Origin of the sequence: Paenibacillus rhizoplanae, from assembly GCF_042684125.1 — a bacterium.
Lineage (GTDB): Bacteria > Bacillota > Bacilli > Paenibacillales > Paenibacillaceae > Paenibacillus_AQ > Paenibacillus_AQ rhizoplanae.
This window is the reverse complement of record NZ_JBHUKY010000110.1, coordinates 115,343-173,013: the sequence shown is the minus strand read 5'-3', so window position 1 is coordinate 173,013 and position 57,671 is coordinate 115,343. Positions and strand designations below refer to the sequence as shown.

Below are 57,671 nucleotides of genomic sequence, written 5' to 3'. Positions count from 1 at the left end.
TGGCCGCCGAGGTATTCCTGCATGGCAGCGCCGAAGCCCTGGGTCACGCCGTCAGGGAACATATCCCAGTTCCAGCCCAGCGCGCTCCCGGATTTCTCCTGCACGGCTACGGCTACCTGGCCGATATCGGCGGCGTCTGCGGTGATGTTTGCTTCCGCCGGGATGAACTTGAATTCCTTGGTCAGATACTTCTGGCCGGTTTCCGAGCTGACCATCCAGTTCAGGAAGGCCTTGGCTTCCTCCGGATGTGCGGATTTGCTGTTCACGATATAGTTGTTAGGCACGCCTACCAGGATGGTGCCTTCCTCGCTATTGATCGGGAGCGGGAGGAGGCCCAGGTTCATAGCCGGATCGATTTTGTCGATATCGCCTTGCGTCCAGTTCCCCTGCAGCATCATAGCGGCCTTGCCGGAGGCGAATTCAGCCACCTGGGTTGCATAATCGGTAGTCATCTTGTTGTCCTGGGCATTATCTATAATCACATCGACGAGATCCAGCCACTGCTTGAAGACGGCGTTGCCCTTGATGGTCTGTTTGCCCGCCTTCACATCGTCAATGAACTGCTTCGGATCAGGCTGGTGCGCCATTCCCACGTTAACGAGATGAATCCCCATCGACCACCACTCATTGGTCGCTTCGAACGGCGTGATGCCGGCGGTCTTCAGCTTGGCTGCGGCATCCTTGAGCTGCGGGAGCGTCTTGGGCTCTTCCGTAATACCGGCTTTGGCGAACAGATCCTTGTTGTAGATCAGCCCGTAGCCTTCTACATTCATAGGCATGCCATAGAGCTTGCCGTCTACGGTTGCCGGTGTCTTGGCGGTCGGGATCAGCTGGGCGGCCCAAGGCTCATTGCTCAGGTCGGTGGCGCGGTCCATATAAGGAACAAGAGCTATATACCCACCGTTATTGAAAATCTCAGGCTCAGAGCCGGAGGCAATCTCCGCCTTCAGCAGCGCGCCGTAATCCTCACCGCCGCCGTGCGTTTCGACCTCCACCTTCACACCCGTCTCCTTCTCATATTCTTCGGCGAGTGCATTCAGCTGCTCGGCAATTTCCACCTTGAACTGGAACATCTTGATCGTAACATCCTTGGCAGGCGCTTTGCCGGCTTCCGGTGCTGCGGATTCGGTTGACGCGTTAGGAGCATTCGTAGCGCTTCCATTGCCTGCGGAATTCGTATTGCCGCTGTTCCCGCAACCTGCGATAATGAGGGTGCAAACGGTTGCCATGATGAATGCGAACTTTCTTTTCATAGAATAACCTCCCTGGTCTGTGGTTCCTGCTCTTAGAGCGTAATGGAATTAATAGATGACTTACACTTCATATGTTGCTCGAAAAAGTGGATATTATTGCTGCAAAGGAAAGCCGGCCGAGTGATCATCCTTTAATGGAGCCTGCCGTCACGCCTTCCACAATATAACGCTGGAGGGACAGGAAGAACAAGAGAATAGGCGTGATCGCCATGACGAGACCCGCAAGGGCCAGATCCCACTTCTTGGTGTACTGACCGAAGAACTTGGTCACAGCTACGGGCAGGGTCGTCAGATCCTTATTCCCGCCGATCACCAGGACAGGCAGCAGATAGTCATTCCAGATCCACAGCGTGTTCAGGATAATGACGGTTACAATAATCGGCAGCAGCAGCGGGAAGACGATCCGGAAGAACACGCCGTAAGGATTCGAGCCGTCCACCCGCGCGGCTTCCTCCAGCTCCAGCGGCACCGTCTTGATGAACCCGTGGAACAGGAAGACAGACAGCGGCATCCCGAAGCCGAGATAACAGGCCACAATGCCGTACAGCTCGCCGCGCAGCTCCAGCAGGCTGGTCACCCGGACCAATTGTAGCATGAGCGACTGGAACGGAATGATCATCGCCGAGACCAGTAGCAGGAACACGAAGGAATTGAAGCGCGTCGGCTTGCGCACAATCTGATAAGCGGCCATCGAGCTGAACAGGACGATGAAGATTACACTGAGAATCGTAATTTGCAGAGAATTGAAGAAGGCCTGCGGGAAGTTAATGGCATCCCATACCTTGGAATAGTTACTCCAGTGGAACACCTGCGGCCAGGAAGCGGCGTCGGTCAGGATGTCCTTCAGCCCTTTAACCGAATTGCTCAGGACCAGATAGAATGGTGACAGGAAGACAATAGCCAGCAGAATGGCGGCAATTTCGAGGACGAAGTTGCCCGGGCGGTAGCGGCTGCTGTTCATTAGGCGGACACCTCTTTTCGTTTGGTAAGCCAGACCTGGGTGACGGTGATCAGGGAGACGGCGGCGAAGAAGAGCAACGCTTTGGCTGTACCCAGGCCATACCGGTTGTTGATCAGTGCCTCCGCATAAATGTTATAGGCCAGCGACTGCGTCGAGGTGCCCGGCCCGCCTTTGGTCAGCGACAGGTTGAGGTCGAACATCTTGAAGGCGTTGGAGGTCGTCAGGAACAAGCAGATAGTGATCGCCGGCATAATCAGCGGAATGTAGACGCTCTTGAACAGCTGGGGAGCGCGGGCACCGTCTATGCGGGCAGCTTCAATGAGATCCTTCGGAATCCCGGCCAGTCCGGCGATATAGATCACCATCATATAACCGGCCGTCTGCCAGACGAACACGATTACCAGACCCCAGAACCCGGTGCTTGGCGTGCCCAGCCAGGGCAGCTGAAAGAATGAAATCCCGGTCAGCTCGCCGATCGTAGCGAAGCCCTTGGTGAAGATGAACTGCCAGATGTAGCCCAGCAGAATGCCCCCGATCACATTAGGCATGAAAAAGATGGTACGGAGCAGCTTCTTCGTCTTCAGCGTCGTCATTAGAATGAAGGCCAGCAGCAGCGCAAGCACGTTGGCAGCCACCACCGAGATCACGGTGAAGCGCAGGGTGAAGACCAGGGACTCCCAGAACTTATCGTCATTCATAAAAATCCGTTTCCAGTTAGCCGCGCCGGTCCAGACCGCTTTGTCCAGATCCAGCCCGTTCCAGTCGGTGGAGGAGTAGTAGAAGCCGAGGAAGAACGGGGTGACCACAATGGTCAGGAAAAAGAGCAGACAGGGGCCGAGAAATACGATTTGCTGTCCCCAGCCTCGCTGCATACCTAGAGTTTTTCTCATATGGACTCTCCTTTGGGTAAGTTTGGGTAAGATATCTACGGGTTCACAGCTTGATTATAGAAAGCCCGGGCCACCGCTAACACTTCATTTCATGCCGGGAAAAGTGGATTATATTGCAGGCCATACGGCTCACACAACTTGTAGGAGGTTCCCCCATGTTCAAGAACAGCATCCGCACACGGCTGATGGCCTTAGTGCTGCTGGCGTCAGTGATCCCGTCAGGCATTTCTGTGACCTTCTCTTATCTCTATACGAGGCAGTCGGTTACGGACCAGTCCGTGAAGCAGAATACGAAGCTGCTGACGCTGGGGGAGGCGAATCTCCGGAGTTATTTCAGCGGCATGAACCAGCAGGCGATGTCGCTCTACAGCGGAATCAATGTTCCCAGCTCCTTCTACACCACCCTGCTTACCGCCAAAAGCGCCGCCCAGGCCCCGCCCGGCACCATTCTGCCGGACACCCGGGCCATCATCTCCACCCAGCTGTACAATCTGTTTCTTTCCGACCGCAATACGTATCAGATTCATCTGTATGTGAGGGCCGCCAGGCAGTCCAATCTGCTGCTTAAGGGATTTTTCCGCCGTGAGGATAATGCCGGCTATGCTGCGGAGGGGCAGGCCGGAGGGACTTACCGCCCGTATCTCGAAGTGACGCATATGGATCATCAATACGGCGTGAAGTCCGGCTTCCCCAATCTGAAGCCGGGGAGCGTGCCGGTCTTTACGGCCCATTTTCCCATCTACCGGACCCCTAGTGACAGCGTACTGGCAGATTTGTCGATCGATTATACGCTGGGGGAGCTGGAGGGGATTGTGGAGTCGATGTACACTTCGGACACAGAGCGGCTATATGTGCTGAATGAGCAAGGCGAGGCGCTGTTCGCCTCCGATCCGGACTGGATCGGGAAGCCGGTCTCAGCGGGCTGGAGCCGTCTCCCCGCAGAGCAGGACAGCGGGCATTTCGCCTGGAAGAAGGATGGCTTCCAGGGGATCGTAATGTACAAGCAGATCAAGGCCCCTTTGTTCAGCGGAAGCATTATCAAGCTGGTACCCTATGAGGATCTGTACACAGACGCAAGGGTGATTACCCGGTTCAATATGGGCATTGGACTGCTATTCCTGCTGATTGGGGGCATCAGTGCCGTGCTGATCTCCATCGGCTTCACCCGTCCGATCAAGAAGCTGATTCACTTCACGCAGAAGGTGCAGACCGGCCAGCTGGATGCGCATATGGATGCCGAGCGGGAGGACGAGTTCGGGCTGCTCACCCGCAAGATCACCGGTATGACCCGCACGATCAATGAGCTGATCGTTAAGGAATACCGGCTGGAGCTGGCGAACAAGACGAATCAGCTGAAGGCGCTCCAGGCCCAGGTGAACCCGCATTTTCTCTACAATGCGCTGCAATCCATCGCCAGCCTGTCCTTGCGCTATAATGCGCCGAAGGTGTATGATCTCATCTATTCCCTGGGCAGCATGATGCGTTATTCGATGAATACCGAGCGTATACAAGTACCGCTGCGTGATGAGATTGAGCATGTGCAGAACTATATGATTCTCCAGACGGAGCGGTTCGGCGAAGAGAATCTGCAGCTGGAGGTTCAGGCGGGGCCGGAGGCTCTGGAGCTGATCCTGCCGAAGATGATCCTGCAGCCGATTGTGGAGAATATCTTCAAGCATGCCTTCGCTGACGGCATAAGCGGGGGGCTGATTCAGATAGAGTGCAGGCTGGAAGGGGCGGCCAGGCTGGTGCTTGCCGTGAAGGATAACGGCCGGGGCATGAGCCCGGAGCGGCTGGAGGAGATCACGGCCTGCCTCAGAGGCAGCAGCCAGCCGGACCAGGAGGAGATTGGCCTGTACAATGTGCTGGCCCGCCTGCGGCTCCAGTTCGGCAGCGCAGCGGAGATGCAGCTGAAGAATAATGAAGACGGCCAAGGCCTTACCGTTACGCTGATTATTCCGCTGGAGGAGATTGACGGTTAATTCCGGCGGCTTTTGCGAATTGAGACTATTTCTTGAAGGAGCGGCTGAGATGAAGGTGCTGATTGTAGATGATGAGAAGCATGTGCGGGAGGCCATCCGTTATTTTGTTCCGTGGGACAGCTATAATATCTCCGGGATCTATGAGGCGACCAACGGGCAGGAGGCGATACGGATCATGCAGGAGCATCAGCCGGCCGTCGTCTTCACGGATATGCGGATGCCCCTGATGGACGGGGCGGAGCTGCTGGAATGGCTGCACCGTCATTATCCGCATACGAAGACGATTGTCATCAGCGGGTATCAGGATTTCAATTATGTGAAGCCGGCCATCGTATACGGCGGTACGGATTATCTGCTGAAGCCGCTGAACAGCAAGCAGCTGATTGCCTCTGCGGAGCATGCCTTCAAGCTGTGGATGGAGGAGGAGGCGGAACGGAAGCGGCGGCAGCGCCAGAACATGCAGCTGAACGCGCTGCGTCCGCTCTACTGGGACAAGATGCTGTCCGATCTGGTGAGCGGACAGGCCTCGTTCCATGAGCTGAAGCTGGCCCTCTGTGAAGAGCTGGGGATGCCGATTGGGGCGCAGGAGTGCAGGATCGCCGTCATCCCGCTGCAAGGCGCAGATTGCCATCTGCTGCGGAGATTTCGCGGCGATGTGGCCTTGACGGCCTTCGTGCTGGCCAATGTCTGCAATGAAGTGATGGCGGCCGACCAGAGCGGCTACGCCTTCCGCAACTGGCAGGGCGGAGGCGAGCTTGTAGTTCTGCTGTGGAGCGCTGTAGCACAGGCGGAGGAGATGCTTAACCGCCTGAATGAGGCCATCCGCCAGGCGTTTGGCGTTCAGCTGGATATCGGGCTTAGTCCGCTGAACCCGTTGCCGGAGGGGCTGCGGTCTGCCCTTGAACAGGCTGGACAGGCGCTTGCGGAGCGGAATCTATTGCAGCGGGACGGGCGCATTCATCCCTTCAGGAAGCGCGGGGAAGGGAGTGGACCTGCAAACGACTACGGCCTGGAGGGACGGCTGGATAAGCTCAGAATCGCCGTCTTGTCCGGCGATCTGGAGCGGATGGAGCGGGTGGCGGAGGAGTGGGCCGGACATCTGGCCGGGCTGCCGCTGCTCACAGAGCGCGTTCTGCTGCATCAGGAGACGGAGATGCTGGACGTTCTGAAGCGCTGGCGGCCGGAGGCAGAGATCAGCCTGGAGCGCTGTTATGACGCCGAAGGGCTGTTCTCGGTGGAGAACTGGCAATGCCGGCTGAAATCGCTGCTGCACCGCTTGTCCAAGGGCAGCCCGCAGACGCCGGATAGCCGGCTCGTCCAGGAGATCAGGGAGTACCTGGACAGGAACTATGCGCAGGAGATGACGCTGCAGCATATTGCGGAACGCTTTTTCATCAGCAGGGAGAATGTGTCGCGCAAGTTCAAGCAGATTACCGGAGAGAATCTGTCGGATTATCTCACCGGCCTCCGGGTGGAGAAGGCGAAGGCGCTGCTCCAGAATACGAATCTGCGGCTGTCGCAGATCGCGGAGCTGGTGGGCTATGAGGATGAGAAGTATTTCAGCCGTGTCTTCAAAAAAACCGCCGGCCTCACACCAAGAGAATACCGCAAGCAGGAAGAAGAAGCCTGAGCATGTTAGGTTCACGGACTGCCTGTCAGCATTTCCCGGCCTGCAACCGATAATAGCTATATGGGCAATAAATACATAGCTGCGGTTATAGGGGAGGGCTGGATAGTATGGACAATGATCTGGGAAGAACGATTAAGAATGACCTGATTAATGCCTATGGAGTGACTGTAATTCCGGCGGGGAGCCGGCTGAATGCCGAGCATCTGGAGCTTATCCGTAAACAAAAAATCGACAGATTCGACATTCTGTTTGCAGATGAGGCTGACCAGGCGCCCCCCTATCAGAAGATGGTCAACAGTACAGTGGACCTGTCCAAGGAATTATTTGAATCCTATAGAATCTCCCGCAAAATCCCGCTGGCGGATATCCGCAAGGATGTTCTTCCGGTCATTCAGGAGATCTCGCGCAACCCGGATATCTTCGCCTTGTTCCATTCGGTGCAGGGCAAGGATGATTATACATATCAGCACAATATCGGCGTTGCAGTGCTGTCTACCCTGATCGGCAGATGGCTGGAGATGAGTGAGGCGGAGCTGTCCGTGCTCTCCATGGCTGCAACCCTGCATGACATCGGCAAGCTGAAGATTCCTTCAGAGCTGCTGAATAAGCCCGGCAAGCTGACGGACGAGGAATTCACCCAAGTGAAGAAGCACACGGTCTATGGCTACGAAATCCTCAAAGAAACCACCGGAGCCAATTCACGCATTGCCCTGGTGGCGCTTCAGCATCATGAGCGAAATGACGGCAAGGGGTATCCGCTGGGGCTGACGGACGAGCAGATCGATCCTTACAGTAAAATTGTGGCCGTGGCGGATATTTTTCATGCGATGTCCAGCAAGCGCCCGTATCATGAGCCGATGCCCTTTCATATGATTGTGGATCAGATGAGAAGAGGCAGCTTCGGCGCGCTGGACCCGCATATTGTAACCGTTTTTCTGGAGAATGTCGTGAAGCGGTCCGTGGGGCGTGATGTAGTCTTAACCGATGGCCGGGTCGGCGAGATTGTCTATTTGAACCCGCATGATATCGAGACTCCGCTGATCCGCATCGGGGATGAATATATTGATCTCAGCAAAAGAACGGAGCTTAATATCCGGGAGATCAGCATCTGATTCTTATCTATTTGTTAAAATAATCGGCCACTCCCTCGGCAACAGCCTGGGCGGCCTTCCGCTGATAAGCCGCCTTGCGTACAATCGCTTCGTCGTACGGGTTCGACAGGAAGCCCAACTCTACAAGAGTGGCCGGCAGCGGATTCTCACGCAGAATATGGTAGTCGCCGAAGGAGAGGCCGTTGCTGCGCAGGCCAATGCCCTCACCCAGCCGGGTCTCCACTGCCCGGGCCAGCCGCAGATCATTCTGCTGCGAGTAGAAGAAGGTCAGCGTGCCGGAGACATTTTTCGGCGATGAATTATAATGAATGCTGACAAAAGCATCCGCACCGAGCTGCCGTCCGAGCTGTACCCGCTGGGAGAGCGCAGGCTTCTGGTCCCCGCGGGTCCGGGTCATCTCCACTCTGGCTCCCTTGGCGGTCAGATAATCCCGCAGGTACAGGGAGGTCTGGAGCGTCAGATCCTTCTCCATCGTGTCATAGGTTGTCCCGAGCATGCCGGGATCGGTGCCGCCGTGGCCGGGGTCCACTATGATCAGCTTGCCCCGGATACTGCCGGATTTCCGTACGACACTCGGAGTCTGGCTATTCGAGCTGATAGTGCTTGCGCTGCGTACGGTTCCGCCCGACAGATACCCGGAGGATACCCAGCCGACCGTTCCTCCGGCGGCGCGAACCCGCGACCACTCTCCCTGCCGGAGCAGGAGTGTCACCTTGTTGCCGGATTGCAGGGAACCGACCACCTCATAGCCGGTTCCCGGCCCGCTGCGAATGCGCAGGGAAGACGCGGTCACGACAGCCGTTCCGCTGGAGGCCGCTGTGGTCTTAACCGCCGCCTTGGAGCCGGTGGAGCTGGAAGAAGTGCTGGTGGAGGAGCTTCCACTGGTACGCTTCAGGTAGTAACCGGCCACCCAGCCGGAGACAGAGCCGGCCCGGACCTTGAGCCAGCCATGCTGCTCTTCAGTGACGGTAACGGTGGCTCCGGCAGCCAGAGTGCCTGTGACGGCAGCGCTTGCAGCAGGCTCACTGCGTACATTCAGGGAGCTGGCGTACACTTTGGCCGTGTAAGAAGTTGCAGCATAAGCGGTAGAAGACGGCAGGACAGGTGCCAGTATGGATGAAGTCAGGAGACAGGCTGACAGGACTGCAGTATGTAATTTTTGTCGCATACAAATAAATCCTCATTTCCCGGAGAGATAACATTCTATTACCCGTTTCATCGGCCGGAGAACACTAAAAAATTAAAATTGAAGATAAATACCTACCCCAACTACCGCTAACAACGCTGCTGACCATCTCTCTCTTAACTTCCTGCGCTGCTGCTGAATATCGCCCGAAGCCCTATTCGTTAGCAGGAAATGTCTGTATAATTATTACATATTGGGGAAACAGACAAAGGAGTGCCGCCGTGATCAGACCTAGATTATTCATTGGTTCTTCCAGAGAATCTATCCGCTATGCCAGAGCTATCCACGAACAGCTGAAGCGGACCGCTGAGGTCCATCCGTGGTATGCCGCTGCTTTCCGGCCGAATGAATACACCATGGAAGCGCTGGAGCGGAATCTGGATATCAGCGATTTTGCCGTCTTTGTGTTCTCACCGGATGATGTAGCCCGGATTAGGGGTAAATATTATTATGTGACCCGGGACAACACCCAGTTCGAAATGGGCCTGTTCTGGGCGCGGCTGCGGCGCGGCCGGGTCTTCTGCCTGCTGCCGGATCAGGTGCCCGCCCGCAGCGATCTTGTTCCGGGTGAGAATGTGGAAGAGTATCATCTGCTGTCGGATCTGTCAGGACTAACCCCGCTGGAATATGAGTGGCAGCATGAGAATGTTACAGCGGCGGTGGATGTGAGCTGCGGCAAGATCATCGACAGTATTCAGGCACAGGGGATGTACCACGATCCGGCTGTAGAGCTGTTGCAGCTTCGGGCAGAGCTTAGGCGAAAAGAAAGTATCCTTCACTTCTTTTGGCAATATAATAATAATGTAACGCCACCTCAGGCAGCCGAGAAATACCAGGCCCTGAGCGAAGCCGTCCGTAATTCATTCCTGCCCCCGGAGGACTGCCGGGTCATCGGAGCCGCCATGTGGCGGGCCGAAGCGGAAGCGGGCCTGAAGCAGGTCGGCGGCAATGTGGGACGCGGGCAGATGTATCCGTTCGCCGCCTTCGGGGATGGGAGCGTGAAGCCGGGGGTGCTGGATGCCTTTCTGACAAAAGAATGGACTTTTTTACAGCGTACGGAAGTTGCGGAGGTATATATCCTATGCTATCCTTTAGGGGAGAACCATGTGCTGTCCGTGCACTTCTCGGGAAGTCAGCGATTATCGGCAGAGGATATTACAGCAGTCGTGGCCTATAACCGGGATTTGTTCCGCACCGTCAATCATTTAGTGGGAGGGGACTAACAGGATGAAGAATATGAAGAATGCCGTTAGTGTATCCAGTACTGTCCGCCGGTCTGCAAGCGGTGACGGCAACAGCGCGGGAGCCAAAGGCCGCTCCAAACGTAAATCCGGCCCCAAGCTTACGCCCTCAGCGTCAAGCGTGTATTTGGCACCATCCCTGGAGGGTGGCGACGACGAGTACAAGAAGCTGGTCAGCGGTAAAGTGGATAATAACAAGCCATCATTTGCCTGAACATTGGCTAATTCATACTATTGAACAGGTCCCCAGCAATCGCTGGGGGCTTTTTTTGTCCTTTGAACGAATGAACGAACGAATGAACGAACGAATGAACGAATGAACGAACGAACGAACGAATGAACGAATGAACGAATGAACGATCGGCGGCTGCTACTTAGGTTAGGCGCTCTCCTGATGCACCTGCTTATACGTGGCATCCTCCGCCTGCGGGGTATTGAAGTTAAAACTAATATAAGGTATTAGAATGACTGTGCGGACTCCGCCGGATGGGGAAATGAGAGGGATAAATCCCATTGGTGGCGCTGAAAGTAGGCTGGATGAGGAAATGAAAGGGATAAATCCCATTAGTGGTGCTGAAAGTGGGCTGGATGGGAAATGAGAGGGATAAATCCCATTAGTGGTGCTGGAAGTGGGCTGGATGTGTAAATGAAAGGGATAAATTCCTTTGGTGACACTGAAAAGTGGGCTGGATGGGGAAATGAGAGGGATAAATCCCATTAGTGGTGCTGAAAGTGGGCTGGATGGGGAAATGAGAGGGAGTAAATCCCATTGGTGGTGCTGGAAGTGGGCTGGATGGGGGGAATTAAAGGGATAAATCCCATTGGTGGCGCTGGAAGTGGGCTGGATGAGGAAATGAAAGGGATAAATCCCATTAGTGGTGCTGGAAGTGGGGTGAATGAGGAAATGAAAGGGATAAATCCCGTTGGTGACGCTGAAAAGTGGGCTGGATGGGGAAATGAGAGGGATAAATCCCATTGGTGGCGCTGGAAGTAGGCTGGATGAGGAGCAAAAGTTAGCTAAATGAGCAAATCAGGAGCACAAGTGCACCTGAATCGAGCAAAAGTTAGCTGAATGAGCAAATCAGGAGCACAAGTGCACCTGAATCGAGCAAAAGTTAGCTAAATGAGCAAATCAGGAGCACAAGTGCACCTGAATCGAGCAAAAGTTGGCTAAATGAGCGAATGAGGAGCACAAGTGCACCTGAATCGAGCAAAAGTTGGCTAAAAGAGCAAATCAGGAGCACAAGTGCACCTGAATCGAGCAAAAGTTGGCTAAATGAGCGAATGAGGAGCACAAGTGCACCTGAATCGAGCAAAAGTTGGCTAAATGAGCGAATGAGGAGCACAAGTGCCCCTGAATCAAGCAGACGTTAGCTAAATGAGCAAATCAGGAGCACGAGTGCCCCTGAATCCAACAGATGTTAGTTAAATGAGCCAATCAGTTAGGCGGCACCCCATCCAGCGCAATGGCCCCTATTGCGCGGAGGAAATCCCGCGCTGCTTCTTCGCCAGCTCACGGCGCACCACCGGGGCGACCTCGGTGGCGAGCAGCTCGATGGCGGCGGCTACCTTGGCGTAGGGGAGGCCGCCGATGTCGAGCTGGGTCATGAAGCGGTTATGGCCGAACAGCTCATGCTGATAGAGAATCTTCTCGATGATCTGCTGCGGGCTGCCCACGGCCAGGGTGTTGTCCGGCGAGGTGAACCGGCCGAATTCGCTGCGCGAGACCCGGTACTCCTGACCGGGGCGCGGGCTGATGCTATTACGGTAGCTGTAGTAATAAGGGTAATACTCATCCAGTGCCTGCTGTGAGGTCTTGGCGATGTAGCCATGGCTGGTGATGGCGATCTTCAGGTCCTCCGGCTGGTGGCCGGCGGCTGCCCCGGCGCGTCGGTAAGTACCGGCCAGATTCTCGAAAGGCTCCGGGCTGCCGCTCAGAATAGCGATAGCCATGCCAATGCCAAGAGCACCGGCCTTCTCGGCACTTTCGGCCGAACCGCCGATGCCGATCCAGAGCGGCAGCTTCTGCTGTAGCGGGCGCGGAGCGATCTCGGCGTTATGCAGCGGGGAGCGGAATTTGCCCGCCCAGTTCATAACCTCATGCTGGTTCAGCGTGAGCAGCAGGTCGAGGTTCTCGCTGAACAGCTGCTTGTAATCCTCCAGCTCGTAGCCGAACAGCGGGAAGGATTCCAGGAAAGCGCCGCGCCCGGCGATGATCTCGGCCCGTCCGCCCGACAGCAGGTCCAGGGTGGCGAAATCCTCGAAGACACGGACCGGATCAATGGTGCTCAGCACGGTCGTAGCGCTGGTGAGCTTGATCCGCTGTGTAACCTGGGCAATAGCCGCCAGCACAACGGGCACCGAAGAAATCACGAAATCCAGCCGGTGATGCTCGCCAACGCCGAACACATCCAGCCCGGCTTCATCGGCCAGCTTCGCGGCTGCAATGACTTCCTGCAGACGCTGGAGGGGGCTGATCCGCTGCCCTGTATGGCAATCGGTAACGATATCGCCCAGTGTATAAATGCCGAATTCAAACTCCGGCAGACTTGTTTCCTTCTTTTGATTATTCGCTTGATCCTCCGCTTGCGCATTCGCTTGAGTATTCCCTTGGTTGTTCATGGTACAGACCCCTTATAATCCAGAATATTGAGTAGCAGTTATCTTCTAAGCTTGTCCGTTAGTGCAAGGATATAGCCCAGTATATCACAATAACTTACTAATTGTAAGTATATGAGTGGAAGTTTGTAACGCTTGCCCTGCGGTAACTTGTAATATTGGGCGTTCTATTTATAGAAGCTTTTGTCTCAGCAATCGGAGTGTCCGGGAAATATCCCATAAAGTTTTATATATACGAACTGGGCGGCTACCGATTATACTAAGTTGAACGAACCGTTTCTTCAGCAGGCGGAACGTCTCCCCAGATGTACACACGCAGACACTAGAATATTATGCTGGAGGAAATTGAATGAGCATTACAGAACTTACTAGCCAACTTTCCAGTTTCACAGGAAGGCTATTGCGGGAACGCTTCGGGAAAGGTCCTGAATCGATACACGCCTCCATCGGGGAGCAATGTATAGCCCTGCATATCCGTAATTTTATCGGGCCTGTGGAGAGGTTTTTATTAAATAAGGAAGAAGAACAGGCGTTTCGTTATACACGGGAGCTTCTGATGAAGTCCCTGCTTCCCGAGCTTGCAGCGTACATGAAGGAGAGCATGGCTGTTGAGGTCGGCGAGCTTTTTTATGATTGGGGCATTCATAACGCCTCGGGGATGATTGTGGCACTCATCAAGAATGACGACGTACCTATTGATGATTATGCCGGACGCGAGGAAGTCCATATCCAGATTAACGAAGTCACTAAGAAGGTCCAGAAGGAACCGGTCCATACGGACTCATGGTGGCTGGGACCCCGCATTCTAATTATTAAGCGTGAGGGTATCATGATTCCTTTGGAGAAGGAATTGATTGGCCTCGGCTATGAGAATACGCTTAAGACCACCAAGCGCAAGATGGAGAAGCGGTATTTGGATGATACCACCACGATAGCCCAGATGCTCGGCAAAGAGCTGGCGGATATTTATGTGGATTGGGATTTCGACAAAGATACCAGCGTGATAGCCTATACTTTTCACTAAAGTCTAACCATATAATAGGTGGAAATGAGTCGGACATGAAAATGAGCCGAACATGAGCCGAAGAAGGGGGAATGGTCCCTTTCTTCGGTTTTTTTATTTTCGCGTGCCCATCCGCAGTTAAGGGTGCTGAAATTTTTTAGGAGGATACGCTAGATGGAGGAGTGCAAGTGGACGGTACTATATGTGGAAGACAATCAGCTCAATATGGCCTTAGTACACCATATCTTCAAAAGAAACCTGCCCTCCGTATTGCTGCTGAAGGCTGAGACGGCAGAGCTTGGACTACAAATGGCGCGGGACGCTCAGCCGAATCTGATCATTCTGGACATCGGGCTTCCCGGACTTAACGGATATGAAGCTCTGGAAATATTGCAGCAGGATCAGGCGACTTGTCATATTCCGGTGCTGGCGACCAGCGCGTTTGCGCAAAGCTCGGATATTGAGCAGGCCAGGAAGAAAGGTTTTGCCGAATATATCACCAAGCCCTTTCAGGTTAAAGCGTTCACCGAAACCGTGAAAAGGCTGCTCTACGGAGAAGACCTGCAGAAGATTTAGCCCGAAATAGCAACAGGGGATTCATTAAGGTGGGGAACTGGGGAGATCTCTGTCTGGCGGCGGGTTCACGGGCTGCTGTAATCCGCTGAATAAGAATCGTCTATATTCGACATCATGAGTTGACTTTCGCCCGGATATGCAAGATATTTATATTGAAGATTTAATATAAAATATTGCATTTAATACTTCCAAACGGGTGGTGGATCTTATGCTAAGGCGGCATACGGAGACGTCTTCTTCATTTGAACAGGCATTTAAGACAGGAACTGCCGGAGTAGCATTTCTCTCCATGGCTGAAGAATGGACGAATGTGAATCCGGCGGTAACCCTCTTGCTCGGATATTCCGCAGAACAGCTGCTGGGGCGCAGCTTCACAGCATGCTGGGATGAAGATAGCCTGCACATACATAAGGACAGGATGGGGAGCTTGAGGACGGGAGCAGCCCCTTTTTTTGAAGCCGAAATCATGCTGCGCCATGCGGACGGCTCAGTGCTTCCGGTGCTGCTACATGCGGTGCGGGTGAGTGAGCCTTCGACGGGAGCGGGGCTGTATTATATCGTTCATCTGGCCGGAAGGCCGCCTGCGGCACCGGTGGAGGCAATCTCCGGGACGCCTGAGCGGCTGTACCAGCTGATTGCCGGCAACATCAGGGACATTGTCTACTATGCTGCGCCGGGTTCAGTCTGCCGCTATTGTTCCCCTTCAGTGGAAGAGGTGCTCGGGTACAGACCGGAGGAGCTGATCGGCCGGGACAACAGCAGGCTGGTTCACTCTGAGGATCTGGCCTTAATCAGTGCGCAGCAGATAGCTGACTCGCCTGATATCCAGCTGCGGATATTACATGCGAACGGGCAATATATCTGGATTGAATTCTCCCTGAGAACAGTGGAAGACGGCGGGGAGCGCGGGGTGCTGGCTGTCGGCCGCGATGTGACCCGGCGCAAGATTGTGGAGCAGAAGCTTCAGGAATCGGTCGAGCGTTATACATCGCTGAAGAAATATAATCATGACGCGATCATATCGCTGGACCTGGAAGGCCATATTATTAACGGGAATGAACAGGCGGTAAGGCTGACAGGGTATAAGATCCCCGAGATGGTAGGCATGAGTGTCAGCCGGATCATCGGCGAGCGGCAGCTGCAGAACGTACTCGGTCCCCGCCGGCAGAGCGGCTCCGTGGGACAGGATATCAACCTGATCTGGCATAAGGACGGGCATTCTGTGGAGGTTCTGACCACCCTTGCGCCGATTATTATCAACCAGTCTACCGTAGGCTTTTATATTATCGTCAAGGATATTACCGAGCAGAAGAAGCTGCTGATTGCCAAGGAGACCGCAGAGAATACGAACCGCGCCAAAAGTGAGTTCCTGGCCATGATGAGCCACGAAATCCGCACGCCGATGAACGGGGTGATCGGGATGACCGACCTGCTGCTGGAGAGCAGTGAGCCGGGGTCGCAGCAGCGGGAGTTCCTGGAGATTATCCGCCAGAGCGGTGAATCCCTGCTGAATATCATCAACGACATTCTCGATCTCTCCAAGATTGAGGCAGGCAAAATTTCACTCCAGGACGAGCCGTTCATCCTCCAGCACTGCATGGATTCTGCGCTGGAGCTGCTTCAGCTCAAGGCGGAGCGCAAAGGCCTGATCCTCAGCGTGGAGACGGAGCCGGATGTGCCGCAGCGGCTGATCGGGGACGGGGAGCGGCTGAAGCAGGTGCTGCTCAATCTGGCTGGCAATGCCGTGAAATTCACCTGTACCGGCGGGGTAAAAGTAGGCGTGAAGTGCATTGCCGCAAGCCCGCCAGGCGTAACGCTGGAGTTCACGGTGGCGGATACAGGGAAAGGGATTCCTGAAGATGCCCGCAGCCGCTTGTTCGAGCCGTTCTATCAGCTGGAGCATTTCAGGGGCCGCCATGGGGAAGGCACCGGTCTGGGGCTGGCGATCAGCAAGCAATTGGTTGAGCGGATGGGCGGAGAGATCTATCTGGATACAGCCGCCGGGCAAGGGGCGACCTTTGTGTTCACCGTGGTCCTCCGGACAGAAGCACAGGCGCTTCCGGCTGAAGGGCCGGAGGGGAACCTGCCGGAGCCGCAATCAGAAGGCCGGTCCCTGCATATTCTGGTAGCCGAGGACAATGTGATCAATCAGATCGTCCTGCGCAAAATCCTGGAGAAGCGCGGCTTCGTCGTCGATGTGGCCGAGGACGGGCGGCAGGCGGTCGATATGACCGCCCGGCACGGCTATGATCTGATCTTCATGGATGTGCAGATGCCCGGGATGAACGGCCTGGAGGCCACGGCTGCCATCAGGGCAGAGCAGCCGGCAGACCAGCAGCCTGTCATTGTTGCAGTGACGGCCAACGCGCTCAAGGGCGACCGGGAGCTATGTCTTGAAGCGGGGATGGACGAGTATATCAGCAAGCCGCTGAGAAGCGACAGCATTACCAAAGTAATCGGGAAATTTTTTGCGGATCAGGAATAAGCAGTCCTCTCTTCACAAAATAATCACAATACTGAGTTAAAGCTGCAATGCAGTGCTGTGATGTCTTGCATATGGAAGTCTTTTTGATTAAGATAGCAGAAACTGGTGCATAAGCAGCACTGATATACCTTGTAATGACAATGACGAAGAGAGTAAGCACTTCATAGCGGATCTTAACAGGGAAGGCGTGCCGGAGACTGAGAGCACCCTCATGAGACGTTTAGTGCCGAAGTTCACTTCCGAGTCGGTCCCTGAAGTACACTGCTGCAGCAGGTATGGGTAGGGTGGCCCGCTTCCTGCGTTAACGGATGTAAGACAGAATGAATCCACGGCCGGTCACCTTCAGGTATGCCGTCATGTGCTGATGCGTCAGCAGGATTCAGCTCTAAATAAGGGTGGTACCACGGCTCCTCGTCCCTTGCGGCGGGGGGTCTTTTTGCGTTCGTTCATAGCCTTAATTATTAATATCACAAAGGAGTGTCTGGGAATGAGTAATGTGGAATTGGATGAGCTGAGAGCAAGATTGGATGAGATTAACGGTCAGCTGCTGGAGCTGATCTCGGAGCGTGCCGGTATCGTTCAGGAGATTGGAGTGCTCAAGGAGAAGCAGGGCGTGCCGAAGTTCGATCCTGAACGGGAGAAGGCGATGCTGGAGAAAATGGTGGCAGGCAATAAGGGGCCGTTCACGAACGGAACCATCCGCACGCTGTTCAAGCAGATTTTCTCCGCTTCGCTTGATCTGCAAAGTACGGAGCATAAGAAGACCCTGCTGGTAGCGCGTAAAGACCATGCCGAAGATACGGTCATTCAGCTGCCGGGCGGCGTTACTGTAGGCGGATTATCCTCGCTGATGGTGGCTGGTCCATGCTCGGTGGAGAGCGAGCTGCAGACCCGTACGGTCGCTGCTGCCCTGCAGAAGGCAGGCGTCAAGGTTATGCGCGGCGGAGCCTTCAAGCCCCGGACCTCACCTTATGATTTCCAGGGGCTGGGCATGGATGGCCTGCGGATTCTGCGTGAAGCGGCGAGTGAATACGGGCTTTTGACGATCAGTGAGATTGTCGATCCCCGGCATATTGAAGAAGCGCTGGATTATGTGGATGTCATTCAGGTCGGCGCGCGGAACATGCACAACTTCGAGCTGCTCAAGGCGGTAGGGGAAGTGAATAAGCCGGTGCTGCTGAAGCGCGGACTATCCGCCACGCTGGATGAATTCGTTCATGCGGCAGAATATATTATGTCCCGCGGCAATATGGAGATTATGCTGATTGAACGCGGTATCCGCACCTATGAGCGGTCGACGCGCAATACGCTGGATATCTCGGCGGTGCCGATTCTCAAGCAGGAATGCCATCTGCCGGTGCTGGTCGATGTCACCCATTCCACCGGACGCAAGGATATCCTGATTCCATGTGCCAAGGCCGCGCTTGCTGCCGGAGCTGACGGTATTATGGTAGAGGTGCATCCTGATCCGGCTACAGCCTTGTCCGATGCGGCGCAGCAGCTTAATATTGAGGAGTTCAACACCTTCTTCAATGAAGTGAAGGCTTCGGGATTATACCGTTAAATTGAACAGGGTGAATTCACGTACTAGGAGGAACTGAAATTTTGAAGCAAGTCGTCTCATACAACAACGGTTGGTTCTCCAACACACGGAGTGATATTTTATCGGGCATGACCGTGGCTATTGCCTTAATTCCTGAAGCGATTGCTTTCTCCATCCTTGCTGGTGTGAGCCCTATGGTTGGATTGTACGCATCTTTCTGTATCGCTATTGTAACGGCCTTCGCCGGCGGGCGGCCGGGTATGATTTCGGCGGCGACAGGAGCGATGGCACTCTTGGTCGGCAGCCTGGTGCTGTCGCACGGCATTGAGTATCTGTTCGCGGCTACGGTGCTGGCAGGCATCCTGCAGATTGTGATGGGACTGCTGAAGCTGGGCCGGTTCATCACCTTCCTGCCGCAGCCGGTCATGACCGGCTTTGTCAATGCGCTGGCGATTCTGATCTTTATGGCTCAGCTGGTGCATTTTGAAGGGCAGGGCTGGATCATGTACACACTAGTGGCACTTACGCTGGTCATCATCTATACGGTTCCCCGGCTCACCAAGGCGGTGCCGTCGGCGCTGGTCGCCATTGCCGTAGTCTCGGTACTGAGCATTGTGCTGCATCTGGATGTAAGAACCGTGGGTGATATGGGGACTATTACCTCAGCGCTGCCGGTATTTCATCTGCCAAGCCTTCCCTTGACGCTGGATACGCTGCTGATTATTCTGCCGTATTCGCTCTCACTCGCGGTCGTCGGATTACTGGAATCGCTGATGACAGCCACGCTGATTGATGATATCACGGGCACCGGCAGCGACAAGAACCGGGAAGCGAAGGGGCAGGGGCTGGCCAACATCGTGACCGGCTTCTTCGGAGGCATGGCAGGCTGCGCGATGATCGGCCAGTCGATGGTCAATATGAAATCGGGCGGACGGACACGCTTATCCACTTTTGTCTCCGGGATATTCCTGCTGTTCCTGATTCTTGTGCTGGGTGATGTTGTTAAGCAGATTCCTATGGGTGCGCTGGTCGGTGTAATGATTATGGTCTGCGTCAGCACCTTTGAATGGAAGTCCCTGACCTCCTTGCGGAGAGTTCCGCTAAGCGATGCCCTGGTCATGGTGGTCACTGTGGTTACAGTAGTAGCTACCGATAATCTGTCGATCGGCGTGCTGTTCGGCGTGCTGCTGAGTGCCTTATCTTTTGCCTGGAAAATCGCTTCCATCCAGCTGAGTGTTCATACTACGGCATCTGTAACGACTTATCGAGTATCGGGCCAGCTGTTCTTCGGAACAACAAGCCATTTCGTGAATGAATTCATGTACGACAGTGATCCGGCACAGGTGATTATCGACTTCAGCCGTTCCCATGTATGGGATCAGTCGGCGGTGGGGGCTATTGCCAAGACGATGGATAAATACGCGGCACTGGGTACTAAGGTCACTCTCACGGGTCTAAATGAAGAAAGTGCCCGGCTGGTGCAGCGGGTTGGATTGTCGCCTTCGGGCGGCCATTGAGAGATCAAGGACAGAAGGCTGTTTTTGGAGCGATTGGGCTTCAGAAGCAGCCTTTTTTTGACAATATAATAATGTAAAGAACTCATCCTACAAATTTTAATAGTCCACGCCGTCTTTGGAAAAGGGTTTTTGAAAAGTTTGTCGAAATTTTCCGGTAGAGGGACATTTGTCATTGCATCTTCGGATGGCCCTACTATAACTACGCAATTGTTATGCGCGAAAGGGAAGGCCTCCATGTTTTCTTTTATCCGAACCAGGCTGATTGCCCGTATTCTCTGTGTTATGACTTTAGTGATTCTCTGCATTACAGCAGGCAATGCCGCCATTCAGTGGGTGAACACCGGATCAGCGGTCAAAGGGACGATCAGCAGCTACAACATGAGTATTGCCAGCCATTATGTGACGCAGATTGATGCCGGCCGCTACAGCGAATTCCTGGCCGATCCGCAGGAGTCGGACCTGTATTGGTCGCTCCGCCATGAACTGGATCTGTTCCGGAAGTCGATTGGTGCCCGTTATGTATATTTTGTGCGGATTGATGATGCCCGCCAGCCGCAGCTGATGATTGACGGCAGGCCGGAGGGAGACCCGCTGGCTTCGGGGATTAATGAGACTACCGATATGCCAGCGGCCGCAGTTACGGCTGTGCTTGCCGGAGAGAATGCCAGCACGCCGCTGATCAGCAATCCCGAATACGGGGATTATATCTCGGCATTCGTTCCTATGAAGGACACCGCTGGGAAGCTGGTCGGGGCGCTGGGCATTGATACGGATGTTGCTGTGCTGAGTACGCTGACCCGTGATGTCCTGATTGAGAGCCTGCCGCTCTATAGTATTATTCTAGCGCTGTCTCTGGGCGCACTCGCAGTGCTGGCCTGGTTCGTCTCCCGGTCCTTGCGTCCGCTGGTGACGATTACAGAGAGCGCGGGCACGATGGCCGAAGGGGATCTCGCCGGGGCAGCCCGTATCCTGCATGCCCGTCCGGTCACCTCCCGGGATGAGATTGGCAGGGCTTATCAGGCGATGCTCCAGATGTCAGGGGACCTGAATGCCAGAGTGAAAGGGATGGTATCCGGAGTGTCTCACGCATCCGACAGTCTCTACGGCTCCTCCGAGACCTTCGCCAGGAATGCCGACGATGTGCTGAAGATGAGTGAGACGGTGAGCGGCAGAATCAGCGATATCCATGCCGGGGCTAACTCGCAGACGGAAGGCGCACAGAGCAGCGCTGTGGCTATGGATGAGATGGCGCTGGGCATCTCGCGCATCTCGGAGGCCTCGGCTGCGGTCTCGGAATTCGCAGTCAAGGCGCTGGACATTGCAGAGGCGTCCCAGACGGCCATGAACCATACTAATCAGCAGATGAAGTCGATCTCCTTATCCACCGGGGAGACCCTGGATATTGTGCTGCGGCTGCAAGGGTACACGGATGAGATTGAAGGCGCGCTGGCTGCGATCAGGCAGTCTGCGGATCAGACGAAGCTGCTGGCGCTGAATGCCTCGATTGAGGCGGCGCATGCGGGGGAGCACGGCCGAGGCTTCACGGTCGTAGCCGGTGAAGTACGCAAGCTGGCGGAAGGCTCCGCAGCCTCGGCTGAGCGGGTGGCCGAGCTGCTGCTGCATATCAGCCAGGCTTCGGCAAGCATCGAGGTACAGATGACGGAAGCGTCCGCTGAAGTGAAGGAAGGGGTGCGGATGTCAGCCGAAGCGGAGGCTGCTCTGCTGGAGGCCTCCAGCGCCTTCCGTGAGGTGGCCGGACAGATCATTGATGTGTCGGCGACAGCGGAGCAGCTCTCCGCCGGCTCGGAAGAGGTTGCGGCAGTGGTGGGCAGCATGGCCGATATTGCCGGAGAGGTCTCAGAGCAGACCCGGGAGATCCGTGAGCTGACCGATCTGCAATTGGCGCGAATCAAAGAAGTCTACGAGGCTTCGCTGAGCGTCAGCGCGAGTACGGGCGATCTGCGGGAGGCCATCCGGCAGGTGAATGTATAGGGCTAGGGGTCGGTGGGTGTGATCTATACTGCCCGGAGTGGATACAGGTTTAGCAGATGTTATGCCCTCCAGCTTTCAAAAGCGTCCAACTATTGGTATGATTACAAGGGATGTGAACATCTATTACCGATTATATGGAGGAATTGAACATGAGTGAAACTACAATATCCGGGATTATTGATCATACGCTGCTGAAGGCGGATGCCCGGAAAGACGATATTATCAAGCTTGCCGAAGAGGCCAAAGCCTATAAATTCGCCTCTGTGTGCGTGAATCCGGCCTGGGTGGCCACGGCGCATGCCGTACTGAAGGATACACCGGAAGTGAAGGTATGTACAGTAATCGGCTTCCCGCTGGGGGCATCGACTCCTGAGGCTAAGGCTTTTGAGACGAAGGATGCCATTGCGAACGGTGCCGGTGAGGTGGATATGGTCATTAATATCGGCGCACTGAAGGACGGCAATGACGAGCTGGTGAAGCGCGATATGGTCGCAGTGGTCGAAGCCGCGCGCGGCAAAGCGCTGACCAAGGTCATTATTGAGGCCTGCCTGCTTACGGAAGAGGAGAAGGTCCGTGCCTGCAAGCTTGCTGTAGAAGCTGGCGCAGACTACGTGAAGACCTCGACCGGCTTCTCTACCGGTGGGGCAACGAAGGAAGATATCGCCCTGATGCGGGCAACGGTCGGCTCTGAGATCGGCGTGAAGGCCTCCGGCGGTGTACGCAGCGCGGAAGACGCGCTCGTAATGATCGGCGCAGGCGCCAGCCGGATCGGGACAAGCGGCGGTGTGGCGATTGCCAAAGGCGAACAGAGCCAGAGCGGCTACTAAATAGAAGATTGGTTAACCTGTAGACGGCTGCGTCCTCCTTGAGTTCAAGGAGGACGCAGCCGTTTGTTATGTGTAAAGGAGTAAGGAGAACTGTCTGGCGTAGATAAGATGAGTATGAGGATGGGCTACCGGACGCGGGCTGAGTGGAGATTCAGGGGGATAAATCCCTCTGAATTCGCCGGAAGTGGGCTAAATGGTGGGAGGAGAGGGATAAATCCCTTTGAATTCGCCGGACGTGAGCCAAAAGTGAAAATGAAGGGTATTAATGCACCTGAATTCCGCGGATGCGGGCCAAAAGTGGAAATGAAGGGTATTAGTGCACCTGAATTCCGCGCACGCGGGCCAAAAGTGGAAATGAAGGGTATTAATGCACCTGAATTCCGCGCTCGCGAGCCAAAATTGAAAATGAAGGGTATTAATGCACCTGATATCGCTGGACGTGAGCCAAAAGTGGAAATGAAGGGTATTAGTGCACCTGATATCGCCAGACGTGAGCCAAAATTGAAAATGAAGGGTATTAGTGCACCTCAATCCGCTGGACGCGGGCTAAATTGCCAGCTTTATCACAAAAACGGCTACGGCCCCTTGAAATCAAGGAGGCCGTAGCCGTTTTTGTATAGGAATAGTTGTCTGGATATCTGAAAAATGAGCTGAATAGGCTTCCCTGGACTAGACGAGCCCCTTATCCATCGCCTTGCCGATCAGCGTAGCGAACAGGCTGTTGGACCAGGCGAACCACTCGCGCGAGAAGTCGGCCGGGTTATCCGGGTGGAAGCCTTCGTGCATGTAGCCGGTATCGGCATCGGTGCGGATCAGCATATCGATCAGCTCCTTGACCTCCTCATCGTTATCCGCCGTCAGCGCCTGCATGGACAGCGCCATATGCCAGACGTAACCGCCCGGGGTATGCGGACTGCCGATGCCCTTGGCGTGCCTGCCCTCGAAATAGAAGGGGTTATCGAAGCTTAGCGCGAACCGGCGGGTGTTCTGATAAATCTCATCCTCCACGCCCACATAACCAATATAAGGAATGGAGATCAGCCCCGGCGTACCGGCATCATCCATCAGCGAGTAATTGCCGTAGCCGTCCGTCTCATAGGCATAGATTCTGCCGTATTTCGGATGAGTCACGATGCCGTAGGTGCGGATACCGAAGTCGATCTCCTTGCGCAGCTTCGCCGCTCTCGCCGCCAGCCGCTCATCCTGGTAGACCTTGCTTGCCATCTCGCCGATATACCCCAGAATGACCACAGCGAACATATTCGAGGGAATATTGTAGCCGAATTCGCAGCTGTCATCGCTCGGGCGGAAGCCCGACCAGCTCATCCCGGTGTAGTTGACCGGCATTCCGCGTCCGTTATTATGCAGTGTCTCCGTATCCTGAAGCGTCTGGCGGATGAAATGGTAAGGGGACTTCTCCCCGTGATGCTGCTCGGTCTCGATCGTGTTCACGATGGAGGTCAGCGCCTGGTAGCAGGCGGCATCGAAGATATCGGTCTGCTCCGCTTCCTTCCAGTACATATAAGCCAGTTGAACGACGAAGCAGAGGGAGTCCAGCTCATATTTGCGCTCCCACATCCACGGGTTCAAGTTACAGTCGTCCGTATCGCGGTAATGCTTGTCGCTTGCCGTCTCGTTGAAGGCATTGGTGTACGGATCAATATTCACATAGAACATCTGGCGGGCAATCAGGCCGCGGAGAATCCGCTGCAATTCAGGGTCGTTTTTGGCAAAAGGAATATAGTGCCGCACCTGCTCCGTCGAATCGCGCAGCCACATGGCCGGGATATCGCCGGTGAACACGAAGGTCGTGCCGTCTTCCAGCAGCTTGGTCGTGGTCTCCAGCGTGTTCGGGAAGCAGTTGCGGAACAACTGCTGCAGTTTCGGGTGGTGGGCAAGCCGTTCATCGGCCTCATTCAGATAGGTGGTAATGGAAGCTGGCAGGTTCATAGTATAATTCCTCCTCAGGCATAGTGGATTTAGGGTTGTGCTATTTGCAGAGCATAGGTGACAATTTGGGCTTTGCCGATGGAGCTGCGGAGTATTCCTTCATCTAAGACTTCCTGGTGCTTCCGCCGTTCCAGAATATCACTGGCATGGACAGCCTCCACGGGAAAATGCGGCGTAAGCGCGAGCTCCTGCTCTGCTCCCGCCAGATTGTACCAGCGCAGAATGATGTCCTCATGGTCTGCGGACATTTTGAAGGCGGACAGCGCCAGGGTGCGGCCCTGCCATTCCAGCGGCTGATAGACCGCAGGGAGGGAACCCTCCTGCCAGCCGGTCTGAACGGTGAACCAAGGCACCTGGTACTGGTAGGCCCACGCGCAGGCCTCCGTCCAATCCGCGTCCCCGGCGAAGGGACGGACCGCGAATTCCACAGTCTGCTCACCGAGGCACTGGGCTTCTGGTGTAGGGAACACGCCCCAGTCACCCAGCTCTGATACGCTGCGCAGCAGGGTGACAGCAATGGTATTGCTGCCGTCCCGCAGCACCTCATATTCATTCAGCCCTTGGTTGGCTACCAGCAGGCCGGCGCTGCCGTCCGACACGCTGACGTAAGCCTGCTGGTGCTGGGCATTGCTTGGATTGATCCAGTCCGCTGCTGGCTCAATCCCGCGCTCAGCGGCTTCGAAGATGGAATCAGCCAGAAGGGTGGACGCCGCCAGCCCGGTAGGGACAAGCACGCGCAGCCGGTGATCCTTGGCCTGATTATTGAACGAGGCAGAGACCTGAATGCCGGTCCCGTTAGCCTCCAGGCTAATCCGGGTCACAATCCGCAGCGGTACCTGCTCAGCGGAGCGCCCGGCCTTGCGCTGCCGGAACGGCACCATTCTGCGCTTCTCGTCCTCGAACGAAGCATCTGCGGAGGCAGGAATAGCCCATTCGTGCACGATTTCATACGTGATGCGGTAAGGCTCGTGCTCGGCCAGCGAGATCCGGGCGGCGAGGCCCTTGGTCGTCAGTGCAGCATCGCCCTCGGGCTGGCGGAACACATATTCATTGCCGATATCGCCGCAGTTCTCATAGACACCCAGCGCAGCGAAGACCTTGCCGGTGCGCTTGTCCGTCACATCGTAAGACCCATCCTCCCGGATGTGGACAGCCAGGAATTCATTCTCCATCCCACGTTCCAGCAGCTTAAGCGGACCCTCAGCAGGAGCCCCGGCGGACCCACCCGCTGGCTTCACCCAGGCGTAGGTGCTGTAGCCTAACGGCGGCACCTGCGCAGCCTCGAAGGTCAGCCGGACCATCCGGGCCATATAAGGCTTGCGGAACTGGTCGTCCGGCAGCTCATAGCCGAACCGGGTGCCCAGATCCTCCGCCCGGCAAGCCACGATCTGCCCTTCGGAGTCCACTAGCCGACCGCCCTCCAGATCAAGCGGAAGCTGATCCAGCGCTTCGGCAATCGCCGCAGGGTTCGGCCCTTCCTTGAAATAACGCTTGGCGAAGATTACCTCCACGCTTACTGTTCCGCTGCGTTCCCAGCCGGTTGTATTGAAGACCGTCACCGGCAGCGCAGATTCGCCCCAGGCGGCTACATTCCGGGTTCCGATCTGTGCGGATACCGCTCTCAGACTCTCTTCAATAATAGCTTCGCCTACATGGCGGCTTTTCTCGAAGCGGCTGATCATCTCGCGGTGGACCTCATCCACACTGCAGCCGCAGATGCTATCATGCGGGTGGTTCTGCATCAGCGTCTTCCAGGCGTAAGTCAGCAGGGCATGAGGATAAGCCTGCCCGCTCACCAGATAAGCGAGTGCCGCCAGCGGCTCAGCGCCCTTCTCCAGCAGCGTCTGACCCTGCTGGTTCAGCTGCTTCAGGTAGACGCGGGCGGAAGCGGTATTCACCAGCGTCCCCCAGCCGTCCGTATGCTGGCTGCGCAGCTCGCCATGCACGGTGACCAGATCCTCGGGCAGCGAAGGCGCCAGCGCCTTCAGGTATTCCTCGAAGCTGGAGTGGACGAAGTCCGTGTCCGGGTACAGCTTCCGGGCCGTCTCCAGCGCATCTGCGAGATCACGCTGCACCGGCTGATGATCACAGCCGTTCATGAACAGCAGCTCCGGGGTAGAAGCGTATTTGCCGGCATCCGCGAGCTTTTTGTCCCAGAAAACCTTGGCTTCCCCTGCATCTACGGGCACCTCTTTGCCGTTGCTGTACCAGTTCGCAAACAGCAGTCCAAGCACGGACGAGCCGTCGGGGGATTCCCAGTACATCTCGGAGTAGGGCGACTCATAGCTGGTGCTGTTCAGCTCACCGACCATATTATCGAAGCCCGTCGGCTTCACGCCGCGGCCGAACACCGCAGTCTCAATGTCAGCTTGCTTGAGTAGCTGGGGGGCTTGGCCCATATTGCCGAAGGAATCGGGGAAGTAGCCGAGCTTCGAGATGACGCCATATTTCGCTGCGTCCTGGTGGCCGATCAGCAGATTGCGCACATTGGCCTCGGAGCTGGTCAGGAATTCATCCTGTAGCACATACCAGGGGCCGATGACAATCCGGCCTTCGCGGATGAAGCGCTCCAGCTGCTCTCTCCGCTCAGGATGAACCTGCAGATAATCTTCAATAATAATGGTCTGTCCGTCCAGGTGGAAGTACCGGTAGCGCGTGTCCTGCTCCAGCGTCTCCAGCAGTTCGTTCATCAGCTTCGCCAGCAGCACATGGTGACGCTCGTAAGGCATATACCATTCCCGGTCCCAATGGGTGTGTGAAATCAGGTGGGCAGTTGTACGGGTCATGACAGAAACCTCCTATATCTTCAGTCGGGTGTTGTAGTGTCGGCATTCGTAGCAAATGTTTGCATACCTGCCGGGGGATCACAATATGTAACTTTTGCAGGGGGGAGGAGGGTTCATAATTCACACATTTACGGCAGTCAGCCAGCGGCGGCCTATCGAAGTTATTCAGCCCATAAGCCCCGTAACAGCGCGGTTTTACACTCTTTTAACATGACAATGCACAACCTACATATTTACGGTGTCAGCTTAGTTTCTCTACAATTTGGGATGTAAGCGTTAGCAGGAAAGGCCATAGCAAGAATGCGAAGCGGATACAGATTCATGTGTAATGAAAACTAACATAGAGAGGAGTGGGAGAATGAAGGGGAACAAGTCCCTTGGCAAAAGAATCTGGCAGAATTGGGAGCTCTATCTGTTCATGCTTCCCGCGTTACTGTATTTCTTCATCTTTCATTATGGTCCGATGTACGGCATTCAAATTGCCTTCAAGAACTTCGTACCCTCCAAAGGCATTACGGGCAGCGACTGGGTAGGCTTCGACCATTTCGAACGGTTCTTCAATTCTTATTTCTTCTGGGATCTGCTGTGGAACACGTTCAGCATCAGCTTCTATGAGCTTGCCATCGGGTTTCCGCTGCCGATCATTCTGGCCCTGGCCTTCAATGAGGTCCGCAACGGCCCGTTCAAGAAGTCGGTCCAGACGGTTACCTATGCGCCGCATTTCATTTCAGTGGTCGTCATGGCGGGGATGATTATTACCTTCCTGTCGCCCTCCAGCGGAGTGATTATCCGGTTCATTGAATTCCTGGGCTTCCAGCCGGCGCAATTTCTGACCGATCCTGCCTGGTTCAAGACGGTGTACGTCTTCTCGGGCGTCTGGCAGAGCACCGGGTGGGGGACGATCATCTATCTCGCGGCCCTGTCCGGCGTAGATCCCCAGCTGCATGAAGCGGCCATTGTGGATGGAGCCAGCCGGATCAAGCGGGTGCTGCATATCAACCTGCCGACCATTATACCCACGATTACGATCATGCTGATTCTGAACATGGGTAACATTTTGGGCCTGGGCTTCGAGAAAATCCTGCTGCTGCAGAATTCGCTCAACATGGAAGCCTCCGATGTCATATCCACCTATGTCTACCGGGCCGGTCTGGTGAACGCCCAATACAGCTTCTCGACGGCTGTCGGATTGTTCAACTCGGTGGTCAATGTAATACTGCTCGTTACCGTGAACCGGATTGCCAAACGCACCAGTGAGAACAGCCTCTGGTAGAAAGGAGTTGAAGTCTTTGATTACTGCCATGAAAGAATCCAGGGGAGATAAGCTGTTTCTGATCAGCACCTACATCTATCTGTGCCTTGCGCTGGTAGTGGTCCTCTATCCGCTGATCTACATCCTCAGCGCGTCCATCAGCTCGCCGCAGGATGTCAATTCGGGCGCCATGTGGCTGTTCCCGAAGAATGTGACGCTGGACGGCTACAAGCTGGTGTTCGAGAACCCGAAGATCTGGAACGGATATCTCAATACCATCATCTACACAGCGGTGGGCACTCTGCTTAATCTGGCGGTTACGCTGCCTGCTGCATATGCGCTGAGCCGGTCTGATTTTGTCGGACGCCAGCTGTTCATGGGCCTCATTCTATTCACAATGTTCTTCAGCGGCGGGCTGGTGCCGACGTATCTGATGGTTAAGAACCTGGGCCTCATTAACAGCATGGGAGCGTTGATTCTGCCGGTGGCTGCATCGGTGTGGAACATCGTGGTCGCCCGCACCTTTTTCCAGTCCACGATTCCAAAAGAATTACAAGAAGCGGCCCACATCGACGGCTGTACGAATCTGAAGCTGTTTATCCGCATTATCCTGCCGCTGTCCGCGCCGATTATCGCCGTGATGGCCCTGTTCTACGGGGTTGGACACTGGAACAGCTATTTCCCGTCCTTGATCTACTTGAACGATGAAGCCAAGTATCCGCTGCAGATGGTGCTGCGCCAGATCCTGGTCCTGCAGGAAATGTCGGCTGAGACCACAGGCGCTGCGATCAACGGCGAGGTAGCTATGGCCATGAATAATAAGGCAGAAACAGCATCGCTGGTCAAATATGGCGTCATCGTCGTCTCGACACTGCCGATTGTGGCGGTCTACCCGTTCCTGCAGCGTTATTTTGTCCAAGGGGTCATGATTGGCTCTGTTAAAGGTTAAAAGGTTAAAATGTAATGAACCTAAGGGAGGAATTATTAATGCAGATCACACGTAAACCATGGAAGATTCTGCTGTCTTCGGCTGTAATTCTTGGACTGCTGGCAGGCTGCGGGAGCTCTAATGAAGGCACTGCGAATAAGAGTACCGGGGAGGCCACGGTGAACAAGGAGGGCTTCCCGATTGTCAGCGAACCCGTAACCCTGACGCTGATGGCGCCGGATGTGGGCATTCAGAACTGGGAGAACATGCCGGTGCTCCAGCAGATGAAGGAGAAGACCGGTATTACGATGGAATATAAAAATGCGCCGAAGGACAGCTTCGAGACCAAAAAGAATCTGGTGTTCGCCAGCGGCGATTACCCGGATATCTTCTATGCTGCCGGTCTGACGACGGCCGAGCAGATGAATTACGGAGAACAGGGGATTCTGATCCCCCTTGAAGACCTGATCGAAGAGTATGCCCCGAACTTCAAGGCTTTGCTTGCGGAGAACCCGGATGTCCGCAAGTCGATCACCGCCCCGGACGGTCATATCTACTCCCTGCCAGTGGTGGAAATGAGCCAGCACTGGTACCGCAACCCCATGTGGTATAACGGGGACTTCCTGAAGGCCCTGAACATCGATAAACTGCCTGAAACGACAGAGGAGCTGTACACCTACCTGAAGCGGGTGAAGGAGGAAGATCCGAACGGCAACGGAACCGCCGATGAAATTCCGATCTCTTCGGTGACGACAACGGCCGCGAACCTGCGTGATATCCGCACCTGGCTGCTGGGCGCCTTCGGCGTCTATGAAGAAGAGATCTATGTAGACGATGCAGACAAGGTACACTATACCCCGCTTGAAGAGGGCTATAAGGAGTACCTGACGTATATGAACCGCCTGTGGTCTGAGGAGCTGCTGGATCATGAGAGCTTCTCGCAGACGGCGGAGCAGAAGAAGGCCAAGGCGCAGAATAACCGCGTGGCGCTCTTTTCCGACTGGCATGCCTATATGACTAAGGGCGGAGAGCCGTCCACGGCAGATCCGATGTTCGCTCCTGTACGCAGTGAATCGGTGGCCGCTCCGGCGATTGCCAAGAACAGAGGGATTACGACAGGCGCTTTTGCCATCACGAACAGCAATCCTGCACCGGAAGCCTCGCTCCGCTGGGTAGATTACCTCTATTCCTATGAAGGCGCTCTGTTCTTCAATAAAGGACCGGAGGGAACGCTCTGGGAGTACACCGACAAAGACAACCGTGTGAAGCAATACCTGCCTGTACCGGACGGTAAGGAAATGGAAGATTTCCGGGCTACCTTGACGCCGAACTATGGCATTCCTGCACCAACCCTGTCCATGGATGACATCAATAAGGGGCTGAAGACGGACTTTGACCTCTGGGTCGAGCAGGAGACCAAGCAGAAGTTGCTGGATCGGGGCGCACGGATTCCGTTCCCGGCCCTGTTCCTAACGGTGGAAGAGCAGACGGAAATCAGCAGTCTGAATTCGGACCTGAGCACTTATGTCAAGCAGATGGAAGCGAAGTTCATTACCGGAGCCGAACCGCTGACCGGCTGGGATAACTATGTGGCAACTGTCAAGAAGATGGGCGGAGAGCGTGTGGCCGAGATTAACCAGGCTGCGTATGACCGCTGGAAAAGCAACTAATTCCTGCAGGCGCTATCCATCTTCTTTGAAATATCATCCTCTGAAGTGCCGAGAGTGAGCGGCACGAATGACTAATGCAGAAAGGTGCTGTAAAAATGATCTATAAGGATAAAGCACGGCCTGTGGAAGATCGGGTGCAGGACCTGCTGCAGCGCATGACACTTGGAGAGAAGGCTGGACAATTAGTCCAGCCTTTCGGCTGGCAGTGCTATGAGAAGCAAGCGGACGGAACCACAGGCATGACCGAGGCCTTCAAGCGCCAGGTTGCTGCCGGAGGCGTCGGCTCCCTGTATGGGACGCTGCGTGCCGACCCGTGGACCGGGGTCACGCTGAAGACCGGCCTGTCCCCGAAGGAGGGGGCGGAGGCCGTTAATGCCATTCAGGCTTATGCGATGAAGGAGAGCCGGCTTGGTATTCCTATTCTGTTCGGGGAAGAATGCTCCCACGGACACATGGCGATAGGCGCCACTGTATTTCCGGTTCCGCTTGCGCTGGGCAGCATGTGGAACCCGGAGCTGTACCGGGAGATGTGCCGGGTGGTGGCGCTTGAGACCCGCAGCCAGGGCGGAGCAGCGACCTACTCGCCGGTGCTTGATGTGGTGCGTGATCCGCGTTGGGGCCGGACGGAGGAGACCTTCGGCGAAGATCCGTTCCTGATTGCGGCGATGGGCGTAGAAGCAGTGAAGGGCTTGCAGGGAGAACGGCTGGACGCGGAGGATTCCGTGCTGGCCACCTTGAAGCACTTCGCCGCCTATGGCAGCTCGGAGGGCGGGCGCAACTCCGCACCCGTGCATATGGGACTGCGCGAGCTGCATGAGGTCGATCTGCTGCCGTTCCGTAAGGCGGTGGAGGCCGGAGCGCTGTCCATTATGACAGCTTATAACGAGATTGACGGCGTACCTTGTACGACGAACCGTTATCTTTTGCAGGATGTATTGCGGGAGCAGTGGGGCTTCGAAGGGTTCGTGATCACGGACTGCGGAGCGCTGGGCATGCTGACGAATGGTCATAACACCGCAGATAGCGGAGAAACGGCTGTAGCCCAGGCACTGCTGGCCGGCATCGATATGGAGATGTCGGGCGAGATGTTCGAGCAGCATATCGCGGTTGCTATCACGCATGGGCGGCTGCAGGAATCCGATCTGGACCGCGCGGCAGCGCGGATTCTGGAGCTGAAGTTCAAGCTTGGGCTGTTCGACCGTCCCTATGCTGATCCTGAGCAGGCGGAGAGCATCATCGGCAAGCCGGAGCACCGGGAGCTGGCGCGGCGGATCGCCCGTGAGAGCATCATTATGCTGAAGAATGAGAATGCAGCGCTGCCGCTAAGCAAGGAGATCCGTAAGCTTGCCGTGATCGGTCCCAATGCGGATGCGCCGTACAACCAGCTTGGCGACTACACCTCGCCGCAGCCCGCAGGCGCGATTGTCACCGTGCTGGACGGCATCCGGCAGGCGCTGGGCGGCGAAGCGGATAAGGTCCTGTATGCACCCGGCTGCCGGATCAAGGGCGATTCGCGGGAAGGCTTCGACCATGCACTCGCCTGTGCGGCCGAAGCCGATGCGGTGGTGCTGGCGATCGGCGGCTCCAGCGCCAGAGACTTCGGTGAGGGAACGATTGATCTGCTCACCGGTGCTTCTGTTGTGACCGAGCATTCCTGGAGTGACATGGAATGCGGCGAAGGTATCGACCGGGCTACGCTGAATCTGATGGGCGTGCAACTGGAGCTGGCGCAAGAGATTCATAAGCTGGGCAAGCCGCTGATTGTGGTCTATATCAATGGCCGTCCAATTGCAGAGCCTTGGATTGTAGAACATGCTGACGCCATTCTGGAAGCGTGGTACCCGGGGCAGGAGGGCGGACATGCGATTGCCGATATCCTGTTCGGCGAGGTGAATCCTTCGGGGCGGCTGACGATCAGCATTCCGAAGCATGTAGGCCAGCTTCCCGTGTATTACTACAAGCGCCGGACAAGAGGCAAACGGTATCTGGAGACGGATTTCCACGCCGAATACCCCTTCGGCTATGGTCTTAGCTTCACTGAATTTGGGTACAGCAACCTGAAGGTGGAACCTCCTGTAATCTCTGCGGATGAAGAAGCGCTTGTCTCCGTGGATGTGACTAATAGGGGTGACCGGGCGGGCAGCGAGGTGGTCCAGTTGTATATTTCCGACTTGGTCTCCTCCATTACCCGGCCCGAGAAGCAGCTGAAGGGCTTCCGCAAAATCAGCCTTCAGCCGGGAGACACGCAGACGGTAACGTTCCGTGTAGGCCGGGAGGAGCTGGAATATGTATCAGCGGATCTGACGCGGATCGTCGAGCCGGGAGAATTCGCGGTGATGGCAGGCCCTCACTCCGCAGAGTATCTGAGCGCGCCGCTCCAGGTCAGAGAGGAGGGCTAAGCCATGAAGCGAATAGAGCGGTTCACCGGATGGCTGGCCAAGCGGCAGTGGGCTGAGAAGATAGAGCTTGCGGAATGGACGATGCGCAAATCCCGTTACCTCACTCCGGGCTGCTATGAGCATGAGGAGGAGCTACACCAGCAATACAACGTTTCCCGGCTGGATGGCGGGTATGGCACTACGTATTTCCTTCAACGGGAGATCACGGTTCCGGAAGGCTGGGCGCATGAAGAAGCGGCGCTGCTCTATCTGGGACGCGGGGAAGGATTGCTGAAGCTGGACGGAGCGCCCTATCATGGGCTGGACAGCAATCACTGGTTCATTCCGCTGCCATCTTATGCTCCGGGTGAACGCCTCAAGCTGGATATCGAGCTGTATGATCCGGTGCCTGAGCCGGAGGACCCGCTGAACCGGCAGGCGGTGATTAAGCCGCCGCTGACAGGCATTGAAATGAAGCTTGTGCGCGTCAATCGTCCGGTATACAGCCTGCTGTATACGGTGCGAATCGTACACGAAGCAGCCCTCCTGCTGCCGGAGGGCGACATGCGCCGCATCCGCAGCCTTAAGACGCTGGAGCGGGTGATGGACACGCTCTATCTGAAGGAGGAGCTGCTCCTGGACGACGGTGCCGTCACTGCGGCGGAACAGCAGTTACGGTCTGCTGCGGCGGCGGAACGGTCTGCGGGACTGCACCCGGGAACGATGCATATGGTCGGCCAGTCCCATATTGATGTGGCCTGGCTGTGGCCGGTCCGGGAGACGGTGCGCAAGGTCAGCCGGACCTTCTCCACCGTCTGCACCCTGATGGACATGTACCCGGAATTCCGGTACTCGCAGAGCCAGCCCCAGCTGTATGCCTTCGCCAAGGCGCATTATCCGCAGCTATACGAGCGGATCAAGGAGCGGATTGCCGAGGGCCGGTGGGAGCTGGTCGGCGGCATGTGGGTAGAGCCGGATCTGAACATTCCCGGCGGGGAGTCGCTGGTCCGGCAGATGCTGTACGGCCAGGACTTCTATATGAAGGAATTCGGCAAGCATTCCGCGATTGAATGGCTGCCGGATACCTTCGGCTATTGCGCCTCCCTGCCGCAGCTGCTGAAGCAGGCGGGCATCAATTATTTCATGACCACCAAGCTGGGCTGGAATGATACCAACCCCTTCCCGCATACCTTGTTCCACTGGGTCGGCATTGACGGGACGAAGATTGTAGCCTATCAGAACCACGGGGTGAACGAGCATGCGCATCCGAAGGATGTGCAGGAGCACTGGCAGGCCAACGCCCAGAAGGAAGAGCATGATGAGCTTATGCTGCTCTACGGCCACGGCGACGGCGGTGGCGGAGTCACCCACGAGATGCTGGAATATGTGAGCCGCACCGAGCTCGCCCTGGGCCAGCCGGTCAGCACATTCTCAACGGCAGAGGCATTCTTCTCGGAGATTGGTGCGCGCCAGCCGGAGCTTCCGGCATGGCACGGCGATCTCTATCTGGAGCTTCACCGGGGGACCTTCACGACCCATGCCTTCAATAAGCGCAGCAACCGCAAAGCGGAGATCCTATACCGGCAGGCGGAGATCTGGAGCGTGCTGGCGCAAAAGGACGGTGTGCTGGAGTTGGATCAGCCGGATCAGCCTGATCAGCCTGAATTGCAGCGTCTGCTGCCCTCCGGGGAGCTGGCCGAAGGCTGGAAGCTGCTGCTGCTCAACCAGTTCCATGACATCATTCCGGGGACTTCAATCCCTGAGGTGTATACGACCTCGCGGGAGGAATACGCCGAGATCTTCCGTCTGGGCGGGCAGGTGCTGGACCGCTCCCTGCATGCTCTGGCGGCTGAGGTGAATACATCGGGCGAGGGCCGTCCCTATGTGGTCTTCAACAGCCTGGGCTGGGAGCGGACGGAGCTGCTCCGGCTGGAGGGCGGTCCTGAGCTGGCTGCTATGCAGGCCTTCGATGAAGACGGGCCGCTTGCGAGCGAATGCTGGAACACGGAGGCTGGCGGGGGCAGCTACACTCTGGCTGTGCAGGTCCGTAAGATTCCGGCCTTTGGCTGCCGGACGATCTGGCTGCGGGAGGCTGCGGAGCCAGCCGAAGTACGGCCTGAGCCGCAGGGTGATCCAGCCGCAGGAGCCGATTTCCCGGAGCAATGGGAGACGGATCATTATATCTTGAAGTTCAATGAAGACGGCGAGATCAGCCGCTGGCTGGACAAAAGCGCAGACCGTGAGCTGCTGCCGCCCGGCCAGACCGGCAACCAGTTGCAGTTCTATCATGACACCCCGCCGCTGTGGGATGCCTGGGATATAGACCCGCGTTATGAGCAGCAGCCTGCGGGCAAGGCGAGGCTGCTGGACCGCGTGGTAGTCAGCAACGGACCTATGCAGACCGTGCTGAGGTTCCGTTGGCAGCTCGGTGAATCGCAGATTGAGCAGGAGATTGTATTGCCCCGGAATAGTCGCAGAGTGGATTTCCACACCAGCGTAAGCTGGAGGGAGCAGCATAAGCTGCTGAAGGTTGCTTTTCCGGTGGATATGGCTGCCGCGAAGGCTACGTATGAGATTCCGTTCGGCGCGCTGGAACGCCCTACCCACCGCAATACCAGCTGGGAGCAGGCGCAATTCGAGGTCTGCGGACACCGCTGGGCCGATCTGTCCGAGGGCGGCTATGGCGTCAGCCTGCTGAACGACTGCAAATACGGCTATGACATCCATGACGGGGTGCTGCGCCTCTCGCTGCTGCGTTCCCCGCGCTGGCCGGACCGTAATGCCGACCAGGGTGAGCATGAATTCACCTATTCGCTCTATCCGCACAGCGGAGAATGGCGGCAGGCCGATGTAGTACGGGAAGCGGCAGAGCTGAATGAGCCGTTGCTGGCGGTCAGCGAAGCCGCACATCCCGGCCAATATCCAAGCACCCATGCCTGGATTGCCTTCCAGAGCCATCATGTCATGCTCGACACAATTAAGCAGGCAGAGGACGGCAGCGGCACGATTATCCGGCTGTATGAAGCTGCGGGCAGCAGAGAGTCCGCTGTGCTGGATTGGAAAGACGAGGAGATCAGCGCCTGCCGCGTCAATCTGCTGGAGAGCACGACCGGCTCCGTGGAGACCACCGGCGGTGTGATCCCGCTGTCCTTCAGACCTTATGAGGTCCAGACGCTCAAACTATACCACGAACATCATTCGCAGGAGGAATAGACATGCAAATTACAAGACATCCCAATAATCCGATTGTCGTCCCGGGCGGCTATGAGTGGCGCAAGGTTACCGTGTTCAATCCTGCGGTTATCATCGATAACGGCAAGTTCTATATGATCGAGCGTACAGCCGGTTCCCTGACCCCGTGCAAGAACTATCTCGGCCTCCTAGAGAGCGAGGACGGCGTGAACTTTACCCATGTGAAGGATGAGCCGATTGTTACGCCGGATATGCTGGGCTTCCCGTACGGTAGCGTGCAGGACCCGCGTATTGTCAAAATCGATGGAACCTTCTACCTCAACTACGCTCTGCGCCCCTGCGCCATGAGCTATTATCCTACCGGGGCCGGCGTTCCTGAGCGCTCCATTCCGACCTACCCGGACGGCTGGGGGGAAGAGGAGGGCCACTGGCTGACCCGTTCCTCGATTCTGAAATCAACCAATCTGCTGGACTGGGAGTTCGTGGCGGACACCACGCCGCTCCACATCAACGACCGGGACAACATCCTGTTCCCTGAGAAAATAAACGGCAAATTCGTGCTGCTCCGCCGCCCCGAAGAATATGTGGGCGAGGCTTACGGAACGGAGAAAGCCGCCATGTGGATTACCTATTCCGAGGATCTCGTGAATTGGGAAGAGCCCAAGCTGCTAGCCACCGCCGGGAACCTGGCCTGGGAATCGCGGAAGATCGGCGGCTCTACGCCTCCAATCCGTACAGACAAGGGCTGGCTGGTGCTCTATCACGGTGTAGATGAAGAGATCGTCTACCGCGTGGGGGCGATGCTGCTGGATCTGGAGCAGCCGGAGAAGATCATTGCCCGGACCCATAATTTCATTATGGAGCCGGAGGCGTATTACGAGAAATTCGGCTTCCAGATTCCGAATGTCATCTTCCCGACCGGCAATGTGGTCAAGGATGGCCTGCTCTATATCTACTACGGCGTAACTGACACAGCAATTGCGCTCGCCACGGTGCCGCTGGATGAACTGGTGGAGCATATTCTGAAGGAAGCGGAGTAGGCGGCAGTTTCAGAAATCGGAGTAGGAAATGAAGTGGAGTGTGCAATGAAGTGGAGCAACCAGTCCCGGTTCCCCTGCGGGCGACGGGTTCATTCCCAACTGCCAGGGAACTCCTTTATAAGGCATTGAGGACATAAATGTTGCACTTTTTGCAGCTTCGGTTCGTACGTAGCCAGGTGTACAGGCAGATTCTTGCATAGAATTCAACAATCTGCCTGCTAAGCGGCCTGAACAAGGTGAAATCCTGCCTTTTGTGCAACAATCGCGGATTCGGGCCAAACCGCTACGGGAACTGTTGCATTTGTTGCAGGATTATAGGGGTGATCACCAGATTTCAGGGGTTCAGGCTATTAACTATTCACAGGATAAATAATTGCTTGGACATCGCAATGTCAGATTCAGCCTATCCACAGGGCGGAAGCCCCGCCTTAAACCGGTCTTTTCGCAGCGGCCCCCTTCAAGGCATGTTCCTTGCGGTATTGCCCTGGCGTCAGACCGGTTTCTTTTTTGAACTTGCGGATGAAGTTCGGCGCGTCGAGATAACCGACCTGCTCGATAATCTCCTTGAGCGGGGCGCTGGTGTTCTCCAGCAGCCGGATGACCTCGTCCACACGCCGCTGCCAGATATATTGCGAGAAATTGCTGCCGGTCTTCTCCTTGAAGCTCCGGCTTAAATAAGAGGTCGAGATGGCGAACTTCAGCGCCACATGTTCCAGGCTTAGGGTGTAGTCTGCGAACTGCTGGTCCACATACGCCAGGATGTCATCCATCAGGGAAGACTCGCTATTCTCGGTGTTCCGCTCCACCTGCGCACAAATGGCGGAAGCCAGCGAGAGCAGCCGGCTCTCCAGCTCCTCCAGCGTCTCGAAGGAGGTCAGCTCCGGCATATTGGTGAACACCTCATCCATACCAAGCTCCGAGGCGGTGCGCAGAAAAGCATTCAGCAGATCGAAGCAGATACACCGCAGCAGATGAACCTGCAGCGGCTCGTCCTTGATCGTGTCAATGGTATCGGCAATCATCTGGGCCGCTACCGATTCGTTGCCCTGCTTCAGACTCTGCTCCAGCTTCAGCATGGTTTTGCGCGGAATCCAGAAGCTCTCGGCAGCGGTAGGATTCAGCTCCGCAAGCTGCTCGAAGTAGGTGACCTGGCCGCTGCGCCGGATCATCCGGTGCTCCAGCGCGGCGGCGGCTTCAATGAAAGACTGGTTCAGCCGGGCCAGGTCCCGGTAGGCCATACCGACACCGATACTCAGCGCAAGCTGCGAGTGTTCACGGATCACATCCTGAATCACTTCAATCACCTGCTCCATCCGGCTCTGAACGGGCAGTTCTCCCTCCCCTGGAAGGGAGATGATCAGGGCGAACTGGTCCTTGACCGAGAATTCAATCCCGAAGATCTGCGCATCCGGGCCCGGCAGGCAGATATTGCTGAGCATCTCCTGCAGCAGATGGCGTTCCTGCCAGGACTTGCCGCCCGGCGCTGTATCATCCCAGGACAGGATAGCCGAGAAGTAGAGGCCCTGTCCCTGCGGATGCCGGAAGCCTGCGCTCAGGATCATCTGTTCAATCTCGGGATCATCCGGCTGGCCGTGCTTGAGCAGCAGCAGCATACACTGGTTGCGGACAAAAGGCTCCTGGAGATCAATCCGGGCACTGTAGTCATGCAGCGTCTGGCGGATGGACTCCCATTCATTGCGCAGCTTCGGAGCTTCATTACTGCTGCCTCTCGGCTTGGCGAACTCCATCAGATCGCGGATCGGGTGGTATTGCCGCTTGGCCAGCAGCAGCGCGGCCGCTATACCGGTAACGACTGTAATACAGAAGACAATCAGGATCAGCGTCTGGACATGGGCGACACGGCTGAAGAACTGGAAGCTGGGCATCGTGGTGACGTAGGTCCAGCCATTCTCCTCGGACTTCACGGACACCACGGAGTACTGCTCCCCGTCCAGGTCCAGATTGTGAATTCCCGGCTCAAGGGCGGAGAGGGTCTGAAGCTCGTTCTGGGGAAAGCTAACACCATGGCTGTTCGCGGTCAGCACCCCGCCGGAGGGGCCGAAGATATAGCTGCTGCCCGAGAAATCGCTCAGAACCGAATCCATGACGCCGGTAAGATTGGATTCCTTCATCAGATAGACGACCGTCCCGTAAGGGAACGGGTCATTCGGCTTCACGGGAACAAGCATGGCGAGCATCGGCTCGATCCGGGAATTGACAGTCACATTCTCAGCAGGACGCACGAGCGGCTGCCGGGTCTCGTTCAAGTCGCGCCACAGCTCCTCCGGGGTCCAGCGCTCAAACTGATAGAGGGTATCGAAGGTGACATGAAGATCAGCCAGCCCACGGTAGGAATAGATATTCGAATCGCCGTGGAAGTAAAGGAACAGATCCTCCGCGATGCTGCTGCTGGCCTTGTAATTCGCCAGTGCCTGAATCGCCTCCAGGCTGTAATAGGGATGGCGGACCATATAAGGAGTCAGATGCTTGTCATAGGCAATTCTTCCGGCGATCTCCTGAAGCTCATTCATCCGGCTATCGATGGTGCTCTTCACCTGATTCAGCTGATTAACATTGGATTGTTCAATTTCGACCCGCAGGCCCTTGACGGCGTTTTCATAGACAAAGATGGTAACGCCGGTGAGCGGGATCAGGAACATGAGGATATAGGAAAAAGCGTATTTCAGCAGCAGCCTTGACTTAAAATGATTCCAGGTCAGCCGGAACCGGTTCAGCAAGGATGGCTGGGGTGCGGGATTGGACATGCAGCAGTACCTCCAGTGTTAAGATATTCGGACCAGAAATCTTGGATGGAACCTCTTGGATTAGAAATCGCAGTTCTCTTCTGGATTACATTTGTGCTACTATAAACATTATAACATTATAATCTTTGGAGTGAAGCAGCTTTATATTTTTATTAAAGGACGGCACAGCTGTTGCTACTTGTTAAATATAAGGATGTATGGAGTTCATGTCATTAATCATTTTTTGTAATTCCCCTGTAAATCTGTAATTGAAAAAAGGAGATGGGACGAGTGGGCACAGAGAACGTGCTGCGCAATTTGCGGCTGGTGGACGGCCGGACGGTGGATATCTCCATTCAGGAGGGACTCATCACCGCGATTACCCCGCCGGGGCAGGCGGAAGGCAGGACACTGCTGGACTGCTCCGGGTTATACGGCTCCAGCGGATGGATTGATCTGCATGTGCATGCTGTGCCGGAGCTTGACCCCTACGGCGATCAGATCGATGAGATCGGGGTGAAGCAGGGAGTGACGACACTGGTGGATGCCGGGAGCTGCGGAGCAGACCGGATCGGGGCTTTTTACAGTGCCAGTCTTCTGGCCGATACCCGGGTATTCGCGCTGCTCAATATCTCAAGAATCGGCCTTGCGCGGACCGATGAGCTCTCACAGCTGGACTGGATTGACCGGACTTGCGTGCTTGCGGCAGCGGCAGCGTATCCTGAATTCATCGTCGGCCTGAAAGCCCGCATCAGCCAAAGTGTCGTCAAAGACAGCGGCATGCAGCCGCTTAAGCTGGCACGGGCCTTGTCGGATGAGATGAAGCTTCCGCTCATGGTGCATATCGGCTCTGCTCCGCCTGCTATCTCCGAAGTGCTGGAGCTGCTGCGGGCGGGCGATGTAATTACCCATTACCTGAACGGCAAAGCCAATAATCTGTTCCGGGCGGACGGCACACCGCTGCAAGAGCTGCTGGATGCTGTCGCAAGGGGCGTTCATCTGGATGTCGGTCATGGCACGGCAAGCTTCTCCTTCCAGGTAGCTGAGCAGGCGAAGCGGGCAGGGATTGCGCTGAATACAATCAGCACAGACATCTACCGGGGCAACCGGCTGAACGGTCCGGTGTACAGTATGGCAGATGTACTGACGAAATTTCTGTATCTCGGCTACAGTCTGGAAGAGGTGATCCGTGCCGTCACCAGCAGCGCTGCAGATTGGCTCGGCAAGCCGGAGCTTGGGCAGATCCGGGTAGGCGGTCAGGCGAATCTGACCTTGTTCTCCCTGGAAGCAGGGGAGAAGCAACTGAAGGACTCGGAAGGCGATGTCCGGACCGTGAATCACTATATTGAAGCAAAAGGAGTCTTTATCAATGGATCACTCATTACAGGCTAAATATGGATTGAAGCGTGTGGTTAATGCCAGCGGAAGAATGAGCATTCTCGGCGTATCCGCGCCCACCGATTCGGTGATGGAGGCTATGAAGCAGGGCGGACAGCAGTATGTGGAGATCGCGGATCTGGTGGACAAAGCGGGAGCGTACATCGCCCGTCTGCTTGGCTCGGAAGGGGCCGTTGTCGTGAACTCGGCCTCCAGCGGCATTGCGCTGTCGGTGGCAGCCATCGTGACTGCCGGAGATCCGCGCCTCAGTCTGCGCCTGCACCAGGAGCCGGTGCTGAAGAATGAGATCATTATGCTGAAGGGCCATAATGTGCAGTATGGAGCGCCGGTGGAGACGATGGTCTTCCTCGGCGGCGGCCGGGTGGTCGAAGCAGGATATGCCAACGAAGGCCGCGCAGAGCATATTGAACAGGCCATCGGTGAACGTACCGCAGCGATCCTCTATGTGAAATCCCACCATGCCGTACAGAAGAATATGATCTCTGTGGAGGAGGCCTGGGAGGTTGCACAGCGCAGGGGCGTGCCGATGATTGTCGATGCGGCTGCGGAGGAGGACCTGCGGAAGTATGTCCAGTATTCGGATTTGGCCATCTACAGCGGCTCGAAGGCTGTGGAAGGTCCAACTTCGGGCATTGTAGCGGGCAAGCAGAAATACACCCAGTGGCTGAAGGTGCAGCTCCACGGGATCGGCCGCAGCATGAAGGTTGGCAAAGAGACGACCTTCGGATTGCTTCAGGCGTTGGATGAATACCAGACCAAGGCTGACAACAGCCAGCAGGAGAAGCAGGCGCTGGAGGCGCTTCAACCGCTCACTGGTCTTCCCGGAGTGTCGGTCCGCACCGTGCAGGATGAAGCGGGCCGGGCGATTTACCGGGGGCGCATCCAGATTGATGCCGCTGCTGCGGGCGTGGATGCACGGGAGGTCAATGACCGCCTGCGGGAAGGCGATATTGCCGTGTATACGCGGGACTATGGCGTGAAGCAGGGATATTTCGATATCGATCCGAGATCGCTGCAGGGCGATGATCTGCAGGTTATCGTCAGCAGAATTCATGAGATTATAGGGGGCAGATCATAATGAGCAAGATTCAGGAGCGTTTCTATAAGAACAGAGCGGCACTGAATGTACTGGCTGGCAGTATCGGGAATGCCAAGGATATCTATGAGGCTGCCGAAGGGCATGTTCTGGTTGGCGTACTCTCCAAAAATTACACCAACGCCCGGGAAGCGTCCGCCGCTATGACGGAGTATGGACAGACGATCCAGGACGCTGTATCGATCGGGCTTGGAGCCGGGGACAACCGCCAGGCGGCGGTTGTCGCAGAGATTGCTTCAAGCTATGCAGGCAGTCATATCAATCAGGTGTTTCCGGCAGTAGGTGCGACCCGTGCCAACCTGGGAGCAAAAGACAGCTGGATTAACAGCCTGGTCTCTCCCTGCGGACAGCCGGGCTATGTCAATATTTCCACCGGTCCGGTCAGCGCGGGGAATGCTTCGCAGGCCATCGTTCCGGTACATGCTGCCATTGCTCTGGTCCGGGACATGGGCGGCAATGCGCTCAAATATTTTCCGATGAAAGGGCTGGAGCTGGAAGAAGAATATCGTGCTGTAGCCACGGCTTGCGGAGAAGCCGGATTTGCCCTGGAGCCTACCGGCGGCATCGATCTGGATAACTTCGCGCCTATTCTGGAGATTGCGCTTCAGGCAGGCGTACCGCAGGTGATCCCGCATGTCTATTCCTCAATTATTGACCCGCAGACTGGAAGTACGAACGTACAGGATGTCCGTACGCTGCTCCGTACGATGAAATCGCTGGTGGACCGGTATGCCTAGAATCGCTGCCTTCGGCGAAGTGATGATGCGGCTTCAGGTTCCGGGGGTGGAGACACTGGCCCAGAGCAGCAGGCTGGAGTATTCTTTTTCGGGCAGCGGGGTGAATGTGACGGCGGCGCTCGCCAGATATGGCCATAACGGAGCACTGATCACGACCTTGCCGGAGACTCCGGTAGGGGAAGCCGCAATCGCTTATCTGCGCAAGCTTGGGGTAGATACGTCGCTGATCCGCCGGGGCGGCAAGCACCTCGGAATGTACTTCCTGGAGAACGGGTTCGGCGCCCGCCCCGGAAGAGTCACTTATACCGACCGGCTGGGCAGCAGCTTCAATACCGCAGAGGCCAATCAGTATGATATGGCGGCGCTGGCTTCCCGGGTGGATGTACTTCATCTATGCGGCATTACGCTGGCTATGAATGACGGGGTGCGCGGGCAGATGAAGCAGCTTGCGGCGGAGGTGAAGCGTGCCGGTGGCAGGGTGGTATTTGATTGCAACTACCGTCCGGCGTTATGGGGTGAGGAGGGGTATGCCAAGGCCCGTCCGCATTACGAGGAGCTGCTTGCGCTTGCCGATCTGGTGCTGATGAACGAAAAGGATGCGCTGTACATTCTTGGCACCGCAGCGGCAGATTATGATAGAATAACACAGTTGAAGCAAGCGATTCCCGCTGTGGCGGAGCGCTTCGGAATCAGAGCGGCAGCGGGCACCCACCGTGAGATTAACGCGGACAATACGCATTCCCTGACAGGATATTTGTACCGGCAAGGTACATTCGCGTTCTCCCGCAAGCTGACCTTCCCGGTGTATGACCGGATTGGTGCCGGTGATGCTTTTGCCAGCGCTATTATCCATGGTGAATTGCAGGAGTATCCGCAGCAGCAGACGGTGGAGATGGCAGCCGCCGCAGCGATGCTGGCCCACACTATCCCGGGCGATACCGCGCTGTTTACCGAGAGCGAGGTGCTCCGGGCGCTGTCAGACTTTACCTTAGATGTTGAAAGGTAGTGAACGTAAGGTGTCACTGAAACGCAAGCAAGGCCCTTTATACCAGCAGATCCAGAAGATCCTCAAGGACCGGATTCTGCACGGGGTATACCCGCTCGGCAGCATTATTCCCTCCGAGCCTCAGCTCGAGAAGGAGTTCGGTGTCAGCAAAATGACGGTCCGCGGCGCGGTCCAGGAGCTGGCCCAGGAAGGTTATGTGCAGAAGAAAAGCGGTGTCGGAACCATAGTCATGCGCAATACCTCCTACCAGAAGCTCTCCAAGGGCAAACGGTTCACGGAACTGCTGGTCGAAGCGGGCCATAAGCTGGAAAAGAAACTGCTCGCATCCCAGCACCTCGTAAATGAAGCTGGAACAGAGGAATACAGCCGCTACGGGCCGTATTGCCAGCGGATCGAACGTCTGTATATTTTGGATGGACAGCCCTATATACATCTGGTGCATTTCCTGACGGCAGCAGCCCTGTCCGGCGGGGGAGCGGCAGAGATGGGGGCAGACATCCAGTCCCTGTACGACTCGCTGGAGGAGAACGATATTGTGCTGGAGAACTTCAGGGACCGCTTCTTCGTGGAATCGGCACCACCCGAGGTATGCGTACTGCTTAAGCTTCCGCCGGGGACACCTGTGCTGAAGCGCCTGCGCAACTCCTATGACGGGGAAGGCAGGCTGATCGAACACAGCATCGGCAGCTATAATACGGAGCTTCATCATTATCTGGTCAGCTATGATACTTGAAGCTGTGGTTCCTTTGGACAGATGTTGCAGCCACAAGATTTGTTAGAGGGATAACCTCGCACTTGGTCCCGCTGCTTGCAGCGGGGTTTTTACCATGGATGTAGCCTGCAGCTGAGAATTGTGCCTGAAAGGCAACATTCGCTGAAACCTATCGGCTCTATCCCTCCAAAGTTGCACAAAAGGCAGCATTCCTCCCGCTTGAGGCAGATGAACGTAACTTTTGCTGTATTTCATACAACATTCCTTCCGGATATGCCGTAATAGCTGCGCGTAGGTTGCAGAATGTACAGCATTTTGCAGGGAGGTTATTCTGGCTTGCTAAACTTAATAAAACACAGTGAATTAATAAGAATTTTATCTTTTCAAATGACATGGTTTGTGAGAGAATAGGTACAATTCTTTATTGTTAACGTTTGCCATTATCGATTTATGAGGAGGAAATACCCATGTCAGAAGAGCGCAAGCTGTCATTTGAGACCCTAGCCGTTCATGCAGGCCAGGAGATTGACCCAACTACTTTAGCCCGTGCCGTGCCGCTGTATCAGACTACATCCTACGGGTTCCGCGATGCGGAGCACGCAGCGAATCTGTTCGCGCTCAAGGAGTTCGGCAACATCTATACCCGGCTTATGAATCCCACCACCGATGTGTTTGAACAGCGTCTTGCCGCGCTGGAGGGCGGGGCCGGGGCACTGGCGACAGCTTCCGGAATGGCGGCTATTTCCTTCTCTATTCTGAATATTGCCGGAGCCGGGGATGAGATTGTATCCTCCGCAAGCCTGTACGGCGGGACTTATAATCTGTTCTCTACAACGTTGCCCAAGCTGGGGATTAAGGTGAATTTTGTGGATTCCGATAACCCGGAGAACTTCCGGGCAGCGATTACGGACAAGACCAAGGCGCTCTACGCTGAGACGATTGGCAATCCGCAAGGCAATGTGCTGGATATCGAAAAGGTTGCAGCCATCGCCCACGAACACGGGATTCCGCTGATTGTTGACAACACCTTCCCTAGTCCGTATCTGCTGCGTCCGATTGAATTCGGGGCGGATATCGTCGTACACTCGGCGACCAAATTCATCGGCGGCCACGGTACCTCCATCGGCGGAGTCATCGTGGACGGCGGCAAATTCGACTGGAAGGCCAGCGGAAGGTTCCCTGGACTTACTGAACCAGACCCGAGTTACCACGGGGTAGTCTACACTGAAGCGGTCGGACCGATTGCTTATATCATCAAAGCGCGGGTTCAACTGCTTCGTGACCTAGGCGCGGCCATTTCACCGTTCAACTCGTGGATGCTCTTGCAGGGGCTCGAAACGCTGCACCTGCGTCTGGAGCGCCACAGCCAGAATGCACTCAAGGTTGCCCAGTATCTGGAGGCGCATGATTCTGTGGAGTGGGTAAGTTATGCCGGACTGCAGAGTCATCCATCCTATGAGCTGGCGCAGAAATATCTGCCTAAGGGCCAAGGGGCAATCCTGACCTTCGGCATCAAAGGCGGAGCAGCAGCAGGGGTGAAGCTGATCGAGAATGTGAAGCTGTTCTCCCATCTGGCTAACGTCGGTGACTCCAAGTCGCTGATCATCCATCCGGCCAGCACGACCCACCAGCAGTTGTCGGACGAAGAGCAGGCGGCAGCCGGTGTTAATCCGGAACTGCTGCGCTTGTCCATTGGCACCGAATCCATCGACGATATCCTCTATGATCTGGAGCAGGCGATTGCTGCCAGCCAGCAGTCTTAAGGGGAAGAGCAGAAGCGGGCTATGCCGCTGAGCTAATATCCCGGAAACCTAGCTCCTGACAGCATAGGATGAGAAATTACCAGCCACTGTGTTATGCAGAACCTTTCTGCATGATACGGTGGTTTTTTGCTGAATATAAGCATTTATATGTTTCACACGATAACTTATCCTTCTATTTCTCGCTGAAACGGTACCGTCCTTATAAAAGGACGGTAAAGCCGTCTCCACTTGAGCGGGAGCAGGAGGTGGGGGGGAATGGGAGGGGGGAGGCGGAGTGTTTGCGAGGAAATAAGGAAATGGTTTGTAAGAAAAGCGGTTCGTGAGGAACTGATCCGAGGAATTGGGCCGGCGAATGTATTTTCTGCAGTAGATTAGGCTATATTCGGCGTTAAAATCCGTTCTGATGTATTCCATACAACAAACAACAGAATATGTAAAGGTTACTTCCCGCCTACTTCAACTCGCCCACCTACTGAAGCTCGCCACCCACCGCTTGTCCACTACCCATTCGAGTAAGTTGCTGCTGCTGCATTCATTTGATACCGTTTGCATATTTCAGTGCCTTTGCCAGTATTTATAGATTGAAGCATGTTAAGTGCTGGCAGCAGCCCCTTGAGGGGAGCAGATCGGCAGTAATCCAAGTGAGAAAAGGTGGGTGCGAGGATGAAGGGTGAACGACAGCAGAAGGATGATCCAAACAAGGAAGAGCGCCCGTTCAAGTATAACACCGGCGACCGGACCATTGGCATAGAGATGAGCCAGTCCGCATCTGTAGCTTCCGCCGCAGCGGAATTTCTTGCTGATGGGGAGCCGCGTAAGGGAAAAGTGAACCGGGAGCGGACTTATTCCCGCCGCCCGGGGGAGCGTCAGGCATTCCTGGTCCTGCGTGATGGAACGGGTGAGCGGTCTCATCAGCGTGAGGAGCCGGGTGTCTACCCTGCGGGCCCTTGCCTGATCCGGGGTGAGGAATGGCTGCTTGCGCCAGAGACCGCAACACTCTATTCAAGCTGGATGTCATGCAGTGATGAGGAGCAGGCAGAGCGTATCCTGCAGCGGATCTATCACCGGCTGCGGGCTGCTGCTGCCGACCTCCTGGAGTCGGCGGACGGCGTCTGGGCCGCGGTTGCTCTGCTCTATACGCCGGAGCTCGCTGCCCGCCCGGCCAGACTTGCTGCGCTTCAGGATGCGCAGCTTGACGCGCTGTTCGCCGCCGCCCTGCACAGCCAGCGGCTGGGCGGCGACAGCCGCATCGACTTGCTGGCGCCGTACCCCGCCAGCCTGGAGGAATTCGCGGCGCAGCGCGAATTCATTGAGGCTGTGGCCGAGCAGACTCTCGGCCACGCTTATGCGGCAGCCTGCCGCATCGGGGCGCTGCTCGCGCCCGATGTGGGGCAGGCTGCCGCCGGGGAAATCGCGCGTATCGCCGATTTCCTGGTGCTGGACGGCGCGGCGGAGGAGGCCGCGCCCGGGGAGAACGCCGCCGAGGGCTTCGCCACGGCGGCGGCTGAGGTGCTGGCCGCCGTACGCCGGGTACGGCCGGCGGCGGCAGTGCTCGCCGCGGGGGCACCGGCGGCGTACGCGCTGGCCGATCTGTATGAGATCGGCCTGAGCGGGGTCTTTTGCAGCGCAGCCCTGCGGACTGAAGCGCTGCTCCGGGCGGCCTGTCTGACCTGGATCGCCCGGCAGGACAATACCGACGCTGCCGCCGGAGGATGGCAGTAGCTGCCGGAGAGGATGGCTGCTGTCCCTGATCCCCATCTAGAGCGGCGACTGTGTTCAAGCTGCTGCTACCGCCAGAAGGATTATCGCCGTCACCACACCGATAATCTGCCTGTGCTACTCGCAGCCGTACAGCGCAACGCTGCGACTCATGCTGTTCAAGTTGCTGCTGTCAGACAATACGCTCTCCAAAGACCCTTAATATCTAAGCGCCTCTACTATAACAAAAACCCGATTCCACCAGCCATCCAGGCTGCGGCGGAATCGGGTTTTAATATGCCTGCTTATGGCCTTCAGACTAACTGGCTACTGTTGGCGAAATCCTGCACTAAATACAACATTCCCCGCGTTAAGTCGGCTCTAACTCAGGATTGTTGTAAGAAATGCAGCATTTCTCATCCCCCAAACCGAGGGGCGAGCCAATTCCTGCATTTTGTGCAACATTCCACTCAAACGCCCGGGAGTAAGTAACCAAAGCTGCAATTAGTGCAACATTTCTCCTTCGTGACCAACAAGCCTCCTAATCCAACAGTCCCCTAACCCAGCATTCCCTAACCCAACCGTACCGTTGCCCCTCCGGGAATCCGGCAGGCTTCGCCCTCTACGGAGATCCATACCTCCACTGCCGACGGATTATAGACCATCTCCTGCGAAGCCGAGAAGCGCAGTCCCTGCACAGCGGAGAGGTAGTCCACGATCTCGATATTAGTGGCATACCAGATGTCTTCGTGGCCGCCCATCATAGCGGCGAACTGCTCCAGCTCCTGCCAGTTGCCGTCGTCATTGAACTCATAGCTGTGTCCCCAGACATAGAGCAGCTGCATATACGAGAAGCGGGGCTTCTCCTCCAGGAACTTCTTACCCAGGGCCAGCATCTCCTTGTGGTGGCAGGTAGGGTGCCAAGCCAGCAGGTTGTCCGGCAGGCTGAAGCTGTGGTGGGAATTCACCGTGCGGGAATACTCAATACCCAGGGCAGGGAGCAAGCCGACCACCTGATCATTGTAATTGCCGAACGGATAGGACATGCCCCTTACCGGATAACCGGCCAACTCCTCCAGCGCCTTGCGGTCCGTCAGAATCTCATCGGCGATCCCCTCGCGCGGAGTCATAGTTAGGAAGGGATGGGTGCTGGTATGCGCCGAAATCTCATGCCCCTCATAGAGCGCAGCCACCTCGTCCCGCGAGATGTAGCCTTCATTGCCGAACAACCCCGAATTGAGATGAAAAGACCCCTTCAGCCCATGCTGATTCAGAATCTCCACGAGCTTCCGGTCGTAGGTTCTTCCATCATCCCAGCTTAATGTTAGCGCTTTAGCAACACCGCCGGGGAAAAGATCAAACTTGATTCTCATTACCTGTTACCCTCCCTGATTTCTCTTTATGTAGATTGAACTGGAAATTTATAATGTGGGATTTGTTCCTGACTCCGTGGAGGCCTTGCTCTTCCGGGCGCTGCCAGTCTGCGGCTTCCTCTAAGTCACTTCTCCCATTATTAAATTTACAGGTCCAATCTATATAGATACTTCTCCAACTGATGAATACAGCCCCATCATGAACAATGCCAGAAATGAAAGCGATTAGCAAGATTCTTGTTAATGGACGGCATTGCGCCGCTTGACTACACTGAGGTGGCGAACAGGGTATCCACGTAGCAGCAGGCCCTGATCAGGACATTCACAAGGGGGAACATGATGAAGACCGTGTCACGAACAGCACTGGAAGGCCATATCGCCCGTGTCATTGAGCGGATGAAGGATATGCAAGGCTCGATTCAGGAGACTGCGCCCATCGGGATAATTGCTATGGACAACTGGGAATGGCCGCAGGGGGTTGGACTATTTGCCTTATACAGCTATTACCGGGAAACCGGGGAGCAGGAGATTCTGCATTACCTGACCGGCTGGTTCGACAGCAAGCTTGACGGGGGAATCCCGGTGAAAAACGTCAATACGATGTGCCCGATGCTTACCCTTAGCTATCTGGCAGAGGAGACCGGTCGCGCGGATTATCTCCGGCTATGCCGGGAATGGCTGGAGTACGTGCTGTATGACATGCCCCGCACGGAGGAAGGCGGGCTTCAGCATGAGGTGACCGGCAGTCCGAATCCCGGGCAGCTATGGGACGACACGCTGTATATGACGGTGCTGTTCGTGGCCCGGATGGGAATCTTATTGAAGGAGGAAGAGTGTATTCAGGAGAGCATCCGCCAGTTTCTGGTCCATCTTAAGTATCTGACCGACCCCGTGACCGGATTGTTCTTCCACGGCTGGACCTTCGAGGGGGGCCATCACTTTGCCCGGGCCCTGTGGGCGCGAGGCAATTCCTGGTATACCGCCGGGCTGGCGGATTATCTGGAGATGGTGGAGCTGCCGTCAGGGGTGAGCAGCTTCCTGCTCTCTTCACTGGAGCGGCAGGTGAACAAGCTGACGGAGCTGCAAGCCCCGGAAGGCGCATGGCATACCTTGCTGGACGACAGCAGCTCCTATCTGGAGACCTCGGCCACCGCCGCCTTTGCTTACGGGATGCTGAAGGCGGTGCGGCAAGGGCTGCTGCCTGAAGATTGCCGCAAGCCCGCAATGGCAGCACTGCATTACGTGCTGGGCCAGATCGGTGAAGACGGGGTGGTGCAGGGCGTCTCCTACGGAACGGGGATGGGCCTTACACTTCAGGACTACCGGGAGATTCCGGTCTGCCCGATGCCCTACGGGCAATCCATGGCCCTGCTGCTGCTGGTAGAGGCGATAAAGCATGTATAATTCCGCCAACATTAATCCCTCCAGCACCAATCCATCCAGCATCCATTCCGCCACCATAGGGCTGCCGGGGCTGGACCGGGTTGCCTTCCATAACGTTGCCGAGCTGGAGCCGGCAGCGGGCTACGGGTTGCACCTCCGCCGCATTCCCCGCAGCGTCAGGGAGCACCTGAATGAGCGGGGCCGGTTCATTGCCGGGGAAGCAAGTGGTTGTGAGCTCAGGTTCGTCACACCGGCTCCGAATATCCGGGTAACCTTGTCTTTGCCGGAGACGGATGGCTGTGTGACCGTGTTCAAGGGCGGGCTGTTCCATTCCAGGCATGAGCTTCAGGCGGGGACGATCCGCACGCTCCAGTTAAGCGAGCCGCCGCGGCTGGCGATGGCTGACCGCAGGCTGCTGATGGGCACAGGCTTTGCGCCGGAGGTATGGCGGATCTGCTTCGGACGGTATGCCTGCGTGGTCAGCGGCATCGAGACCTTCGGCCATCCGCTCCGCCCGCCTCAGAAGGGGGAGACCCCGCTGAAGCGCTGGATCGCTTACGGCTCCTCCATTACCCATGGGGAGAACAGCAGCCTGCCGTACATCGGCCAAGCGGCAAGAAGGCTGGCTGCCGATGTGCTGAATCTGGGCATGAGCGGCTCCTGCCACTGTGAACGGGAGATGAGCAATTATCTGGCGGCGCAGCAGGACTGGTCGTTCATGACCCTGGAGCTGGGCGTGAATATGCGGGATCACCTGTCGGCAGACGAATTCCGCGAGCGGACCGGCTATCTGCTGGACCGGCTGGTAAGCGGGCATCCGGAGAAGCCGGTGGCGGTCATTACGATCTACCCCAACTTTGCCATGTTCCCCGGCAGCGGGATTGCGGAGCAGGACAGCCGGTTCAACGCCATTCTGCGCAGCCATGTAGAGCGCCTGTCCCACCCCAAGCTGCACCTGATTGAAGGAGACCGGGTGCTGGATGATCTTAGCGGGTTGTCCTGTGATCTGATTCATCCCGGGGATGACGGACATATCCGGATGGGGGAGAATCTCGCCCGGGAGCTGGGCGGAATCCTCTAACCCCAGGCTGCATAAGGGTTCTGCGGCGATTAACAGGTAAACTGAATATTGCTCTAACCGGCCGGAGCGGCTATGGTGAGGACATGAAACGGCCATTTCAGCTCCATCGCATGACTTAATCAAGCACAACACGCAAGCGAAAGGAGGCACCGGAATGAAAGCGAATACAAGCAGTGAAGCGGTGCTGCAGCTGGACACTTCACGGCAGAGCGGAAGCAGCCGCAGGCGCTTCTGGCAGACCCGCCGGTTCAAGAACAATGTCCCCTTGTGGGTCATGTTCGTTCCGGTTATCGCATTTTATATGATTTTCAAATACACCCCCATGCTGGGGCTGGTTATCGCCTTCAAGAACTATACCTTCTATGAAGGGGTATGGGGCAGCCAGTGGGTCGGCATGGACAATTTCACCAATCTGTTCACCCAGGCACAGTCGGTGCAGATTATCCGCAATACGCTTGTGCTCAGTATATTATCCGTGCTGGTCAGCTTTCCGTTCCCGATTGCCCTGGCGATTATGCTGAATGAAGTCAGGAACAAGTGGTTCAAAAAATCAGTCCAGACCCTCGTCTACCTGCCTTACTTCTTCTCCTGGGTCATTGTCGGCGGGCTGGTGGTGACGATCTTTGCCCAGACCGGGGTAGCTAACGTGGTGGTTGAGAAGCTGACCGGCCAGGCTTTTCCCTTCCTGTTCAAGGAGTGGTCCTGGGTCTCGATCTTTCTCGGCTCTGGAATATGGAAGGACGCGGGCTTCAATGCAATCATCTATCTGGCTGCGCTGACCTCCATCGATCCCAGTCTCTATGAGGCGGCCAGTATGGACGGAGCGGGCAAATGGAAGCAGATCCGCCATATTACGCTGCCTGGGATCAGTCCGACTATCGTCATTATGCTGATTCTGGCCATGGGGCGGGTGATGGAGGTCGGGTTCGACCATGTCTACGTGCTGCAGAACTCGATTGTATCGGGCATCTCCGAGGTCATCAGCACCTACATCTACGCGATTGGACTGCAAGGCGGGCAGTTCAGCCTGACCGCTGCACTGGGAATGTTCGATTCCCTCGTAGCGCTGACTCTGGTGCTGATCTCCAACGCCATTGCCCGGCGCTTCAATAAAGGCTTGTGGTAACAGGAGGACACTATGCAAAGTACAAACGGTGAAAAAGTATTCTACAGCTTCAATTATTTGCTGCTGACTCTGGCAGGCATTTTGTGTCTGCTGCCGCTGCTCCATCTGGCCTCCCTGTCGCTCAGCGGCAAGGATGCGGTACTGTCCGGTTTTGTCACCCTGTGGCCGGTGGATTTCACACTAAGCTCATACACGATGCTCTTTGAAGGAACGCCGGTGGTGCGCGCCTTCGGCAACAGCCTGCTGATTACCCTGGTCGGTGTGGCGGCCAGTATGCTGTTCACCATTTTCGCTGCGTATCCCTTGTCCCGCCGTGATTTCTACGGAAGACGCACGCTGACGCTGGCGATTGTGTTCACCATGCTGTTCACCGGCGGACTGATCCCGACCTATCTCGTGGTCAGCAGTCTTGGTCTGGTCGATTCCTACGCAGCCCTGTGGCTGCCGGCTCTGGTCAGCACTTATAATATGATGATCATGCGGTCTTTTTTCGAGAACATACCGGAGGAGCTGGTGGAAGCGGCCAGAATTGACGGCTCCGGCGAATGGCGGCTGCTGGCGGGCATTATTCTGCCGTTGTCCCTGCCTGTGCTGGCGACGATCGGACTCTTTTACGGCGTGTATTACTGGAACTCCTTCTTCAACGTCATGATCTACATGAACAGCCCGGAGAAAATCAATCTGACTGTGCTTATCCAGCAGATGGTGAAGAGCCAGGCCGTCCTGCAGGAGCTGAATACGATGAACTCGCAGGAGGTGGTCAACATTACACCGGAAGGCATCAAGGCTGCGGGGATTATGGTCATGGTCATTCCGATGCTGATTGTTTATCCGCTGCTGCAGCGTTATTTTGTCAAAGGCGTAACCATCGGGGCCATCAAGGGCTGACCGCTGCTGCGCCATACCGCAAATACCAGAACGCCATTATTAGGAGGGTCATAATCATATGCACAATTCACCCCGGCTTAGAAAAACAACCGCTGCAAGTGCAGCATCCCTGCTGCTCGCAATCGCGGTAACAGGCTGCGGCGGCAACAATGCCGCCACGCAGGGCACAGACAAGGGAGAGGGCTCCGGGAAGCGCGGGTCCATCACCGTCTCGCTGTACGACCGCGGCTCGGTACCCGCAGAAGAGGGGACAATGAGCGACAACCGCTGGACGAAATGGGTCAATGAGAACGGGCCGGTGAACGTCAAATACGTTACGGTTCCGCGTTTTGAATCCCTGCAAAAGTTCAATGTGCTGTTCGCGTCGAAGTCTGCCCCTGACCTGATCTTTGAATTTGATACCGCTTACCAGGGGCAGCTCTACAACCAGAAGCAGCTCCTTCCGCTGGATGACCTGATTGCGGGCAGCAGTACAGAATATAAGGCGATGCTGGAGAAATATCCGGCGCTGCGCAAGGCAGGTACCATGGCGGACGGCAAGCTGTATACGGTGGGGCGTCCGATCCAGTTCGGTCCGCAGCATTATCTGTTTATCCGCAATGACTGGCTGAAGAAGCTGAATCTGGAGGTGCCCACTACACCGGAAGAGCTGCTGAAGGTCGCAAAGGCCTTCACAGAGCAGGACCCGGACGGCAACGGCAAAGCGGATACGTATGGAACCGGGCTCAGCTTCGTGGCCGGCATTATTTTGAACAATATGTTCGGCACCGGGTTCACGCTGTTTGGCGAAGACCAGTACCCATGGGTGCTGGAGAATGACCAGGTGGTGCATGACTGGGACCGGATCAAGGCGGCGGTCTCCTTCCAGAAGGCGCTGTATGCGGCCGGTGTGGTGGATAAGGACTTCGTCACGGATAAGAACGGCGAGAAGCAGAAGCAGGATTGGATCTCCGGCAAGCTGGGCATTTACGGCGGTAACGGGGCCGATGTCAGCACCTATGAGACGCTCAAGAAGAACTCGCCGGAGGCCGAGGTGATCCCGATTGCCTTGCCGACGACGGAATTCGGCCAGTTCAGCCCGACGCTGACCTCTCCGATCCAGATGACCGGCATGGTGAATGCAGCGGCCAAAGACCCGGAATCCGTGATGAAGATGATTGATTTCATGGTTACAGAGAAGTACACCACCACGATTCAGAACGGCATCGAAGGGGTCCATTACAAGAAAACCGCCGATGGCCGTGCCGAGGTGATCGACCCGGAGAAGAACAAGAAGGAACTGGAATATAACCGCGATATGGGCATGCTAACCCCGCTGATCGGCAAGAATTACGGGCTGAAGAACAAGGTGAATCCTACACCGGCGGAACAGGATTTCATCGCAATCTATGAAAAGGCCGAGAAGCTGTACATGAACCCGGACCGCCCGATTGTCGGCATTACGCAAAAAGCCTTCCTGCCGCTGCTGCCGCAGGATCTGACCCAGATCAACACCAATGCGAATAAAACGATCCTTGACCGGGCCATGCAGGCCATCGTCAGCCCCGATCCGGCTTCGGTGGACCAGTTCATTGAGGAAGCCAAGGGAGTCTGGGAGAAGGCCGGGGGAACCAAGGTCGATGAATTCTATGCCTCCTGGTATCAGGAGCATAAAGCGGATGCCATTATGCTGAAGGATATTTATGAAATGGGCAAGCAATTGAGCACGGTGGAATAACAGATGAATTCAAGCACAGGGGGCGGGCAGCGTTGAATCATGAGGTGAGACAGATTCTCGAAAAGAGCTATGCCGCCGCCTCGGCGGATAGTGTAATCGAAGCAGGGCTGGTCTGCTATGACCGGCCCGGGCATACCCGGCAGGTCGCTACGCTGCCTTATTGCCATGAGGCCCGGTTCTCGGCCGGATATTATGCTTACGGCACCTTGCTGGGACAGCTGGATGAGGCGGCAGGGCTGGAGATGCTCGAAGCGATTGCCGGGCTGCAGTTCACTGACCCGGAGCACCCGGATTACGGAGGGTTCCTCTGGTACCGGGAGGAGAGCGTAATCCAGGATTCCAATGCCGCCTTCTTCATCCTCATGCCGCTGGTGGCGGTGCGCCTCACCAATCCCGGCGTCTTCCCGGCCAGCCATCTGGAGATCATGCAGCGCATGTTCCATCATGCGGCTGCCTGGTTCTCCAAGGAATGCCGGACACCGGAGCTGTTCTACCCGAACAAGACGATGAGTGACGGGGCGATGCTGCTGGCGGTAGCCCACTTTCTCGGAGAACCTGAGTATCTCCAGACGGCAACCGCCTATTTCAAGAGGTGGGAGGAATATACGGTCCGCCGGGGCTGGGGCTGGGGAGAGAATATCAGCCTTGTCTACCAAGGGGTGATGATGAACGCGCTGAGGATTGCCGGTTCTGTACTTCAGCAGCATGACCGGGAGCTGGCCGGGCGGCTGTCTGTGCAGATGGATGCCCTGAAGGAACTGCTCATCTTCCATGACGGAGAGGAATTCGTTCCCTCGATCCGCAGCTATAACTTCCGGGGAGAGACCTCACGGCAGAGCCTGCTGTGGACGATTGCCGGGGTGACGGGGGTCAGTGCTCTGGCGGAGCAGACCTTTTCGCTTAACGATCTGGCGGCGGTCCTACTGTTCGCGGCGG

At 56.1% G+C, this 57,671-nt stretch carries 42 protein-coding genes (2 of these 42 running past the window's edge); 33 read left to right on the top strand and 9 right to left on the bottom strand.

Going from position 1 to position 57,671, the window contains the following annotated elements; genetic code table 11:
* The 3 genes from ACFSX3_RS32910 to ACFSX3_RS32900 all read right to left on the bottom strand — a co-directional run.
* On the bottom strand, positions 1-1,253 hold the 5' portion of the coding sequence (locus ACFSX3_RS32910; RefSeq protein WP_209991784.1) for an ABC transporter substrate-binding protein. It extends 64 nt beyond the left edge of the window; the window shows 1,253 of its 1,317 coding nt (coding positions 1-1,253); its start codon is at positions 1,251-1,253; its stop codon lies beyond the left edge, outside the window.
* Positions 1,254-1,377: 124 nt separating this feature from the next.
* Complete coding sequence (locus tag ACFSX3_RS32905) at positions 1,378-2,214, bottom strand: carbohydrate ABC transporter permease (protein ID WP_209991785.1); 837 nt, start codon at positions 2,212-2,214, stop codon at positions 1,378-1,380.
* The gene (locus ACFSX3_RS32900) at positions 2,214-3,104 is read right to left on the bottom strand and encodes a carbohydrate ABC transporter permease (RefSeq protein ID WP_209991786.1); all 891 of its coding nucleotides are present in this window, start codon (positions 3,102-3,104) and stop codon (positions 2,214-2,216) included. The genes ACFSX3_RS32905 and ACFSX3_RS32900 overlap by 1 nt, the downstream gene beginning before the upstream one ends.
* Before the next feature lie 155 nt (positions 3,105-3,259).
* On the opposite strand from ACFSX3_RS32900, the gene ACFSX3_RS32895 reads away from it, so the two are divergent.
* The 3 genes from ACFSX3_RS32895 (at position 3,260) to ACFSX3_RS32885 (ending at position 7,828) form a co-directional block, all read left to right on the top strand.
* Positions 3,260-5,086 carry a sensor histidine kinase gene (locus tag ACFSX3_RS32895; protein ID WP_209991787.1) on the top strand — a complete coding sequence of 609 codons (1,827 nt, stop codon included), beginning with the start codon at positions 3,260-3,262 and terminating at the stop codon, positions 5,084-5,086.
* Between the two features lie 49 nt (positions 5,087-5,135).
* The gene (locus ACFSX3_RS32890; protein ID WP_379254909.1) at positions 5,136-6,716 is read left to right on the top strand and encodes a response regulator; all 1,581 of its coding nucleotides are present in this window, start codon (positions 5,136-5,138) and stop codon (positions 6,714-6,716) included.
* 107 nt (positions 6,717-6,823) lie between these two features.
* Positions 6,824-7,828, top strand: a complete 1,005-nt coding sequence (locus ACFSX3_RS32885; RefSeq protein ID WP_036694892.1) for an HD-GYP domain-containing protein — start codon at positions 6,824-6,826, stop codon at positions 7,826-7,828.
* 7 nt (positions 7,829-7,835) lie between these two features.
* On the opposite strand, the gene ACFSX3_RS32880 is transcribed toward ACFSX3_RS32885, so the two are convergent.
* Positions 7,836-8,996, bottom strand: coding sequence for an N-acetylmuramoyl-L-alanine amidase (locus tag ACFSX3_RS32880; protein WP_209991789.1), 1,161 nt, complete (start codon positions 8,994-8,996; stop codon positions 7,836-7,838).
* Between the two features lie 239 nt (positions 8,997-9,235).
* Here ACFSX3_RS32880 and ACFSX3_RS32875 point away from each other — a divergent pair, with 239 nt between their 5' ends.
* The 3 genes from ACFSX3_RS32875 to ACFSX3_RS32865 all read left to right on the top strand — a co-directional run bounded on the left by ACFSX3_RS32875 (position 9,236) and on the right by ACFSX3_RS32865 (position 11,249).
* Positions 9,236-10,237 carry a TIR domain-containing protein gene (locus tag ACFSX3_RS32875; protein WP_209991790.1) on the top strand — a complete coding sequence of 334 codons (1,002 nt, stop codon included), beginning with the start codon at positions 9,236-9,238 and terminating at the stop codon, positions 10,235-10,237.
* A gap of 4 nt (positions 10,238-10,241) precedes the next feature.
* Positions 10,242-10,469: a hypothetical protein gene (locus ACFSX3_RS32870; protein ID WP_209991791.1), complete on the top strand. Its 228-nt coding sequence runs from the start codon at positions 10,242-10,244 to the stop codon at positions 10,467-10,469.
* Between the two features lie 555 nt (positions 10,470-11,024).
* Positions 11,025-11,249: a hypothetical protein gene (locus tag ACFSX3_RS32865; RefSeq protein WP_209991792.1), complete on the top strand. Its 225-nt coding sequence runs from the start codon at positions 11,025-11,027 to the stop codon at positions 11,247-11,249.
* A 479-nt stretch (positions 11,250-11,728) separates the two neighbouring features.
* Here the strand turns inward: ACFSX3_RS32865 and ACFSX3_RS32860 are convergent, their stop codons facing one another.
* Entirely contained in the window at positions 11,729-12,877 is a 1,149-nt protein-coding gene (locus ACFSX3_RS32860; RefSeq protein WP_209991793.1) for an LLM class flavin-dependent oxidoreductase, read from the bottom strand.
* A 346-nt stretch (positions 12,878-13,223) separates the two neighbouring features.
* Here ACFSX3_RS32860 and ACFSX3_RS32855 point away from each other — a divergent pair, with 346 nt between their 5' ends.
* The 8 genes from ACFSX3_RS32855 to ACFSX3_RS32820 all read left to right on the top strand — a co-directional run bounded on the left by ACFSX3_RS32855 (position 13,224) and on the right by ACFSX3_RS32820 (position 23,423).
* A complete protein-coding gene (locus tag ACFSX3_RS32855) occupies positions 13,224-13,898 on the top strand; it encodes a Na-translocating system protein MpsC family protein (protein WP_209991794.1) in 675 nt (224 codons plus the stop codon).
* Positions 13,899-14,051: 153 nt separating this feature from the next.
* Positions 14,052-14,453, top strand: coding sequence for a response regulator (locus ACFSX3_RS32850; RefSeq protein ID WP_209991795.1), 402 nt, complete (start codon positions 14,052-14,054; stop codon positions 14,451-14,453).
* A 208-nt stretch (positions 14,454-14,661) separates the two neighbouring features.
* A complete protein-coding gene (locus ACFSX3_RS32845) occupies positions 14,662-16,938 on the top strand; it encodes a PAS domain-containing sensor histidine kinase (RefSeq protein WP_209991796.1) in 2,277 nt (758 codons plus the stop codon).
* 487 nt (positions 16,939-17,425) lie between these two features.
* Positions 17,426-18,502 (top strand): bifunctional 3-deoxy-7-phosphoheptulonate synthase/chorismate mutase, encoded by a 1,077-nt coding sequence (locus tag ACFSX3_RS32840; RefSeq protein ID WP_209991797.1) that lies wholly within the window; start codon positions 17,426-17,428, stop codon positions 18,500-18,502.
* A gap of 41 nt (positions 18,503-18,543) precedes the next feature.
* Positions 18,544-19,998 carry a SulP family inorganic anion transporter gene (locus tag ACFSX3_RS32835; protein WP_379254925.1) on the top strand — a complete coding sequence of 485 codons (1,455 nt, stop codon included), beginning with the start codon at positions 18,544-18,546 and terminating at the stop codon, positions 19,996-19,998.
* 234 nt (positions 19,999-20,232) lie between these two features.
* Positions 20,233-21,990: a methyl-accepting chemotaxis protein gene (locus ACFSX3_RS32830; protein WP_209991798.1), complete on the top strand. Its 1,758-nt coding sequence runs from the start codon at positions 20,233-20,235 to the stop codon at positions 21,988-21,990.
* 149 nt (positions 21,991-22,139) lie between these two features.
* Positions 22,140-22,817, top strand: a complete 678-nt coding sequence (gene deoC, locus ACFSX3_RS32825) for a deoxyribose-phosphate aldolase (RefSeq protein ID WP_209991799.1) — start codon at positions 22,140-22,142, stop codon at positions 22,815-22,817.
* Positions 22,818-22,937: 120 nt separating this feature from the next.
* Positions 22,938-23,423 (top strand): hypothetical protein, encoded by a 486-nt coding sequence (locus ACFSX3_RS32820; protein WP_379313794.1) that lies wholly within the window; start codon positions 22,938-22,940, stop codon positions 23,421-23,423.
* Between the two features lie 63 nt (positions 23,424-23,486).
* Here the strand turns inward: ACFSX3_RS32820 and ACFSX3_RS32815 are convergent, their stop codons facing one another.
* Entirely contained in the window at positions 23,487-24,767 is a 1,281-nt protein-coding gene (locus ACFSX3_RS32815) for a glycoside hydrolase family 125 protein (RefSeq protein WP_209991801.1), read from the bottom strand.
* A gap of 29 nt (positions 24,768-24,796) precedes the next feature.
* A complete protein-coding gene (locus tag ACFSX3_RS32810; protein WP_209991802.1) occupies positions 24,797-27,553 on the bottom strand; it encodes an alpha-mannosidase in 2,757 nt (918 codons plus the stop codon).
* Positions 27,554-27,911: 358 nt separating this feature from the next.
* On the opposite strand from ACFSX3_RS32810, the gene ACFSX3_RS32805 reads away from it, so the two are divergent.
* The 6 genes from ACFSX3_RS32805 (at position 27,912) to ACFSX3_RS32780 (ending at position 38,013) form a co-directional block, all read left to right on the top strand.
* Positions 27,912-28,826 (top strand): ABC transporter permease, encoded by a 915-nt coding sequence (locus tag ACFSX3_RS32805; RefSeq protein WP_256707168.1) that lies wholly within the window; start codon positions 27,912-27,914, stop codon positions 28,824-28,826.
* Positions 28,827-28,842: 16 nt separating this feature from the next.
* A complete protein-coding gene (locus ACFSX3_RS32800) occupies positions 28,843-29,754 on the top strand; it encodes a carbohydrate ABC transporter permease (RefSeq protein ID WP_209991803.1) in 912 nt (303 codons plus the stop codon).
* Between the two features lie 38 nt (positions 29,755-29,792).
* On the top strand, positions 29,793-31,403 hold the full coding sequence (locus ACFSX3_RS32795) for an extracellular solute-binding protein (protein ID WP_209991804.1): 1,611 nt from the start codon (positions 29,793-29,795) through the stop codon (positions 31,401-31,403).
* 95 nt (positions 31,404-31,498) lie between these two features.
* Entirely contained in the window at positions 31,499-33,802 is a 2,304-nt protein-coding gene (locus tag ACFSX3_RS32790) for a glycoside hydrolase family 3 N-terminal domain-containing protein (protein ID WP_209991805.1), read from the top strand.
* A gap of 3 nt (positions 33,803-33,805) precedes the next feature.
* On the top strand, positions 33,806-36,994 hold the full coding sequence (locus ACFSX3_RS32785; protein WP_209991806.1) for an alpha-mannosidase: 3,189 nt from the start codon (positions 33,806-33,808) through the stop codon (positions 36,992-36,994).
* 2 nt (positions 36,995-36,996) lie between these two features.
* On the top strand, positions 36,997-38,013 hold the full coding sequence (locus tag ACFSX3_RS32780; RefSeq protein WP_209991807.1) for a glycoside hydrolase family 130 protein: 1,017 nt from the start codon (positions 36,997-36,999) through the stop codon (positions 38,011-38,013).
* 428 nt (positions 38,014-38,441) lie between these two features.
* Here ACFSX3_RS32780 and ACFSX3_RS32775 read toward each other — a convergent pair whose 3' ends face one another.
* Positions 38,442-40,778 carry a helix-turn-helix domain-containing protein gene (locus ACFSX3_RS32775; RefSeq protein ID WP_209991808.1) on the bottom strand — a complete coding sequence of 779 codons (2,337 nt, stop codon included), beginning with the start codon at positions 40,776-40,778 and terminating at the stop codon, positions 38,442-38,444.
* 270 nt (positions 40,779-41,048) lie between these two features.
* Between ACFSX3_RS32775 and ACFSX3_RS32770 the strand changes: the two genes are divergently transcribed.
* From ACFSX3_RS32770 to ACFSX3_RS32740, 7 genes are all read left to right on the top strand, one after another.
* Positions 41,049-42,149, top strand: a complete 1,101-nt coding sequence (locus ACFSX3_RS32770) for an amidohydrolase/deacetylase family metallohydrolase (protein WP_379254934.1) — start codon at positions 41,049-41,051, stop codon at positions 42,147-42,149.
* Positions 42,127-43,233 (top strand): DgaE family pyridoxal phosphate-dependent ammonia lyase, encoded by a 1,107-nt coding sequence (locus ACFSX3_RS32765; RefSeq protein ID WP_209991810.1) that lies wholly within the window; start codon positions 42,127-42,129, stop codon positions 43,231-43,233. The genes ACFSX3_RS32770 and ACFSX3_RS32765 overlap by 23 nt, the downstream gene beginning before the upstream one ends.
* Positions 43,233-43,988: a 2-dehydro-3-deoxy-phosphogluconate aldolase gene (gene dagF, locus ACFSX3_RS32760; RefSeq protein WP_209991811.1), complete on the top strand. Its 756-nt coding sequence runs from the start codon at positions 43,233-43,235 to the stop codon at positions 43,986-43,988. The genes ACFSX3_RS32765 and dagF overlap by 1 nt, the downstream gene beginning before the upstream one ends.
* Entirely contained in the window at positions 43,981-44,994 is a 1,014-nt protein-coding gene (locus tag ACFSX3_RS32755) for a sugar kinase (RefSeq protein WP_209991812.1), read from the top strand. Before dagF ends, ACFSX3_RS32755 begins: the two co-directional genes overlap by 8 nt.
* A 10-nt stretch (positions 44,995-45,004) precedes the next feature.
* A complete protein-coding gene (locus ACFSX3_RS32750; RefSeq protein ID WP_209991901.1) occupies positions 45,005-45,727 on the top strand; it encodes a GntR family transcriptional regulator in 723 nt (240 codons plus the stop codon).
* A 446-nt stretch (positions 45,728-46,173) separates the two neighbouring features.
* Positions 46,174-47,469 (top strand): homocysteine synthase, encoded by a 1,296-nt coding sequence (locus ACFSX3_RS32745; protein WP_209991813.1) that lies wholly within the window; start codon positions 46,174-46,176, stop codon positions 47,467-47,469.
* A 663-nt stretch (positions 47,470-48,132) separates the two neighbouring features.
* Entirely contained in the window at positions 48,133-49,191 is a 1,059-nt protein-coding gene (locus tag ACFSX3_RS32740) for a hypothetical protein (RefSeq protein WP_209991814.1), read from the top strand.
* Positions 49,192-49,739: 548 nt separating this feature from the next.
* Here ACFSX3_RS32740 and ACFSX3_RS32735 read toward each other — a convergent pair.
* Positions 49,740-50,540, bottom strand: coding sequence for a polysaccharide deacetylase family protein (locus ACFSX3_RS32735; RefSeq protein ID WP_209991815.1), 801 nt, complete (start codon positions 50,538-50,540; stop codon positions 49,740-49,742).
* Between the two features lie 336 nt (positions 50,541-50,876).
* On the opposite strand from ACFSX3_RS32735, the gene bglB reads away from it, so the two are divergent.
* From bglB to ACFSX3_RS32705, 6 genes are all read left to right on the top strand, one after another.
* Positions 50,877-51,944: a beta-galactosidase BglB gene (gene bglB, locus ACFSX3_RS32730; RefSeq protein WP_379254940.1), complete on the top strand. Its 1,068-nt coding sequence runs from the start codon at positions 50,877-50,879 to the stop codon at positions 51,942-51,944.
* Positions 51,937-53,004 carry an SGNH/GDSL hydrolase family protein gene (locus ACFSX3_RS32725; protein WP_209991816.1) on the top strand — a complete coding sequence of 356 codons (1,068 nt, stop codon included), beginning with the start codon at positions 51,937-51,939 and terminating at the stop codon, positions 53,002-53,004. The genes bglB and ACFSX3_RS32725 overlap by 8 nt, the downstream gene beginning before the upstream one ends.
* A 154-nt stretch (positions 53,005-53,158) precedes the next feature.
* Positions 53,159-54,130 carry an ABC transporter permease gene (locus ACFSX3_RS32720; RefSeq protein ID WP_209991817.1) on the top strand — a complete coding sequence of 324 codons (972 nt, stop codon included), beginning with the start codon at positions 53,159-53,161 and terminating at the stop codon, positions 54,128-54,130.
* Between the two features lie 12 nt (positions 54,131-54,142).
* Positions 54,143-55,018: a carbohydrate ABC transporter permease gene (locus tag ACFSX3_RS32715; RefSeq protein WP_209991818.1), complete on the top strand. Its 876-nt coding sequence runs from the start codon at positions 54,143-54,145 to the stop codon at positions 55,016-55,018.
* Positions 55,019-55,076: 58 nt separating this feature from the next.
* Positions 55,077-56,735, top strand: a complete 1,659-nt coding sequence (locus tag ACFSX3_RS32710; RefSeq protein WP_209991819.1) for an extracellular solute-binding protein — start codon at positions 55,077-55,079, stop codon at positions 56,733-56,735.
* A gap of 32 nt (positions 56,736-56,767) precedes the next feature.
* A protein-coding gene (locus ACFSX3_RS32705; RefSeq protein ID WP_209991820.1) for a hypothetical protein crosses the window boundary here: on the top strand, positions 56,768-57,671 show its 5' portion. Its footprint extends 872 nt past the window's final position; 904 of the gene's 1,776 nt are visible here — the first part of the coding sequence; it begins with the start codon at positions 56,768-56,770; the stop codon falls past the right edge of the window.

What these genes read in the sequence shown, in the direction of transcription:
- ACFSX3_RS32905 (WP_209991785.1), bottom strand. Translation starts at nt 2,214, where the DNA reads ATGAACAGCAGCCGCTACCGCCCGGGCAACTTCGTCCTCGAAATTGCC.
- ACFSX3_RS32900 (WP_209991786.1), bottom strand. Translation starts at nt 3,104, where the DNA reads ATGAGAAAAACTCTAGGTATGCAGCGAGGCTGGGGACAGCAAATCGTA.
- ACFSX3_RS32895 (WP_209991787.1), top strand. Translation starts at nt 3,260, where the DNA reads ATGTTCAAGAACAGCATCCGCACACGGCTGATGGCCTTAGTGCTGCTG.
- ACFSX3_RS32890 (WP_379254909.1), top strand. Translation starts at nt 5,136, where the DNA reads ATGAAGGTGCTGATTGTAGATGATGAGAAGCATGTGCGGGAGGCCATC.
- ACFSX3_RS32885 (WP_036694892.1), top strand. Translation starts at nt 6,824, where the DNA reads ATGGACAATGATCTGGGAAGAACGATTAAGAATGACCTGATTAATGCC.
- ACFSX3_RS32880 (WP_209991789.1), bottom strand. Translation starts at nt 8,996, where the DNA reads ATGCGACAAAAATTACATACTGCAGTCCTGTCAGCCTGTCTCCTGACT.
- ACFSX3_RS32870 (WP_209991791.1), top strand. Translation starts at nt 10,242, where the DNA reads ATGAAGAATATGAAGAATGCCGTTAGTGTATCCAGTACTGTCCGCCGG.
- ACFSX3_RS32860 (WP_209991793.1), bottom strand. Translation starts at nt 12,877, where the DNA reads ATGAACAACCAAGGGAATACTCAAGCGAATGCGCAAGCGGAGGATCAA.
- ACFSX3_RS32855 (WP_209991794.1), top strand. Translation starts at nt 13,224, where the DNA reads ATGAGCATTACAGAACTTACTAGCCAACTTTCCAGTTTCACAGGAAGG.
- ACFSX3_RS32850 (WP_209991795.1), top strand. Translation starts at nt 14,052, where the DNA reads ATGGAGGAGTGCAAGTGGACGGTACTATATGTGGAAGACAATCAGCTC.
- ACFSX3_RS32845 (WP_209991796.1), top strand. Translation starts at nt 14,662, where the DNA reads ATGCTAAGGCGGCATACGGAGACGTCTTCTTCATTTGAACAGGCATTT.
- ACFSX3_RS32840 (WP_209991797.1), top strand. Translation starts at nt 17,426, where the DNA reads ATGAGTAATGTGGAATTGGATGAGCTGAGAGCAAGATTGGATGAGATT.
- ACFSX3_RS32830 (WP_209991798.1), top strand. Translation starts at nt 20,233, where the DNA reads ATGTTTTCTTTTATCCGAACCAGGCTGATTGCCCGTATTCTCTGTGTT.
- deoC (WP_209991799.1), top strand. Translation starts at nt 22,140, where the DNA reads ATGAGTGAAACTACAATATCCGGGATTATTGATCATACGCTGCTGAAG.
- ACFSX3_RS32820 (WP_379313794.1), top strand. Translation starts at nt 22,938, where the DNA reads ATGGGCTACCGGACGCGGGCTGAGTGGAGATTCAGGGGGATAAATCCC.
- ACFSX3_RS32815 (WP_209991801.1), bottom strand. Translation starts at nt 24,767, where the DNA reads ATGAACCTGCCAGCTTCCATTACCACCTATCTGAATGAGGCCGATGAA.
- ACFSX3_RS32810 (WP_209991802.1), bottom strand. Translation starts at nt 27,553, where the DNA reads ATGACCCGTACAACTGCCCACCTGATTTCACACACCCATTGGGACCGG.
- ACFSX3_RS32805 (WP_256707168.1), top strand. Translation starts at nt 27,912, where the DNA reads ATGAAGGGGAACAAGTCCCTTGGCAAAAGAATCTGGCAGAATTGGGAG.
- ACFSX3_RS32795 (WP_209991804.1), top strand. Translation starts at nt 29,793, where the DNA reads ATGCAGATCACACGTAAACCATGGAAGATTCTGCTGTCTTCGGCTGTA.
- ACFSX3_RS32790 (WP_209991805.1), top strand. Translation starts at nt 31,499, where the DNA reads ATGATCTATAAGGATAAAGCACGGCCTGTGGAAGATCGGGTGCAGGAC.
- ACFSX3_RS32785 (WP_209991806.1), top strand. Translation starts at nt 33,806, where the DNA reads ATGAAGCGAATAGAGCGGTTCACCGGATGGCTGGCCAAGCGGCAGTGG.
- ACFSX3_RS32780 (WP_209991807.1), top strand. Translation starts at nt 36,997, where the DNA reads ATGCAAATTACAAGACATCCCAATAATCCGATTGTCGTCCCGGGCGGC.
- ACFSX3_RS32775 (WP_209991808.1), bottom strand. Translation starts at nt 40,778, where the DNA reads ATGTCCAATCCCGCACCCCAGCCATCCTTGCTGAACCGGTTCCGGCTG.
- ACFSX3_RS32765 (WP_209991810.1), top strand. Translation starts at nt 42,127, where the DNA reads ATGGATCACTCATTACAGGCTAAATATGGATTGAAGCGTGTGGTTAAT.
- dagF (WP_209991811.1), top strand. Translation starts at nt 43,233, where the DNA reads ATGAGCAAGATTCAGGAGCGTTTCTATAAGAACAGAGCGGCACTGAAT.
- ACFSX3_RS32755 (WP_209991812.1), top strand. Translation starts at nt 43,981, where the DNA reads ATGCCTAGAATCGCTGCCTTCGGCGAAGTGATGATGCGGCTTCAGGTT.
- ACFSX3_RS32745 (WP_209991813.1), top strand. Translation starts at nt 46,174, where the DNA reads ATGTCAGAAGAGCGCAAGCTGTCATTTGAGACCCTAGCCGTTCATGCA.
- ACFSX3_RS32740 (WP_209991814.1), top strand. Translation starts at nt 48,133, where the DNA reads ATGAAGGGTGAACGACAGCAGAAGGATGATCCAAACAAGGAAGAGCGC.
- ACFSX3_RS32735 (WP_209991815.1), bottom strand. Translation starts at nt 50,540, where the DNA reads ATGAGAATCAAGTTTGATCTTTTCCCCGGCGGTGTTGCTAAAGCGCTA.
- bglB (WP_379254940.1), top strand. Translation starts at nt 50,877, where the DNA reads ATGATGAAGACCGTGTCACGAACAGCACTGGAAGGCCATATCGCCCGT.
- ACFSX3_RS32725 (WP_209991816.1), top strand. Translation starts at nt 51,937, where the DNA reads ATGTATAATTCCGCCAACATTAATCCCTCCAGCACCAATCCATCCAGC.
- ACFSX3_RS32720 (WP_209991817.1), top strand. Translation starts at nt 53,159, where the DNA reads ATGAAAGCGAATACAAGCAGTGAAGCGGTGCTGCAGCTGGACACTTCA.
- ACFSX3_RS32715 (WP_209991818.1), top strand. Translation starts at nt 54,143, where the DNA reads ATGCAAAGTACAAACGGTGAAAAAGTATTCTACAGCTTCAATTATTTG.
- ACFSX3_RS32710 (WP_209991819.1), top strand. Translation starts at nt 55,077, where the DNA reads ATGCACAATTCACCCCGGCTTAGAAAAACAACCGCTGCAAGTGCAGCA.